This window comes from Myxococcales bacterium (assembly GCA_022563535.1).
Taxonomy (GTDB): Bacteria; Myxococcota_A; UBA9160; order UBA9160; family UBA4427; genus DUBZ01.
The window spans coordinates 1-57,671 of record JADFNE010000017.1; the positions used below are offsets into that span (position 1 = coordinate 1).

The following is a 57,671-nucleotide window of genomic DNA, read 5'->3' on the forward strand; positions in this document are numbered from 1 at the left end:
GCAACTGCTACGTCTGTAAACGGGACTTCTTCGAACTCCACAGCTTCTACGATTCCATGTGCGCGCCGTGTGCCGACTTCAATTGGCTGAAGCGCATCCAGACTGCGGATCTCTCGGGTCGCACTGCGCTCGTCACGGGCGGGCGCATCAAAATCGGCTACCAGACCGTAATCAAGCTGCTACGCGCCGGCGCTCATGTGATTGTGACCACTCGCTTTCCCCGGGACGCCGCCTCGCGCTTTGTCGGGGAAGAAGACTTTTCGTGCTGGCACGATCACCTGGAGATCCATGGACTCGATCTGCGCCACACCCCCAGCGTCGAGACATTTGCGCAACAACTTCAGACAGAGCATGGTCGTCTCGACTTCATTCTCAACAACGCCTGCCAGACCGTGCGGCGTCCGCCCAATTTCTACGCCCACATGATCGACAAGGAAGGGGCGAGCCTGTCGTCGTTGCCCGGAGAGGAGCGGACCCTGCTGCGCGGTGCGGCCGGGGCCAATGAATCGACCTCCCCCCTGACTGAGCTGCTCCCCAGCCAGACCCGCTGGCGCGAAGGGCTCGACCGGGCCGCGGCCCTTTCGCAGATCCCCCTGACCGATGACGACTGCGACACTGATCCCACGCTGTTTCCAGTCGGTGACCTGGATGCCGATCTACAACAGGTGGATCTGCGGACGAAAAACAGCTGGCGCCTCGCCCTCGACGAAGTGCCCTCGGTCGAATTGCTCGAAGTCCATCTGGTCAACGCCGTGGCGCCGTTCATCCTGAATGCGCGGCTCAAAGCGTTGATGCTGCGCAAACCCGGAGGCGACAAACACATCGTCAACGTCTCCGCGATGGAAGGCCAGTTCTATCGCAGCTTCAAAACCGACAAGCATCCGCACACCAACATGGCCAAGGCGAGCCTCAACATGTTGACCCGCACATCGGCACCCGATTATGTGCGCGATGGAATCCACATGAACAGCGTCGATACCGGCTGGATCACCGATGAAGACCCGATCGAGATCACCCTGCGCAAAGAACGTGAGCACGGTTTCCATCCACCCCTGGACATCGTGGATGCCGCGGCGCGAATCTGCGATCCGATTTTTTCGGGTTTTAATACTGGAACCCACATCTGGGGCCAGTTTCTCAAAGACTATTCCCCGACCGACTGGTAGCGCGCCAAAGAGGGCCGGGAAAAAGAAAAACCCGGCAGGCTAAACGCCTACCGGGTTCCTCTGGGATTGGGATCTATGATGTTGTTAGGGAGGTGGACGCGAAGGGCGGTCAGGTGTCAAATATTCTTGTCGAATTCGCGATTTATTTGAATTTCCGCTCTAAGCGCTCTCAGGCTCGCTTCAGCTTGAAAATTTGCCTCCAGAGAAGCGATTTTTTGTATCAGGTCCCCCCCCAGAACCAAATGACCCGAAGCTGCACTGAGCAGCCTCGGGTCTCCCTGGGAAGGGGATATGGTGATGTACATAGGAAGTGTCCAATTCGCGGCACAGGTGTCAGATTATTCGGACATTATTTGACGTGGCTGGCAATTGCGCATCGCTGAGGCACCGCACGAGCTTCGTAGCCCCCGAAAATTGGAAGCACTCACCTCTCTCAGCCCCGCCCCGGGCGCTACGTGTCCGCCAGTTCCATGTGGTAGCCGCCGTACTTGCGGATGTTTACGACCGCGGTGTCCAGGATCAGATACTGCCCCTTGATCCCGAGCAGGGTCCCTTCGAGGACTGCGTTCTTGTCGAAGTTGTGAGAAACAATCTTCTTCGGATAGACCCGAACCGGATAGTCGATCTCGACCGGCTTCGCTCCTTCGACCTCCTCTCCGGGCAGCGGATTGTCGGGGTCTTTCTCCAGCTGAAGGCGCAGGATCGATTCGCGTTCTGCGGGCAGATCGACGGCATCTGCCGTGCCCTGCAGCATCTTTCGCCAGTTGGTCCGGTCCGCGACGAAGTGCTTCAAGGCAACTTCGACCCGCCCGGATTCCAGCCGAGTCGCCACCCGGCGGATCGCCAACCCCTGGCTGGCCCCCTGATCAATCCAGCGAGACACGGGTTCAACGCCCCGGGTAATCCCCACCTTCAGCCCCGATGAATTTGCGAGATAAACCGTATGGGGAATCATGCAATGGGATTCTCCCCAATCGGGCTCTCGGCAGGTCCCCTGGGCAAAATGGCAGAGTTCAGGTTTGACGATGCAGCTGTCACAACTCGCAAGCCCGATAAAACACGGATAGCAGTGCCCCTGCGAGAAGGTCTTCTTGATTTTTCGGTCACAGCTGATGCAGCTGATGGCCTGTTTGAACTCGAGCCTGAAGGTCTTTTCGAGTCGCGAGTTGAGGGGCACGTCTTCACTTCCCAATGGCAGCGCATAGCGAACCGGCTCCCCGGCTCGAAATTCAGTTTTCATCTTTCGCACTTGACCCTGCATGTCGCCCCTTTTCTCGAGCTTGCGTTCTGGCCGATGATAGAGGCGATTCAGGTGGGTCGGCACACGAAAGAACACTGCGCTCGCAGACGCGGGGCTTTTGGCAGAGGAGCCATTGAGAAGAGAAACTATTGGAAGGAGAGTTGCTGGTACTCGAAGATCCAGTGGCTTCCCCAAAACACGCAAAAGGAGACAACCAGGCTGTAGATGCCCCAGCAGACGATTGTCTCGACGGTTTGGGAGAAGCGTGGAACCCGGGAGCGACCGGTCACGGCCCAGCGTCGAAAGCGGAAACCGCCCAACGTGCAGATCAACACGATCACGACTTGAAGCAGAAACCCCTGCGGATCCTCACTCATGTCTTTCCCCAATTCTCGCGTATGAGCTTTCTTCGGCTACCGGTCCCCTGGGCAAAAGTGCGATGGAACGCAGCACGGACCTCGCTTTGAACCGTGCGGGAAAGGAGTTGCCCCGCAAGCTTGGGGACGTCGATGAAAACGACGAGAGCTGCATGGGGTTTACTCGTAGAGGCTCTTGGCGTTAGTACCGAGTTGCGGGGAACTAGCTGTGATTGAGGTGGATTTTCTCGCAATGATTGGATGGTGTCCGGGACAAACTGGCTGTCGTCGTGTACGTTTCACCCGCCAGAACGACATTGTATTTGCTGACTCGACCCCCCATGAGGCGGTCAGCTGTGATTCGCGACTCTTCTCAGGGCACATCTGAGGGACCGACACCCGGTCAGGTACACGAGTCTGCCAATGACCCGCGGCCGAGCGCCGAACCCGACTCCAGACCATGGCGCGTTCAAAGAAAACCCGGCAACGGCGCGCCCCGGCCGGGCGAACACGACCATTCCCGTGTTGACGACTCGGCCGACTGCGAACGCTGCGGCAAGCCGCTTCTGCCGCCCCACTCAGCCTCAATTCCCCGCCTCCCCCGGGACTACACGCCGCGCCATCTGGCAGAACGAATCCTCTCCTCGCGCTCCGCACTCGAGGGACAACGCAAGCATGTGACGGTCCTCTTCGTGGACGTCAAGGGGTCGATGCAACTCGCGGGGGAGATCGATGCCGAACTTCTCCACGACATCATGGATCGCTTCTTCGCGGTGCTCAGCGAGGGCATTCACCGCTTTCAGGGAACCATCAATCAGTTTACCGGCGACGGGATCATGGCCCTGTTCGGCGCGCCCATCGCCCACGAAGACCACGCCCAACGCGCGTGCTACGCGGCTCTCTACCTCAATGACGAACTGCGACGCTACTCGGCGGAACTGAAGCGCAGTCTGGGGATCACCTTTTCCGTGCGCATGGGGATCAACTCCGGGGAAGTCGTGGTGGGCAGTATCGGTGACGATCTTCGCATGGACTACACCGCGCAGGGACACACGGTCGGGCTCGCGGCGCGCATGGAGCAATTGGCAGATCCGGGGACGATTTACTTGAGCGAAGACACCCAGAGCCTGGTCGCGGGCTACTTTCATCTGCAAAGCCTCGGCGAATTCGAGATCAAGGGCTTGCGACAGCCCGTCGAGGTCTACGACCTGCAGGGTATCGGCCCGCTACGTTCCCGATTCGACCGCTCCCACGCCCGCGGGCTCACCGAATTCGTCGGCCGGGACGAAGAAATGCATGTGCTCGAAACCGCACTCGAGCGTGCGATGAAGGGCAACGCCCAGGTCGTGGGTGTGATCGCCGAGGCGGGCATCGGCAAGAGCAGGCTGTGTCTCGAATTTGCCAAGCGCTGTCGAGATCGAGGGATCAAGGTAAGGGAGGCGCACGCCCAGGCCCACGGACAACTGACTCCCTTCCTGCCCGTGCTCGAAATGATGCGCGGTCTGTTTGGCATCGATCCAAAGGAGGATCCCGCGGACGCGCGCGAGAAGATCGCGGGGGCAACACTGCTGCTCGAACCCGCCCTGGTCGAAGGCCTGCCGCTGCTGTTCGAATTTCTCGGTGTCCCGGATCCCGACAAAGACCCGCTTCCCCTCGACCCCGACGCCCGCCAGCGACGCCTGCTCGGCATCATCACCCGACTGCTTCACGCGAAGAATCGCCAGGAGAGCAGCGTGTTCCTGCTCGAAGATCTTCACTGGCTCGATTCGAGCAGCGAGTTGTTCCTCGAAAAGCTCGTCGAATCGATCGCCGGCACCCAGACGATGCTCTTGATCAACTTCCGTCCGGACTATCACGCACCGTGGATGAATCGATCCTACTACCAACAGCTTCCCCTCATGCCCCTGGATGAGGACTCTGTTTCAAAATTCTTGACTCACCTGCTCGGCACCGACCCCAGCCTGCAGGATCTCCCCCAGGCCATCCACGCGCGTTGCGATGGCAACCCCTTCTTCATCGAAGAAGTCGTTCAATCCCTGGTCGATTCGGGCAACCTCACCGGGAGCCGGAAAACCTATCGACTGGTCACGCCCGTCGAACACATCTCGGTACCGCAGACCGTGCATTCGGTTCTGGACGCGCGCATTGACCAACTTCCAGAAACCGAAAAGCAAGTCCTTCAGGCTGCCGCAATTGTCGGGAACCGGTTCACCGAGGCATTGCTCCATCGAATTCTCACATTGAGTGAGGTGGAACTCACCTCCGCACTCCAAACCCTGACGCGTCTCGAGTTCATTAATGAATGCGCACTCTATCCCTCGGCCGAATACGCCTTCAGCCATCCGCTGACCCAGGAAGTCGCCTACCGCTGCCAACTGAAGGAGGGTCGAACCCGCGTCCACGGCCAGGTCGCCTGTGCCCTCGAAGAGATGTACCCCAAGAAACTCGACGAACTTGCGTCGCTGCTCGCACACCACTTCGAAGAAGCGGGACAAAGCATGCGGGCCGCGCACTGGCACCAGCGGGCGGCCGAATGGATCGGGCTACGAGACATTTCTGAGGCCTACTGTCACTGGCGCATCGTGCTGGCCTTGATTGGTGACGAAGCGGACACCCCCGAGCGGGTCCGCCTTGGCTTGACGGCGCGCATCTGGCTGCTCCAACTCGCCTGGCGCCTCGGATTGTCTCAGGGCGAGGCCACGAGAATCTACAACCGCGGGATGGAACTCGCGCAAATGGCCGAGGATGATTCCGCGCGGGTTGTGCTCAACCTGATGTATGCCGTTTTCCGGGGAGTCGCCGGCGATCACGACGGACACCACCGATACGCGTTGCAGGCGGCGAACCTCGCGGACGAACTCGGGTTCGCCAGTCTGTCCCGCGCTTCGCGACTCTCCATGTTGACGCCGTTGATCTATCACGGACGTCTGTCCGAAGCCATCGACGTCCTGAACTCGACCGCGGATATACCCGAGGACAAGACACCCGGTTTCTATCTCAACGACGCCGTGACTCATCGCGCATACGCGGTGGGCATGCGCGGCATCCTGCTTGCTCTCACCGGTCAGATGGAGGAGGCTGCGGTGCAGATCCGTCGCTCCGGTGAACTGGCAGCGCAGACCGACGAACCAGAAACCCAAGGCTACGTTCACGCGTTTGGAGTGCAGCAGGCGGTATTGTCCGGCGACGTCGAGAGGGCGATCGAACACGGAACGCAAGCTGCGCGACTCGCGGACGAAACTGGAATTCCGCTTCAGATCGCCGACGGATATCTGGCCAAAGCAGACGCTCAGATCCTGGCTGAGCGCTGGCAGGATGCGATCGATTCTCTCGGGAAGACGATGGAGATCACCGATACGCGCAAGAACCTGCTGTCGATTCAGCCGCGTCTATACAATTCCCTGGCGCTGGCGTATCTCGGCAAGGGAGACGAAACCCGAGCGCTCTATTACGCCGAAGAAACCCTCGCCCTTGCGGAAGCCCGAGACGCCCACATCATCGAGTTGATCGCGCGCATCACCCTGGTGCGCGCGATGCTCGTTTCCCACGACCGCGACGACCCCGACGCAATTCAAGCTGGCATCGGCACCATCCTGAATCTGGTGGATTCGACGGGTGCAATCGCATACCGACCCATGGTCCATCTGGTCCTCGCTGAGCTCGCCCGCCTGGCGGCGGACCCGGAACGCCGCGCCGCCCAGCTCGGACGCGCCCACCAGTTCTATACCGAGATGGGGGCCCGAGGACACGCGAGGTCGGTCGCAGTACTGTTGGCTGAACACCTGCAAAAAGAACGCAGCGCGTCCGGCTGAATCCGCGCGCCGTTACTCTATTCCCAGCTCGAGCCGGTAACCCTTGGTCGCGATGCGGAATTCTGATCCCTGATGGAGCACCGTCGCGCCCGACACCTTTACGAAGGTCCCGTTGCTGGCGCCTCGATCGAAGACGTGGAGTACTCCATCCAGGACGCGAAACTCAGCATGTCGGCGCGACAACAAGCCGTCGTCGGGATCGAGTTCGTGATCGGAGCCCCGCCCGACGATCATTCCGCCCTCGACGACTGCATGCGTTTCTCGCATCTCTCCGCTCGGTCCGTAGTGGACCAGGTACCAGCGATCGTCTTCCACGACGGCTACGAGGATCTGCGCGCCCAGCCAGATCTGATCGTCGCTCTCGAGGGGTCGACCCTCCTGGGCATCGAGGCGCAGCCAAACTCCCGTCCCCGTTCCCGAATCGGCAATGAACCACTCGCCCGACTCATATACCAGGCTCGCGTGATGGTCCGCCATCTGCTCGTCGTCGGGTTCGGCAATATCGCGACCCCGTCGTCCGATCTCGGTGACATCGCTCGTAATCAAATGAATTGACCCTTCGGACCCATCCGCATTGAGTTCCACGAGGCGCCAGCGCGCTTCTTCGGGTGCGACCGCTCGCGTCGGATCTCGGGGGGCGTTGCGGCCGTGCGCGACGCCCTGAACATCCCGCGAGTGCCGCGACGACTCGTCCACTCAGAACTTCCCCTTTGGCTGCTGAGCGGTAATGATGCTGAAACTCACCGCCTCGATGGCCAGCAGAAGATACCCGTGCCCGTAGCGGCTTTCACCCTCGAAAGGGTCGGCCGCGTTCTGCGCTGCAAAGTTCGCTGTTCGGTTTAGAAGGTCGATTGCGGGGATTGGTTCGCGATACCGATTCGCGCGGTCGCAAACTCGAATTGCATGGCGCGGCTCAACAGCACGCTGCTATCGCATCCGTTGTCTGGATGGATCGACACGCCGACGCTGGTGCTCATGTCCCGGGAGGGGAGATCTGAATTCTCTGGCAGCGAAACACTCGAAAGCGACATGACCAATGACCCGACCGTACTGTTGACGGCGGCGACGTCCGAAAGGCCGCTGATCACCACGCCAAACGAGTCCCGCGAGATGCGCGCGAGGCTGTCGCTCTTCCGCACCCTGCGCGAAAGACAGTCGGCCGCAGAACACATCAGGGTCGCTACGGCATATTCGCTCTGCATCTCCGAAAGTTCGTTCAGGCGCAGGGCCACGACGGTAAATGGTTCCTGCTTGCGCTCAGCACATGCAAGCACGTGCTCGAGTCGATCCTTGAACAGGGCTTCGCTCATCAATCCGGTGATCGGGTCATGCAAAGAATCACGCATCTCCGGGGCGATCTGATCCGACACCGAACCTACGAGTAAGTTCAGGCGTCGCTGACGTTCGACAGCGCATTCGATCGTCTTGGCGAGGTGGACTTCTCTAAGTGCCGATTTGCAGATGTAGTCCGCAGCTCCGGCATGAATCGCCTTCATCGCCAACGACTCGTCTTCAATGCCAGTCAAAATGATGACGGGAATTCTCTGTGCGAATTGCGCCGCAAAGTCGATGGTAAAGGAGCCGTAGCCGTCGGGAAGCGACAAGTCGAGGAGCACCAGATCGAACTCTTCCTTGCTGACGAGCGCCACCGCCAATTCGAGATGAGTTACATGGGTGACTTCGAACAGCACGTCTTCGCTTGCATCGAGCAGGTGTTGCACCAGGTGGGCGTCGGCCGCGTGATCTTCTACGAGCAGGACACGCAGGGGCTGCGGGGCCGTGGCGCTGGATGCTGCGATGTAGGGCTTTGCAGTACTGGACATAGTCAAATGCTCGCTATCGCTTTGCGGCCTTCTCATGGCATGAACGTACGCTCATCAATTTCATGATTCGGATCGACGCATGACTCCCTTTAAGGCAAATTATTCCTCGGGGTCGGGTCCGACGGTCGACACTGAGAACCATCGCTGCTCTGCCATGCAGTACAAATCAACGGGGCGGGTGGCGTGATTGAGAAGCAGTCCCATGAAGCAGTTCTACTTTGCATACGGTTCGAATATGAGTACCGATCGTCTTCGAGCGCGCATCCCCGATGCGGCTCCGATTGGCCGAGCGAGTTGGCCCGGGATGAGGCTGGTGTTCAACAAGGTTGCGGCCGACGGTTCCGGAAAGGCCAACCTGATTGAAGACCCCGAATCTTTGGCCTGGGGCGTGGTGTTTCAGATCTCGTCATCGGATTGGTCGAGTCTCGACGAATTTGAACCGGGCTATGCCCGCGTCCCGTGCAACGTCACCGTGGATTCCGGAGAAGCCCTCGGCACCCAGGTCTATTTGGGTACTGGGTCAATGCGCGAAACACCTCCCCACGACTGGTATCGGGACCATCTGGTCCGGGGTGCGGTCGAACACGGACTTCCGGCAGACATCGTTCAGATGATCAAGACATTGCAGCGCGAGTAGAGGTTCCAACCGCAACACTGCGATCTCGATCAGGGAAGCACCCGTGCCAGGCTCGAAGAACGCACCCACGCTTCTCGCCCGTTGGCCAGAGCAATTCTCAACCAGGTGTCGCGGGACTCGAGAATTTCGACCTCAGTGCCTGTCGGCAGCGGGCGCGCGAACCGCGCAGGAGAGTGAATTGAATCTGCGGAACGGGCGACGACCTCGCGAGCTACGACCACAGCATCGTTCTTGGCGGCGGATGCCGGATCTAGAGCCATCGATGCCAGCAACGCGCACCAGACCAAACCCGGCAGCAGGGAAGCGTTGCGGGCGGCGACGCTGCGAATCGCGATCCCGAGCGCAAACAGCAGCGATGCCGCCGCAAAGGCGAGCGCTGCAGCCAACGCCCTTTCGCCATCCGAGATCGTCTGGTGCCAAAGGAAAAAATTGTCGAACATTGCCGAAGACTCGGGTCGCGGCACCCAGTCTGGCGCGAGACCTCGCACGTGTTCGAGGTTCTGACTCGCGCGCGAGTGATCCGGGTCAATCAGCAGGGCTCGCCGGTACGCGAGCACCGCTGCGCCAAGGTGCTCTGCTTGCAGTGCGGCGTTGCCCAGGTTGGCATACAGGTCAGCGCTGGGGTGACCGTGGTCGACGCCTGCGGCAAACAGTCGCTCGGCCCGGCGAAACGCTTCGAGCCTTTGGTCCCGGTCCACCGTGTCGAGGGCCGCGGCGTAACCAGCAACCGCCTCGCCGAGGGTGGACGCTGGATCCAAATCCGTTGCCCCAGACGACACCGAACCGATGGCGACCATGATGGCAAAGGTCATGGCGATGGCGGCAAGCATGCGGGCCGAGATTGAGTGCATCATGCCCCGTTCTCCTCGATCAAATCAGCGAGGGCCTGGGCGCGCTCGATGATTTCGGGTGCGATCCCTTCCCGGTCTCCTTTCGTGCGCGCATACGTCACGGCATCGCACTCGGAGAGGAAAGCGTCGAGTTCGGCAGTGCGCGCCCCCGGCGCGGCGCGCAGCATGGCCCGGAGGGAACCCGACAGGATCGACATCGCCTCTGCCCGAGAAGAACCACGCGCTCGCTCGATCTTCTTCCGCTCTTCGGCGAAGAGTTTGCGGCGCTCCACAACAGCCGGATCCAGGTCGCTGCGCCGACGATAGGTAAGCGCACTGGCGATCATCGCCAGTGACAGCGAATAGAGCAAAACGACGGCCAGCGTGTTGAAGCTACCCGCCCCCGCGCTCGCGAGTAACAAGCCGGGCTCTCGAACGATCGAAAGGTTGGCTCCGCTCAGCACCAGTTCCCCGGTCGCCGAACGCGTATCTCCCGCGCGAATCCCATCGCCCTGCTCCTCCCCCGGCGACAGCCCCTGTTTTGTCAATGGGTCGTTGGGTGTTGCTGCTCCACTCACGACATCTGCTGCGGTAATGACCTGGCCCCGGCGCACCGACAGCGCGATTGGACGCGACTCGACAGTGACGAACTGCTTCTTGTCCGTATCGAAATAGCTGTACGGAATTGGCGGGATCTCACGTACCGAGGCATCGAGTACCCGAAGCTGAACCCGAAACGTCTTGGCCGCGTCTTTGACGATCCCACCCGGAGAGCCTATCGGGGTGCGAAACAGTTCGGCCGAGAGCCCACCGGGGGCGCCCAGATCCGGCAGACCTGCCCCTTCGAGGTTGCCGTCGCCGCGCAACACCAAGGTCAACTCAATCGGATCTCCCACCTGCAAGACCGAGCGATCGGCACTGACTTCCAGACTGAACCCGCGACCAATCGCCCCGGCATAACTCTCGGGACGACCACGCCTTGGAACATCGCGCACCACCAGGGTGCGGGCATCGTCGCTCGATGCGACTTTGCGCGTCCCTTGCGGCGTGCGCTGGCCAAACAAGTCTCGCCGCCAGCGCACGACTTCGTCGACCACGATCGTGGCGCCCGGAAACTCGAACGTCCCCGAACGCAGGGGCACCAAAATGCGTTCGGCGGTCACGACCTTGAAACTGCGCCCGCCCTCTTCGCGCTCGGTTACCGTCGCCTGGAGCGAAACCGGTCCCCCAGCGGTTCGTATGACCAGTTCGGTTTCTCCACGCTGGGGTGGCGAATCGATGAAGCGAAACAGATCGCTGCGGTTGAAGATCGGCAACTCGATCCGATAGTCCTGCATCCGATCACTGAGGTCGGTCTCAAACCACCACTCGATCCTGACTGCGAAACGCTGACCAGGATACAGCTCACCCCGGGGCCAACTCGCCTTGATGCGCACGCGATCGCTCTTGCCGAGGGCAGTGACATCGACCCGAACCGGCCCCGTCGTCCGCTCGACACTCCCCTGCTTCACCCGAAAGGGTCCAATCTCATAGGTTCCGGCTGCGTTTGCGACGAAGCGATACTGGTATACGAAGCGCACAGTCCTGGTCTGGGTCATGCGTCCGTTGACGATCGAAATACTGCTGCGCGTCGATGGATTCACGCCCACGAAGTCGATGCGCCCCTTCGCGAGGGGAGCGACATCGACCTCCGGTGTTGGATGCTCTTCGAAGTCCTCGACGACCAGGTGGACCTCGACCGCCTCACCCGGATAGTACGGACCGGATGAAATCTGGATATGAATCTTTTGCGCGGCGGCGCTGCCGGCAAGCAGCAAGCTGAATACGAAGAGAGCCATTGGGATCGGCCATTTGACCCTTGCGCCCCTCACCAGTCCCGCTCCACAGTGTCGAAGCCACGCTGATTGCGTTTGGCCTTTTCGCGCCAACGCTCCGTTTCCCGATCCCGCACCTCCTGCAGCATCTGCGAGGGATCGGCCTCTTGCTCTTCTGGCTTTGGCTCCGCAGCTTGTTGTTGTTCTTGTTGCTGTTGTTGCTCTTGCTGTTGTTGCTCTTGCTGCTGTTGATCCTGGTCCTGTTTTTCCCGAGGAGGTGTCAACAGCTCAATTGCTTCGAGCAGAAGAGTGAACGCCAAATCCTGGTGTTCCCGGGCGGATGCAAAATCGACAGGCTCGGCTTCGAGCACGACGCCCGTCCCTTCCATCTCGATCTGTCCCTCGAGTACGAGCTCCGCCGCGCGCCGCAACTTGGCGGCTTCGTCCGCCTGCGCTTGTTCATCCGCGTTGGGATTGGGATTGCCACCGATCAAATCCCCGGGTTGCTGTCGCGACTGTTCTTCGAGGGTATTGGCAATCACACCCGCGAGTTGGGCCAGTTCGGCCTGGCGCGGGATCAAGGGTCCCAAACCCCGCGCAAGGTCGTCCTCAGGTAGAGCCGCGACTTCTTCGGTCGCGTCTCCCAGCTCCTGTTGGCGCTCCGCGGTCTCGCGCAGGAACTCAATGATCGAGAAAAATAACCGGCGCAGATTTTCGAGACCTTTGACCGCTTCCCGCCCGGGAACGATGGCAGTCCGCCAGCCCGCCGCGACGGGGTCAACTGCGCTCGGTTCGGCGAGCCCCGCGACAACACCCCGCATACTCGTTTCGGTGGCGGCCAATATTCGTTCGGCCAGTTCGAACTGCTGCTTTGCCTGTTCGGCTTCTTCTGCCGACGACGAATCCGCGCCTTCAAGGTCGAGAAGCGACGCCTGTTCGTCGTCGATCAATTCTTGCAGGCGAGCTGTGCGCGCAAGATTGCGCTGCTGGACTTCGCGCAGTGCCGGCAACAACTCCGATATTTCTTCCTTCGACCTGTCGGCCTGGCCCGGCGTCTCGGGGTCGATGACCCCCTGCAGCCTGCCTTGATCCGCGTAGGCTAGTTCAATCAGGCGCCGCAGGTCGAGAAAGCGCTCGCGCGCCTCCGCCAATGCTTTGAGACCCCGATCCTGACTGCGCGCAGCTGCTGCCAGGTCTTCGATTTCAAGGGCGATCAAGGCTTCCCCTAATGCCGTACTGGCCTCGCTTACCAAAGGCGAGGCATCGATCACCTGCTCCAGGAACCGCTGCTGCTGGGCAAACGCTGCCGCTTCCTCCTGGCTCGACGGCTCGTGAGGCGCCTGTTGTTGTTGATGACGTTTTGCGTAGGCTACCCCGGCAAGCAGGCGCTCATCCAATTCACTCGCGCGTTCGCCCAGGCTCTGTTGGCCTTCGCGCAGCAACGAGAGTGTCAACCAGGGTGGCGCCTTGGGTACTGCGGCGGCATCCGACGATAGGCCCGTCAAGTCGGATCCCAACCTGCCGACAACAGCCAAGCCCTGGGTGTAGCGAGCCAACTCCGAACCGTCGCGCAGCAACGCGTCCAGCACTTGCACAGGATCGCGCAATTGATCTCGCGCCCGCTTGAGCTCGGCAAGTGCCGCATTCGCCCGACGATAGGCCCTTTCCCCGCGACGCCCGCGCAATTCGCGGCGCGAGTGCCCCATGCGTTCCCGGGCGCGCTGCAAAAAGATCTCGAGCTGTTGCAGCTGCACGATGCGGGTCGAATCTTCGGGCGAGCGGTCTGCATCGGGTGTCGCTTCGAGATTGGCGCGCTCGCGGTCGACGCGTACGGCAAACCGATCGCTGTCCGAAAGCAACTGCCGCTGTTGTGTAGAAAGCGTGCGGAACTCACGCCTGAAGGAATCGGCGAGCTGCGTGCCCTGGTCCGCCAACTCGATTTGCTCGAGCAATCCTCGCGTATCTCGCCCCGCTGCGCGCTGGCGTTCGACCAATTCGTCCAACCGCGCCGCGAGATCGCGGTCGTCGGTTTTGGCCAGTGAATCGGCGAGTTCTCTGGCGCGACGCAGTACGATCTCGAGGTTGTGACGGGGATCGTCGTTCGCAGGTTGCAGGCGCACGGCCTCGCGAAAAAAGTCGCCCGCGCGGTAGAGCGAGGCAAGCGCTTCATGCGGGGCGCTCTCGAGCTTTCCATCGGCTTCGATCACCGAGACCCACCCCAGGCCGTAGGTGGCTCGGTAGCGGGCCTCGCCATCTGTTCCCGCGCCTGAGCGCGTGTTTTCAAAATGCTGCATGGCCGCTTCGATGCGTCCCACGGCGAGAGCTTCCAATGCGAGATTGTAATTTTCGCGCGGATCACCGAGCGCCTCTTTTACTACTTCTGCTACCGCGGGCCGGGGTTCGTCCTCGACGTTTTCGATGCTCGGCGGGATGGCTTCGCTTACCGGGGTTGCCTGGGCTCGGGCTGCCCCAGGTGCAAACTGCAACATCCCAAGCTGCATCAACACGCAGAACAAGCTCGTCTTGGCGAATGCTGATGCGGTCACGCGTCGCCGCTGACCGATCAAGACGCTGATCACGAGACAAATGATTGCCGCCAGCACGAACCATTGGAAACCTTCGCTGCGAATCACCCGCCCCTCGTCGTCTATTTCCGCCCGCATCAAACCCGCGATGTGCTGGTCGTAGATCGACTCGAGATCGAGGGACCGGAGCCCAGCGGGAACGTAGACGCCATCGGTAATCAGGGCCATCTCGCGCAGGGTGTCGCCGTCGAGTCGGGTGCGGACGACGTTACCGTCGCTATCTCGCAACAGGGTGCGGGCGCCCGTTTCTGGATCGGTGATCGGAATCTCGCTGCCGGATTCAGAGCCAAATCCGATCGCGATGATCCGGATTCCCCGCAGTGCGGCCTCTTTGGCGGCTTCGATGGGAAACGAGTCTTGATCCTCGCCATCGGTGATCAAGAGCAGAACTCGGGCCACGTCACCGGTCGCCTTGAAGCCGCCGATCGCCTTGCGGATCGGCTCTTCGAGGCGCGTTCCTCCAAGACCCACACTGTTCGGGCCTACGGAGTCGAGCACCAGTCTGAAAAAACCAAAGTCTGGGGTCATCGGAGCCAGCACACTGGCCCGGCCCGCAAAGGCGATGAGCCCCACCCGGTCGCCGACCAGGAACTCGAGCAAGTCTCGAACTTCCGACTTGGCTCGCTCGAGTCGATTGGGTGCGACATCTTCCGCCAGCATCGAACGCGATACGTCCAGCGCGATCATCAGTTCCGCGCTGGCGCGGGGCGACTTGACGAATTCGAAACCCCATTGGGGACGCATCAGCGCGAGCACGGCAAACGTACAGGCGAGGATCAAAAAACCGTGGCGCGTGTAGCGCTGGCCCGAACTCGGACCGACGACGAGCTGAGCCTGCAAGACATCCGACACCAGCGCCCGGAATTGATTCCCAGCGCGGCGCTCGAGGGCGATCAAGACAAGGGCCAAAACCGCCACCCCCCACAGCGCGTGAATGAACTGAGGCTCTGCGAAGCGGAAGTCGCTCACGGGAACCTCCGCAACACACTACTGCCGAGCAGTGCCGACAACCCGATGCAGAAAAGAGAACCCGCCACCCAGCCGTCGTAGTGCTCGCTGTACTGCAGGTAGCGGATCTCCGTGATCTCGGTCTGCTCGAGTTCGTCGATCTCGCGGTAGACCGCTGCCAATCCCTTCGAACTCGAGGCATGGAAGTACCGCCCTCCCGTTCGCGCGGCGATTTCCTGCAGGGTCTTTTCATCCAGTTCTACGCGTACGCGCCTCAGTACCGTCTGGCCACCGAGGGTCTGGACGGGGACCGGGGCGAGCCCCGTGCTCCCGGCACCGATCGCGTAGACGCGAATGTCGTGTTGGGCCGCGACCGTCGCCGCCTGGAGCGGGTCGATAGCTCCCTGATTGTTCACGCCATCGGTGAGAAGAATGATGACCTTCGACTTTGCGGGATGCCGATGCAGACGTTCGATCGCGAGCGCGAGCCCTTCCCCGACAGCAGTCCCCTGCTCGTCTGGATCCACGTTGATCTCGACTTGATCCAGGATGTGATCGAGATTGAGATGATCGAGGGTCAGCGGGCAGATCGCATCCGCATAGCGGGCAAAGACAACCAGGCCAATCAGATCGTCGGGTCGACCACTGAGTTCTCCATCGCCGATCACGAACCGGCTCACGATCTCTTTGACGGCGTCTAGACGACTGACACCCATGTTCCCGCGCACGAAGTCTCGGGCATCCATCGAACCCGAAACGTCGACTGCGATCAAAACCGCAATCCCTTCTCGGTGCACTTCAGTGGTCGCGTCGCCGACGCGAGGTCCGGCGAACGCCACCCCGAGCAGCAGACACGCGAGCCCCAACAACAGCGCGGGAAGCCACGACAGGCGATGCCGAAGCGATCGCTGGGTGTGGTCAAACAGGCGAACACTCGAATACGAGAGCCGACCGCCGCCGCGTATCGCCAGCCAGATCACCAGCGGTGCCAGCAGTCCGACGAACAAGAAGAAAGGATCGCGCAATTCCCACTGGTTCATGCGGCGCGCTCCTCGAAGCGAGGCGCGTTGGGCGATTCGTCCGGATTTCGGGTCTGTTCGAGAAATAGACGGGCCGCCCTGATCGATTCGTCGATCTCCTCTTGCGTCGGCATCAGTCCCGCAAACTTCACCAGATCGGCTCGCTTCAAGAAATCGCTGAGCAGGCTGCGCAAGGCGCTGCTCAGATCGGGCGAGCGACTCGCCAGCACGAGGAATTCTTCGGTGGTGAGTTCCGGGGAACGCAGGTTGAAGCGATTTTCCAGATAGCGACGAACGATCCCCGACAGCTTGATGTAGAACTCCTGGATCATGCTGCCACTGGGATGGCTCTCCCACTGCAACAATTCCTCGAGTTCAGCGCTGGCGATCTGATACGCACTGCGCCGACGTCGCTTGGCCCCACGCGCGAGAAAGGCCCGGAACGCCAACGGCAGCGCGATGATCAGCAACGCAACCACCAGGCTGATCACCAACCAGGTCGGAAGCCCGAAGATGCGAAATGACCTGAGCCGCCCGGGCATCGGCCGCAGATCGTTACCGGCATTCTGCGGCACCACGGACCGCACCGTGAAGTCGATCCGCTCGGTGAGAACTTCGTAAGCGTCGGCGCCCTCGGGAGCTGGCTTTGACCCGGGACGTCGATCGACAAACTCGATCAGCAAGGGCGGGATGCTGTGCTCCCCTGAACGCGGTGGCTCCAGGGTGTAGCGCTGAAGCGTGCGACTTCGACCATCGGCCGCGATACTCTCCTCTGGGGCAAAATCGAGGATCAAGAATCGATCGAGGGCCTCGCCGAACTCGGGCATCAACAACTCGACACCATCCGGAGCCAGGGCCTCAATCTCGAGATGAATTGGATCGCCGATCAATGGATCCTTTGGCTCGAGCCGCACGATCACATCGACCGGTCCGCGAGTCACCTGTCTCTCGAGGGACTCGGCCAGGGCCGGCGAGGGCCAGAAAATCGCGAGTAGTGCCGCAGTGAAAAAACCGACGGAGATAAACCGGTAGGCGATTGGATTCATCGCTTCTGCCTCCGCTCGCGCATGCGGAAGAACTGCACCAGGGGATCGACGATCGAGCCCGAAGCATCCACGTGAATGAAGTCGATGCCCCACTTGCGCAGCCTGCGTTCCAGAGATTCGACGCGCTCCAAAGACTGCCGCTCGAAATCTCTTCGAAAGCCCGCCGACGCCGTGTCGATTACTCGCACTTTTCCGGTCTCGGCGTCACGCAGCTCGACCAGACCGATGGACGGAAATTTGAACTCCCGGGGATCGGAAATCAGCACCGCGATGACGTCGTGCTTTCGATTGGCCGCCACCAACGCCTTTTCATAACCCTCGTCGAGAAAGTCGCTGATCAGAAAGCAAACCGACTTTCGCGAGCGAACCGACATCAAAAACTCGAGTGCGGTGGCAATTCGCGTGGACTCCCTCGCTGGACGCAACGGCCGCGAAAAGCGGAAGCCCAGCTCGCCCAGGAAGGGCAAGCCCCCGGCGGGTTTGTTCAAGAACCGCCGCCAGCGAGATAGCCTCGGCGTCGCTTCTTCCGAATCCGAGAGCCCGTGGGCGAGAACCTCGCGAATCACCCGGAGCGCGTGCTTTTGTCCCTTGCGCGGCGGGATGTACTGCTCGATTTCGCTGTGGAATAGCGTCAGGCCAACCTTGTCGTCGTTCTTGATCGCAGAGAACGCGAGCAGTGCACAGAGTTCGGCCGCGGCCTCGCGTTTCGATCTGCCGGCCGAACCGAAATCCTGGGAAGCGGAAACATCTGCCATGATCATGATCGTGAGTTGTCGTTCTTCGACGTAGCGCTTGATGAACGGCTCGCCCATGCGGGCCGTCACGTTCCAGTCGATTGAACGAACGTCATCCCCGGGCACATAGGGCCGCACCTCGTCGAACTCGACGCCGGTGCCTTTGAACACGGAGACGTATTCGCCGGCGAGTACGTCGGCGACCTGGCGTCCGGTCCGCAATTGAATCTCGCGGACGCGCCGTATGATTTCCCGGGTCAGCATCGGACCGTGTGCGCTTTCAGGGAACCAGGACGCTGTCGAGGATCATCTCGATGATGTCGTCGGCGTCCTGCCCCTCGGCTTCCGCTTCGTAGCTCAACGAAATTCGGTGCCGCAGTACATCCGGCGCCAAGGACTTGACGTCGTGGGGCGTCGCATAACTGCGGCCCTCCATGAACGCCTGGGCCTTGGCCGCCCTCATCAACCAAATTGAGGCCCGAGGGCTCGCGCCCAGCTCGATCAGGCCGTCTAATTTTGCAATGCCCGCGTCGACAGGGTCTCGGGTGGCGCGGACGAGTTCGACGATGTACGCGCGTACTTTCTCATCCACGAAGATCTGCTCGACTACGCCTCGCGCTGCAAGGATCTGTTCGACGCTCGCCACCTTGCTGATCTCGGGAGTGGGCACACCTCCCGCCATGCGATCAATGATCTTGCGCTCTTCGTCCGCAGTCGGATAGCTCACCACGACCTTCAGCATGAAGCGATCGATCTGGGCTTCGGGCAGGGGATAGGTCCCCTCGTGTTCGATCGGGTTCTGGGTCGCCAACACCAGGAACGGATCCGACAACTTGAAAGTCTCTTTTCCGATCGTCGTCTGCTGCTCCTGCATGCATTCGAGCAATGCAGCCTGCACCTTGGCGGGGGCGCGGTTGATTTCGTCCGCGAGCACAACGTTGGCGAAGATCGGCCCCTTCTTGACGCTGTAGGTTCCCTCTCTAGGATTGAAGACTTCGGTCCCGACGACATCGGCCGGCAGCATGTCCGGAGTGAATTGGATGCGCGAAAACTCGGTGTCGAGCGCTTCGGCCAGGCTTCGCACCATCAGCGTCTTCGCCAATCCGGGCACACCCTCGAGCAACACATGCCCGCCCGAAAGCAAGCCCATCAACAGTCGTGAGACCATGGCCTCCTGGCCGACCAGTACCTTGCCTACTTCGCTAACCAGGTCCCGCACAACTTTGGATTGCGTCTGAACTTGTTCGCCGAGATCACCGCCATTCATGGTGCTTTCCTTCTCCCTTGCAATTTCATGCCCGGCTGAACCGGAGATTGCCCTGGCCCGCTGTCCTTCGAACACGAGGCCGCTGCTGTGGTTTCTATGGTTTTCTATGGTTTTCTATGGTTTTCTATGGACGGGGTTGGATGGTTTCTTTCGCCCTTACCCCGCGTAACGCGGGCGCAGTCTAGCAACCCGGAGCCGATGTCACGCGTTTGCGCCCGGCCATTTCCCAGTGAGAAGAGTCCCTGCTAGACCCCGGAATCAGCACGTGGGTTCGGTTCGTGCGAAATCTGCCGGTTCGATCGCCTGTGCGTACGCCCCCAAGGCTGCTGGACGATTCCCTACCTCGCCCGGCCCGGCCGGTCCCGCGCACCGGCGCTCACAAATTCGATATCCCCGTACCATGCCCGGACGCGTTCTTTTGTGTCGTCGGTGTCGGTCATGATCGCCACGCCCACGACCTTCGGCGGATCTGCTCCGTAGAGTCGTAGGTAGTCCTCGAAGACGTCCCGCTCTTCGAACCGCCACTGGCCGGCGAACTCCGCTCCGCTCTCCACAGCAATCAGCTTCACGAACTTGCCTACATACGCACTGTCGACCGTCGCTCCCTTTTCGAGCCGACTGGCCCAGACATAGTTGATCGCGCGGCTCGGGAAGTCGCCATAGATCTTGCGGGCGATCGTGAGCGATGTTCTCTCCCAGAACGTAAAGTCCTTCGTCCCGGGTTCAAAGGTGAGGTAGATGCGGGCAGCATAGTCATCACCGTCCTTGCGCCGGGCATCCCCCTTCTCGAGCACGCCATCGACCTTCCAGCGCCAGCGCAGAATTGGATGTTCGCGCAGGTCGACAGCGGTGGCGTGCGTCAAGCCCGAGGCACTCGCGTCACTCGTCGCCGCGATCACCCAGGAGCTGTCTTCCGGATCGCGAACCAGCGCATACTCCGTATGGCGAGAGATTTTTGGAAATACGAGCGGTTGCCAACTCGACGCGAGGGTGCCGTCCGAAGTCGAGAAGCGAGCCGGCTGTGTCGTGTGAGCCTCTGCTTCGCCTCGCGCGGGCGACGCAATGAATCCGGCCATGCCGGCTACGCAAAAGACGCCAAGGACCCCGAGAACGCCGAGCACGCCCATCGCCCCCGGGATGCGAGCGGCCCGAGGACGGAACCTCGAATTCACTCCTTCGTTCATTTGCTGATCCTCTCCATCGCGACTCGGACCCTCGGCACGTGTCATTCAAATTTACCTGCGCAAACTAACGTGCGTGATTCCTTGAGTCCAGGATACACTGGACACACCGATGCCGAGACTGCTCGTATTTCAGCACGTCGCCCACGAAATTCTGGGCACTCTCGATCCCCTGTTGCGAAGTCACGGGGTTCGTATTCGCTACGTCAACTTCGGTCGCAATCCAACGGCGGTGCCCAAGATCGATGGCTACAACGGGCTCGTCGTGCTCGGTGGCCCCATGAACGTAAACGAATTTGAGTCGCACCCGCACCTCGAGACTGAACTCCGACTCATCTCCGAAGCGATCGAATGCGGCATTCCCATTCTCGGAATCTGTCTTGGTGCGCAACTGCTCGCCAAAGCCCTGGGGGCGGAGGTGCGGGCCTACGAAGAAAAGGAGATCGGCTGGTACGAACTCGAGCCGACCCCCGACGGCTTGCAGGACCCGTTGTTCAGCCACTTTGCGGAACACGAAACCGTCTTCCAATGGCACGGAGACACCTTCGACATCCCCGAGGACGCGGTCCAACTGGCGCTGGGACGAGGCTGTGCGAATCAAGCGTTTCGCTACGGCGATAGCGCCTACGGGTTGCAGTTTCACCTGGAGGTCGATGCGGCCTTGATCGAGCGCTGGCTTGCGATCCCCGCCCACGTAGCCGAGATCGAAGCCTGCGACGGACGCATCTGTCCAGATGAGATTCGCCGCGGCACCGTTCTGCACGCCGCTCGTCTCGCCGAGATCAGCGACCAGACCTTCGCCAACTTCATCGCACTGATTGGCGATTTGCGTCGGCGCGGGCGTGGCCCTCATCACTGAGAGACTGCTGAGCGACTCGTAACTAGCTCTCGAGGCACCTGAATGTTTCAAGCAATCTCTCGCTCGTAGCGCGAAACCATTGATCTTGCGTCGCAATTTCAGGCCCAGGCCGTAGGAGATTGTCGGGTTTTGATCAGCCTCGAACCGATCTCGTCTACCAGGTGTCTGGGGTGTAGTGTTCATGAAATCGAAACGCGGGACGTGGCCGCCGGTAAAAGCGGGTCGCCAGGTCTCAAACAGGGGAGGAAAGACATTGAACCTTCGAGGAGCATTGATCGCGACGGCCGCATTGGGCTTGCTCGCCGCAGGCCCGTCGGTCGCGGTCGCAGGAGATAGCGAAGGCGGCTCGGTAAAATGCGGCGGCATCAATGGATGTGGCGGCAAGGGAGAATGCGCCGCGGCAGATGGAAGTCACGGCTGCGGTGGGAAGAACAGTTGCAAGGGCAAGGGTTGGGTCCACGAGAAATCGGCAGATGCGTGCACCGAAAAAGGTGGAACCGTCCTCAAGTAACCCGGCCCCGCGCACCGCATGATTCGGTCTGCGTAGGGCTGTGAGTCAAGTTGGCGAAGCGGCCCGCGGCAGATCCTGTCGCGGGCCGATCTGCAGCGGGGGCGCCCACCGCTTTGGCAATACAGTGAAATGATCGGAGAGGGACGGCGGTGAGGGTGCAGAATCTCGGACACGGCGTTGGCTTGCGATCCCAACACTACAATCGCGTACTCGAGGCCCCCACCTCGATCGACTGGTTCGAGGTGATCTCCGAGAACTTCATGATCAAGGGCGGTCGTCCGCTTCAGGTGCTCGACCAAGTTCGCCGGGACTACCCGGTGGTGCTCCATGGCGTGAGTCTTTCGATCGGCTCGTCCGATCCCCTGGACAAGCGCTACCTCGAGGCGCTTGCGAAGTTGATCCATCGCGTGGAACCCGCTTGGGTGTCAGACCATCTTTGCTGGACCGGCGTCGGCGGACACAACGCCCACGACTTGCTCCCGCTCCCCTATACCGAGGAAGCGTTGCTCCACACGGTGCAGAGAGTGATCGCCGTGCAGGATTTTCTGGGTCGGCAGATCGCCCTGGAAAACGTTTCGACGTATCTCTCCTTTGCGGGGTCGACACTCAGCGAATGGGAATTTCTCGCCGAGCTCGCAGAGCGGGCCGACTGCGGCATCTTGCTCGACGTCAACAACATCTACGTGAGCGCCGCCAACCACGGATTTGACGCCGCAACTTATCTCGCAGGCATTCCGCGAGACCGGGTCTGGCAGATTCATCTCGCCGGCCACACCGACCACGGCAGCCACTTGCTCGACACCCACAGCCGCCCGGTCTGCGACCCCGTCTGGTCCCTCTACCGTCGAGCACTGCAGCGTTTTGGAAGCGTCGCGAGCCTGGTCGAATGGGACGAAGACATTCCAGCATGGGAAGTCCTCGAAGCCGAATGCGAACGCGCGAAGCGGGAGTGTCGGGACGTGTTTGGCAATTCGGGCCAGGTCGCTTGAGCGTGCAGCCCTTTCCCGCCCTCGAAGAGCTGCAACAACTGTTCCATCGCTTGATCCGCGCGCCCGAAGGCGTGGCCTCCGGTGTCGCCGACCTCGTCGGTCGCGGCGAACTCGAGAGCACCGACCTCTCCTTTGCCATCGCAGAAAGCGACCGATTGACGCCCAGTGAGCGACTCGACATCTACGCGAACATGTACTTCTACCGGCTCCACGACTGCATCGCCGAGGACTACCCCAGAACCAGGGCGCGAATTGGGGATGCAAAGTTTCACAACTTGATCACCGACTATCTGCTCGCCCACCCCCCCACCCACTACTCGCTGCGAGAAGCTGGCGGTGCGCTGCCCGATTTTCTCTCGCGTCACCCACTGGCTACTGAGTTTCCGGCCCTCGCCGACCTGGCGCAGCTCGAATGGGCGCGGGTCGAGGTGTTCGACGACGAAGACGCTCGACCGCTGGACCGGGAAACATTTCTCGCGGCAAGTGCGCGGAGCACAGACGAGTTCGCGCTTCGGTTGATTCCGGCCGCCCGGGTGCTCAGCCTCGACGAACGCGCACTCGCACTCTGGAAGGAAACACCCGAGGGCGAGGAACTCGAGCTCCCCGACACCGGCCGGCCGCGCTGTGTCGTAGTGTGGCGCAAAGGATTTGCAGTCTTTCATCGTTCCGGAGAGGAAGACGAAGAGGCGTGCCTCGCGGAACTTGCCACCAGCGGCATCACACTCTCCGAGCTGGCGGAGTGTCTGCTGAAGCCCGATGCCAGCGCCGAACGAACCAGCGAACGCTTTGCCGCGCTGCTCGAACTCTGGCTGAACGATGAACTCGTCACCGGCGCTCCCCTCACCCCTTCCAACCGCGAGTAGCAATAGCGTCCACCCCGATCACCGAAGAATCTTCTGGAACAACTGCAGCGGCGCCCCAATCGGGAATCGTACGCGCCAGTTTTGCCGGGCAACTCGCGCTATCGCCGGGCGAGAGTGCGGCGACCGATCTCGGCCATGGCGCACGTCGCCAGCGCCAGTCCGGTGGGACCGAGTGCGGGTAGGACAGCCGAAGGCCCGGTGAGGTACGCGAAGATGTTGTCGAACAGGCGGTCGTAGCCGGGCAGGAAGAACGAATGTTGGAGCACCTGATGGCCCGCCATCCCGATCACCCGAGCGTCGTTGCCAGGCTCGCGCAGGGTGCACAGCGCGTAGCCGTCTGGATCGACCGGCCAATTCCAGTCTGTCTCGCCGGGCTCAGCTTCATCCCACTTGCGACCGTTTATCGACGGGACCGCGCCCCAGACCAACGTGTCGGAGGGTGTCCGAGACAGCCCCGCGTCGATCATGTTGAACTGGTTCCCCGAGAGCACGCCGCGGTTGCCCGCGCTCCAGTCCCAGAAGTAGCTCGGGACGAAGTCACTGAACCCGGTGCCCTCGAACAGCCATCCCGTATCACTCGGGTGGCAAATCTTCATGTCCTGCTTCGGAAAGCCGCCGAGATTCCGAACGGGCCAAGTCGTCAGCCCGGCGAGTTCGGTCTCCCAGATCGTATCCGGGTTGTGCATTCCTACGCCAGCTCGTTCCACCCCCGTGACCGGGTCATCTTCCTCCGCGTCAAACCTGTAGGTGGTCATTGTCCCGGCAGTCACGTCGAGACGGACGCGGAAGATCGCGAACTCGTTCGACGCCAGCAGCAGCCGACCGCCATTCGCGACGTGCTGCTTCAGATGGCTCAGAAACGCGTGCGGCAGGTACTCGAACTGCCCCTGCACGACGATCAGGCTGTAAGGGTCCACGATGGAGGACTCGGGGGCCTCGGAGAAAGCGATCGCATCCATGTACTCGAAGCGGTAGCCGTTCGACTTGAGCCGACGCAGCGGACTAGGGTTGGGGTCGTGGGGATGGTCGAGACCCGGCCTGCGCCACGAGATCGTATTAACCCCCTCGCTTCCCGAACCGGCGTAGATCGACTCGCCTCCGAATCCCCCGTAGGCGGTCGGCGTGAGTGAGTCGTAGAGCCAGAGCAGGTTCGAGTAGCTCCCGGGCACGGCTGCCGTCACCACGAATCGGAATAGGTGATTGTGGGACGTGAACGAAGAACCGCTGTCACCGCTCTGGTTCTCGCGATTCTCCAACCGCATGGCGAGCGGGTCGATCGAAGCCTCGTAGATCCCTGGCTCCAAGCCCGTCGTATCCAGTGAGAGCCGGACGGGGAAAGGCATCGGCGCATCATCGACGGCAACGTTGTAGACCCCGAAGACGAACCCGCCGTTGATGTAATCCAGATGGTGAATCGTGATCTCAACCGTCGTCCAATCGAGCAGCGAGACGCGAAGATCGATAGAATCGACGCCGGCCCGGAAGGTGAACTGGTCCCCGTACAGGCCCTCACAGCACCCTGTGTCGGCGCGCGCGGGTCTCGGTCGAAATACAGATACTGCAATCCCGGCTGAGTAGAGGATGAAATTACGTCGGTTCACACGCGCAGAATATCACCCTTGCCTCGCTGAATTCAAGCGAAAAACGACCTGCCGTTTTGCGGGGCTCGACAAGAGAAATGTCAATTTTATCAAGCTGATGATGGAGGCGAGGTTGCCTAGGCCAGAATTGTATTTAGGGGGAAGAGTTGCCGCCTCCATCGCTGAAGCGTGATATCTTTCCGCTCTGATGAGCGAAGATTCTTCTGAGACGAAGGCGGGGGTCGCCCCGGCCAAGGACTATGTGCGGCAACTCGGCGTGGTGGAGAGCCTGGTTGCGATCACCAATGAATGCCAGAGCGCGCCGGTGCGCTCCGTCGCCAGTCGAGCGCTCGAAGCCATCAAGGACCGCAGCCCTGGCGTGATGCGCGAGCAGGTCTACTTCGTGCTGAGCGCAATGCAGGGCTGGCGTGGAGAACGCGCGACCCAGATCCACCGTTCGTTGTCTGCATACTACGAGAACTCCGAGCACGAGAGTTCGAATCCGCAGAGCACAGAAGCAGAAGGCGATCCCGATAAATAGAAGTAGACGTGGGAAACAACCCCAGGAGTCTGAGATGGAGAAAATCTGTTACCTCGTCTGGAAGCCGGAAGGCGTTTCGGACGCGGACTTTCGAGATCAATTGGTCGGGGAAACTGCGAAGCAGATTCTTTCGAGTGGAGTGCACAAACTCAGCATTCTTTGCGCCGACGAAACAACCGCCGCCCTCGAGAATGCGCGCATTACGCAAATGGATCGCCCGCTCTGCGGGATGATCTCGGCTTGGGTCGACCTGGCGGATGATCGGGCCCCAATCGAAGCGGCGATCGATCGCGTCACAGAGCGGAAAGCCGGCTACCTGGTGGTCGAGTCCGTACCCCTGCTGAACACGACCCATACCGCGCCCGAAGGCAAACGCACTCCGGGAACGACCCTGCTCACCTGCTTGATCCCGAAGGCCGGCATGGCCTACGAAGATTTCCTCGAACACTGGCAAGTGGTGCAACGTCAGGTCGCCCTCGAAACCCAGTGTACTTATCTCTACATCCGCAACGTCGTGGTACAAGCGCTGACCGAAGACGCACCACCCTGGGTCGGAATCGTCGAAGAAGGGTTCCCCACCGAAGCCGTGACCGATCCCATGCTCTGGTACAAGGCGGGCGACTCAAAAGAAAAGCTCGAGCAAAACCTCACGAAAATGTTGAACAGCGTGAACGCGTTCCTCGACCTCAGCCAGCTCGAGTCCCATCCCACCAGCGAATACATCATCAAGGCGTAAGTCGTCCGACACCTCATTGATTTCTCGACGGGCAAGTAGCTGTTCGCCTTCGACGATGATGGCGAGTCCGTGTTTCACCCTAGAAAGATCTCGATTGCACAAGTGACGCCGCAGGGGATATCCTATCGCTCACCAGGAGGCGAGATATATCCCGAATGGGGGGAGCAGCAACGTGACGCAACCTGCGACCATTCTTTTGGTCGAAGACGACATCATCGATCAAGCAGTCATTCGCAGAGCCGTCGAGAAAGAATTACCAGAATTCCAGTGGGCGACGGCCGATTCACTGCATTCGGCCCGTGCCTATCTAGCGAGTCATCCAGTCGACCTCGCGGTCGTGGACCTGTCCCTTGGCGATGGCTACGGCGGCGACCTCCTCAGCGACTCGTTTGATACGCCAATGATTATTCTGACCGGTACCGGGGATGAAGAACACGCAGTATCTGTTATGCGAGATGGCGCGTTCGACTATGTCGTCAAAGACATTTGTCTAGAGTACTTGAAGCGCCTACCAGGTACGATCACGGCAGCAATCGCATCCCATCAACGCAGAAAAGCAGAGATGGCCCAGCGCGAAGAGATGAGTCACTTTGTCTCAACAGCGGCACACGATCTACGATCCCCACTCGCGGCGGTACAGCTCTGCCTGGAAATAGCGGCTGAACAGCTTCGAGAAGATCCCGCTGAAGCAGAGCAGGTTTTGACTCGCGGACGAAAGACGGTCGGCAAGATGGCAGACTTCCTTTCACGGCTTCTGGCCTACTGCGGGCTGAGTGAAGGCGATCTTAGTCGCGAGCCAGTGGCCCTCAACGAGATTGTGGCTGAGGTCCTCGAAGAACTTGTTCCGTTTGAGGGCCGGCGCCTCTCGCTGGGAGTGGGACCACTTCCAACTGTTCAAGGCGACCCGATACGCCTGCGTGAGGTCTTCCAAAACCTGCTGGAAAATGCGCTGAAATTCACTCCCGAACGCGATGCCAACATCAGCGTCTATTCAGAGGATCTCGGGAACGAATGGGAAATCTCTGTAAAGGACAACGGTCCGGGTATTGACCCCGAGATTGTAAAAGATGTGTTTCGGCCCATGGTGCGACGCAATTCCGAACATGCACCTGCGGGCTACGGGCTAGGGCTGGCCGTGTGCAAGCGAGTCGTCGAACTGCACCATGGGACGATTGATCTGGAATCCATCCTCGGCGAGGGAACGACATTTCGCATTCGTCTTCCCAAGAACTCGTAGAGTCGTGTGGCCTTCATCGAAACTGAGAACGTGACTTATGCATAGAAACGCGACGCGTGTTGGCATTGTTGCTGTGCTTGTTTTTAGTGCCGCAACACTGCTGTGGCAGCTGACTCCGGGCAGACCGGATTCAGATCCGATAAGGATCACAATGCACCTGTGGCCCGGATATGCCCATGCCTACATCGCCCAGGAGAAGGGCTTCTTCAAGGAAGAAGGAGTCGAAGTCGAACTCAATTTGATCGAGGGAGTCGAAGACAACCTGGAACACTTTCGAGAAGGCAATGCGGACGCGGCCTTTGGCTTGCAATCCGACGCAATGCTCCTTTCCGCACAGGGAATCCCGCTGCACATCATGTATGTCGCCGATTTCTCAAACGGCGGAGATGTGATCATCAGCAAGTTGGAAATCACGACAATTCGCGGACTCAAAGGCAGGAGAGTCAGTGTCGACAAACTAAACGGCTTCAACCACATCTTCCTCGTCGAACTCCTGCGGTTGAACGGACTGACGGAGGACGATGTAACCGTTGTCCCTGTGCCCGCCAGTAAAGTACTGGCGGCACTGGATACGGGCAAGATCGATGCTGGGCAAACTTGGGAACCCTATCAATCTCAGGCGCTGGCAAAGGGTTACAGGCTCTTGGCAAGCACAAGAGACGCTCCGGGAATCGTCACTGACGTCTTGATGTCCGATTCGGACCTTTTCGCGAGACGACCCGAGGATGTACGCAAGATCGTGAAATGTCTGTTTCGTGCGCTCAGGTTTCGCACCACAAACGAGAATGAAGCCTACGCGATCATGTCCAAGGCCTTCAAGATGTCACCAGGAAGTCTGAAGAAAACGATTCAGGGCAATATCTTCCCTGGTCTTGCCGAGAACAACAGGGCATTTGAGAAAACTGAAGACTCGACCTCGTTGTTTCGCACCGGCAGGATCATCTCCGACTTTTTTCTCGTGAAGGGAGTCATCCAGCACCCTGTCGATCTCAACAAGCTGCACAGCCGAGAGGCTCTCCTATGAAGATTCAGACCAGGATCTTCATTGGTTACTTCGCATCAGCCCTCCTCGTTCTGGGGCTGGGACTTTCCATTCTCTTCGCGATCCAAACAGTGGGCCCAGTCGTGGATGATTTGGAACGAGGAGTAGATTCCCTTGGCCGAGCCGTATCTTTGTCGAGGCTTTCTGCAAGAATCGTTTCGCTGAGAACTGAACTGGCACGCTCGGCGTACAACGTCGCTCTTACCCGCGATCGCGGCTATGCGTTGCGATACGAACGCGACTCCCTGGAACTATCAGAGACATTCGAACACGCTATCCGTGAGTCAGACGATGAGGATGATCGGACCGTCTTTCGCAATCTCGAGGAAACTAGCCAAAGGCTAGAAACCTGGGAGAGGGAAATGATGAGTCTGGCAGACAACAACATGACTGAAGAGGCCAGGAAGTTGGCTCAGTCTCCAGATTACGTTCAGTTGAGCGAGGCAATCTCAGACTTCACGACAACACTTGCCAACACGGCGCGTTCCCATTCAAGAGACGAATTCAGCAGATTGATCGACGTATCAGTTGCGGCTCAGGAAACCCGCCAGAATCTCGAAACCGTCTTAGTGGTGACTTCAGTATCCGTGGGCGTGATCCTCTGCACGAGCATCATTATCGGAGCCCTCGTCGCCCGTTCGATCGCTCGGCCGCTCGCAGTCCTGAGGGAGGGTGCAGTGGCCATTGGCAAGGGAAACCTCGAATACAGAATCGGGTTGCACCGAAGAGATGAAATCGGCGTACTTTCGGACGCCTTCGACGGTATGGCCGCGAAGCTCTGCGCGTCGCGGGAAGAGCTGGCCTCCGGCCAACGGAGGCTGGAGACTCACGTACACGAGTTGGCCCGGTCCAACCAGGAACTCGAAGAGTTTGCCTATGTTGCTTCGCACGATCTGAAGGCCCCCTTGCGCGCGATCAACAGCCTGTCCCAGTGGATTGAAGAAGACCTGGGTGAATTGCTTGAAGGGCAGCCCCGCGAGAACATGCAGCTGCTTCGAGCAAGGGTGTCCCGACTGGGGCGACTCCTGGACGATCTTTTGACCTATTCGCGTATGGGACGGTCGAACCGAGACCGAGACCGTAGATACAGGCACCTTGGTCAGAAGCATTATCGATATGGTTGAAGCACCGCCCGGGATGGTGATTGACATCTCAGACGAGATGACCGGGCTCGAAACGAACCGCGGGCCGCTGGAACACGTATTTGGAAATCTGATCACGAACGCGATTGTGCATCACGATCGGGACACGGGGCGAATGAAGATCTCCGCGCAAAATCGGGGAGCCTTCTACGAATTCTCAGTGAAGGACGACGGGCCGGGAATTCCACCCGAACTGCACGACAAGGCCTTTCGGATGTTCCAGACCCTCCGCCCACGCGACGAACAAGAAGGCAGCGGCATTGGCCTGGCAATCGTCAAGCGGTTGGTCGAACAAAACGGAGGTAAGGTCCGGATCGACTCGCGGTCCGGTTCACGGGGGACCGCAGTACTGTTCGAATGGCCAACCCCCCCCCCGCGGATTGTCGAATTTGACCGCACCAGTCATATAACGCCTGACATCCCTCAGGCCAGATACGAAGGGAGCCGCCATGAATGGAACTGAAGCCACGATCTTGTTGGTCGAGGACGACGAGGTCGATCTGCAGGGCATGAGACGGGCTTTTGTTAGAGCCAATATCACCAATCCAATCGAGGTGGCCAAGGACGGCATCGATGCACTGGCGAAACTTCGCGGCGAAGGAGGACACAAGCCAGTCGCTCGGCCGTACATCACTGTGTTGGATCTGAATCTACCGCGAATGAACGGGATCGAATTTCTCGAAGAGCTTCGCCGGGACGAAAAACTCAAGTCGTCTATCGTCTTTTTCTTTACGACTTCTTCCAGCGATGAGGATCGCACAAAGGCCTACGAAAAGAAATTCGCCGGCTATATGGTCAAATCAAATAGCGGCAACGGTTACGCCAGGGCTGCGACCTTGTTTGAGCACTACTTGCGAGCGGTGGAGTTGCCGTAGACGAAAAGGCCCCCGCTAATGGACGGCCATTGAAACAATCCCAGGCGACCCGGCGACGAGCCATCACGCTCACTGCAAATTGCGTTGCGGCGCTGGAAGGCGGAGTGATCCAAGTAAAAAGGGCCACCGCATTGCTGCGGTGGCCCTTTTGGTACGCCAATGAACTCAGTAAGACTGAGCGGCGATTCTCAGCGCAGTGGGATGCGATCGTCGAAGTTGCCGATCACGTAGCTCGGATCGATTCGACACGGGCCCAAGAAGGCGGGAAGGGACTGGCAGACGCCCTGGATAAACGCGGCGCTCGGCTGTACGTCCGTTGCAACCCAGCCGCGCAATGACTCCCAGCCCGCGATCACCTCGGCGTCTGTAAAACCGCAGTGGGTGTTGCCAGCTTCGTCCACCACCGCGACCGTCAGATTGCTGGGATCCACGACCTTCTGGTATTCACTCTCGTTTTCGATGATCACCAGGCCATCGCCGTCGGTGTGAATCGAAACGATCTTGACATCGCCAACGTTGCCCGTGGGTTGGTAGTTCTTGTTGAGCCGGTTCGCTCCGCCCGGATGCGCCGTAACGCGTTCGATGCTCGCGTCGAGGGCCGCGTCGCTATAAGTCACCCCGGCATTGCCGATCCCTCGCTGGCCGGCGAGCTTCGATTTATTGAAGATGAGATCACTCATGCCGAAGAGTCCAAACCCGAGATCGGTAAGGACGAAGTTCTCGGGCAGGGTCGTGACCTCAAGATACTGAGCAAGGCGTGCCTGCTGACCGGGGGATCTGAAATTCGGTGGAAATAGGATGCCCATGCATTCATTGGCCGCGAGAGCCATGTCTGTGAAGGAGAACGGATAAAAGGGAAAGCCCGGGGCCGGCAGGCCAGTGGCTCCGCCGGGGATGGCGGCGCCGGGGACCCCGTCGCAAACCGCGTCGTAGAGCAAGCGAAGGTCGATAGCTCCGTCCCAGGTTCGGCTTCCGGCCACGGCGCCGCAAATCATATAAGCACCAACGACGTTCCCGAGCTGGGCCTTCTCGATCGCCTGTGCGGTCACAATGCCGCCGAGGGATCCGCCGGTCACGATCACGTCGCCCGGTTCTCCGAAGTTGGCCTTGAAGACATTGACCAGGTTCTGCAGGTCGTTCTTCGTCTTGAAGAGCGCCCAACCGAACTGTTGGTAACTCGATGCCGCCAACGCGTAGCCTTCGCCGAGCTGAAGTCCAGCGAGCGGTCCGAGATCGCTCACCGGGCCAACCGGGCTGAGGCTGAAGCCGTGGTTCCAGATGACGAGGTCACCGTTCCAGTTGTCGGGAACGACAATTCTGAAGAACGCACCGCCGTCCGTCGATCCGTCTAAAATGGTGTCGGCCTGGACGGTGGCGCTGAGGGGAAACACGAGAAGAGAGGCGACTAAAATCATACGCTTGAGCTGTTGCATTTGGATCTCCTTGGTCGATCAACAGTCTGGGGTAACGAGTCGGTGATCGAGAATCAATGAACAAGAATCAACGAACAAAGGCTGGGCACTAGCCGAAATAACTTTCACAACCAACAACGAGCAGGCGGCCGTGGGTCCTCGGGTACGCGGACGAACCCTACGTACAATTCTACTCGACAATACGCGAACTTGATCAAGGAAAGACAGAGTTTCCTTCAAGAACCCAGAGTCCGGTTTGGTCGCGAACGATCGCCCGTCCCCCCGCTAAATCTTCTGCCCGCTCTCGTGCATAGTTCAAGCGCTCAAAAAGTTGGCTTTGGTCGTATAGGGACATGAGGTCGACCCAGACCTGAGGATTCCCCGGGTCGAGTTGAGCTGCCTTTTCGAGATGAGGCCAGGCTTCATCGCGGGCCGTCATCAGCACAAGCAGCCTTCCGTAGTTCAAACGTGACTGTGGGTCATTGGGATCGGCCTTAATCGCAGCCTGAAAAAACTCCACCGCGCTTTCAATGTCGCCCGTCTTCCACGCCTCTAGTGCCCTTGCATCGAGGGCTCGGGCGGAATCGTTGAATTTGTCTTGGATATCCACTTCAGGGGTCGGCGCGGGCAGGGCTTCCGCTGCGAAATCCTCTCGATCGACTTTCCGCTTTGTCAGGGTCCATATTTCGGGTTCGCCGTCTGCCCCCGGCAGTACCTGCTGAACGGTTTCACCCAGGGGAACTGGGCCGGGACCGATTGCAGGTTCAGGAATACGTGTTCCCCACCAGGCTGCAGCGGCGATGGCGGCGCCAATGAAGGTGATGGCGGCGATCCGTTTCGAACTCAAAAAAGGCTCCTTCGTGTGGTGAAGTGTGGATCAAAAAAATGCTTGGCGGATCCGAGCAGAACAAAGACGAGCAGGACTTGGCCCATTGTACCAAGAGCAGGAACCATCGGGGGCGATGTCTCACCTGTGAAAACGAGATCGACGGGACCGTCGAGGCCACCGCTTCCCGGCGGGACAAAGTCAGACACGAACACTCCCGTCATTCCGTCATAGCGCTTGATCGAGTCGCTGTTGAAACTCGTCACGTAGAGATCGCCGCCCGCACCAAAAGCCAGCGCCGTCGGACCGGCAAGACCACCGGCCCCCGAAGTGATGAAGGTCTGGATAAAATCGCCTGTCGCTGCATCGAACTCCCTCACCTCACTCGGGAAGAACGATGCGATGTAGAGCCGACCATTCTGAACCGCCATGCCGTACGGATCGATCGGTCCACCGCCGTTGCCCCCGGTATCGATGAAGACCTCGAGGAACGCTCCCGTGGTGCCGTCGTAGCGAAGAACTTCACCGGTCGCGCTCGCCACCACGAGATCGCCGTTCGCCAGAAACACCAGACCGCGCGGAGAGACGAGCCCCCCGGAACCCTGAATGACGAAGAACCCGAGCGGAAAACCGCTGGCGTCGAAGCGATGAATGCCATTTGAATTCGGACAACTCACGTAGACCCTGCCAGAGGAATCCGTGAGCACATCGAAGGGAAACGAGAGCGAGGTCGGGCAGGCGTCAAAGAACTTTCGCACGACACTTCCCGAAGTGCCGTCGAACTCGACCAGGTCGTTGTCGTTTTGGCTCGATGCGATGACATTGCCCGCCGGTGATAAACCGAACCCCGCATCAACGGGTGCAGACAGACCGGCGGCCACACTGCCGGTCGGATTGCCGCTGGCGTCGTAGTAGATGATGGCATTGGTCGCGAGACTGCCAATCAACAAGGTCGAACCGCTCCAGGCCACTCCACTCGCGAGGCTGAGCCCACCCGCGCCCTGGGCGACAAGAGGAGACACCGCGAGGGTGCCGAGATCGACCGCGACCGCATTGTTGGAGAACTGGCCCACGACCGTGAGTCGACCATCCGGCGCCATGGCGAGCCCAGTCGGTCCATCGACGCCGGCGCTTGCCGTGAGAACCTCGCGTTCGAAGAGCCAGTTACCCATTTCGAGGCGGTACTCGACCACGCGATCGTTGCCGGTATCCGCGACGAACATCTGGCTCGAACTGGGGACCCGAATGCCAGCGGGGAGCAAGAGTCCGTTCACGACCTCGCTACCGGCGCCATCGGAGGTCGCGTAGCGCAAAACCCGGCCGCTGAGCGAATCGCTCACGAACAAGTTCGAACCCTGTACTGATATGCTCGAGAAGTTGGCAGTGCCGTCGACGGCTACGGTCGAGACGACTCCAGTGCCGACGTTCAATGCTTGAATTGAATCCGTACCGGTACTGAGCAGCGACTCCGCCGCGAGAAAGTAGAGCGTTGCGCCCGACGCATCAAAATCAGCACCTGCCGGGCTGATCACTCCTGTCGCGAGTGCGGGAGGGAGTGCCGTACCGCTCCCGGTATCGTATTGCCAGATCTCGTCAGTTCCCGTGCTCGAGATGTAAAGCTGGCCATCGCCGGGTCTCACGGAGAAGCCGCCTGGCGTAGTAAAGCCTTCGGTCACCGGACTCGTGAAGACGCGAACGAAGGACCCGTCGGCTGCATCGTATTCGAGGATCTCACTCGCGTTCTGACTCGCGACGAGCAGTCGGTCGCCCACGGCAGGACTCGCCAACGCGAGCGCGCATCCAAGGTTGAGCAGCAAAAACCATCGCAGCATGTGACGCGCTCCAGCCAGAATCTTCCAATACGAACAATGCCACTTCGGACAGGCAGTGTCGCGGAACAGATCTATTGAAAGAGTGACTCTGGGCCAGGAATTCAAAGAAGCTGCGTTTTGTTTTCGGCGATGTGCAACTAAGTGTCAAATCGCTCCAAAGTTCCTGCAAATTGCCCCGATCCGGGGTCAACTCGATTGGCCTGGGCTAGAACGTCCAAGCCAGTGAGAGTGTGTATTCGCGAGAAGGGCCGGGGAGAGGAGGACCATCGCCGCGGTAGGGTTGCACGAAGTCGGGTGCCTGATCGAAGAGATCGTGGACCGCGAAGCGTGCTTCCAAACCTTCGATCAGAACATTCTTGTATCGCAAATTGACATCGACCAGATAGAACCGGGGGCTCCCCGAGTGCTCGCGCGGGGTCCCGAACGGGAAAACTGGGGATCGGATTCTGTCGGCTAACCCTCTGCGACGCCGAAGGCACACCCGCCGCCGTAGACCGACCCAGAACGCTCTGGGAGGGACCAGCGGGCGACCGATCGTTTGCCGTGAGACCTTGGCGTTACCTACCGATCGAGGCATTCTCCCCGGTTCACTTCTACGGCTGTCCACAACGATTGGGGACGACCACCAAAGGGCGCACAATTCCATGAGTCAACGTCAGATCCTCGCCACCAGCGCCCTCCCCTACGTGAATGGGAACGTCCATCTGGGTCATCTCGTGGAGTACTTGTACTCCGACATCTGGGTGCAGTTCCAACGTCTCTGCGGTCACGACATCCGGTTCTTTTGCGCGGACGACACCCACGGCACTGCAACCATGATTCGCGCCCGGGAAGAAGGAATCGAACCCGAGGCCATCCTCGCCGACATGAGTGAGGCGCACCAGGCCGACCTGGCCGCGTTCGGCGTTCGCTTCGACCACTACGGCAGCACCCACGCTCCTTCGAATCAAGCTCTGGTCAACGAATTCTGGGCGGCGCTGCGTGCGGCCGGCCATGTTGTCGAGCGAGACGTCACTCAATTGTTCGACACCGAGGCCGGCGTGTTCCTGGCGGATCGCTTCGTCAAAGGCGACTGCCCGCGCTGCCAGGCCCCGGAACAGTACGGCGACAATTGCGACGCATGCGGTGCCGCCTACTCCCCCGAGGAACTCACGAACCCCGTCAGCACGCTGAGTGGAAGCGTGCCCGAAACCCGCACCGCCAAGCACCTGTTCATCGTGCTGAGCCGGCTGCAAGACTTCTTGACCGAGTGGACCCAGAACGGCAACCACGTACAACCCGAGATTGCCAACTGGCTCAAAGGCAGTTTCCTCACCGAGCCCCTGCGCGACTGGGACATCAGTCGACCCGCTCCCTACTTCGGTTTCGAAATCCCCGACGCTCCGGGCCACTACTTTTACGTCTGGGTCGACGCACCGATCGGGTACATCAGTGCCACCCAGGACTGGTGTGAAGCGAATGGACACGATCTCGATCATTGGTGGAAGAATGACGACTGCGAGATCCACCATTTCATCGGCAAGGACATCGCCTACTTCCACACCCTGTTCTGGCCGGCAATGCTTTCGACGGCCGGTTACAACCTGCCCGAGAAAGTCCACGTACACGGCTTTCTGACCGTGAACGGAGAAAAGATGAGCAAGAGCAAGGGCACCTTCATCCTTGCTCGCACTTATCTCGAGCACCTGTCTCCCGACTACCTGCGGTACTACTTCGCGAGCAAGCTCTCACGCACGGTGCAGGATATCGATCTCAACTTTGACGAGTTCAGCGCCAAAGTGAATTCCGATCTGGTGGGCAAGGTGGTGAACCTCGCCAGCCGCACCGCGCGCTTTGTCGAGGGCAAAACGCTCTGTCCCTATCCGGACGACGGCGGGTTGTTCGCCGACGCTGCAAAGCTCGGGGTCGAGATTGCCGAATGCTACGAAACCTGTGACTACGGCAAGGCACTGCGCAACATCATGGCGCTTGCCGATCGGGCCAACGAATACGTGGAGTCGAAGGCTCCGTGGGTTTTGCGCAAAGATCCGGAGAAGGCCGACGAGTTGCTCGAAGTCTGCACCGTGGCCCTGAACCTGTTTCGCCAGATCACGATCTACCTGTGCCCGGTGTTGCCGAATCTCGCCGAACGCGCGACTGCGTTGTTGGGGGCAAAACCGGCCCGCTGGCAAGACGCCAGCACTCCGGTCGCCGGGTCCGTGGTCGCTCCGTTCGAGCATCTGATGCGCAGGGTAGATCCCGAGCGCGTTGCGGCCATGATCGAAGCCAGCCGGGAAACGACGGACAGCTAATCGTCGAGCAACGATTGGCGGCCTGCACCGCCGAGATCCAGCCGCGATTCGATCCAATCGATCAGGGCGTCATCTTCTGCAACGGCAATTCGCACCGCGAGCACGCGAAGATCAACCCCCGCAGTCCAGCCGGGAAGCATCTTGACCGCATCCTTCTCCGTTGTAATCCACACCGACGCCTGCTCGGTCAAGCCGCGAAAATTCTGCTCGCGGTAACGGTGGTGATCGCGAAACATCCGCTCCGCGACGATCTCCGCACCCAGGGCGCAAAGCGTTTGACGCAGGGATTCGGGGCGGGCGATGCCCGCGATGATGCCCACCTTCATGCCCCGAAGGACGTCCGGCGACACAACGGCTGTCGCGTCTAGATTGCGCAGAGAAACCGGCCTTCGCTGGGCGCGAAAGCGAAATGCTTCGGGTGCATGGCGAGAGATTGCCCGGGTGATTGCCTCGGGCAGTGCACCGTCTACTTCACCGATCGCATCGGCGCGCTGCAAGCCGCGGAGCGACTCGCGAAGCGGCCCTCGCGGCAGCAAGTGACCATTGCCCGCCCCGAACTCTGCGTCGAAGATCACCAGGTCAAGATCCCGCTGCAGTCGGTAGTGCTGGAAACCATCGTCGAGGATCAGCACATCTGCGCCGTAGGCGCTGATCGCGCGCAGTGCGGCGACCCCCCGATCCTGCGACACGACCACGGGAACCCCCGCAGCCTGGCCTGCCAACATGAACGGTTCGTCGCCGGTACGCTCCGGTCCGGTGAGAACGTGTTGGCCGTCGGATACGACCGTGACCGACTGCTCGGCGTGCCCTCCCAAAGGTCTTCCGCCTGGTCTTCCGCCGTAGCCACGACTCAGCAACGCAACCTTATGACCCCGACGGTGGAGCCGTTCGGCAAGCCAGGACGCCATGGGCGTCTTACCGGAACCGCCGACCACCAGACTACCCACACTGATCACCCGGGCATCAACTCGGCGACGCTTCTTCCAGCCGCGCAAATAGCGAGTGCGATCTGCGAATGCCAGCAGACCGTAGCCCCAGGACAATATGGCGACGGGAAACAGCACCGCGCGCAATGGCACTCCCTCGGGCTCGGTTTCGCGCCACGGCCAATTCACGATGGCTTCCGCTCCTCTTCGCCAAGATCGCCAAGATCGCCGAGACCGCCGCCGAGCCCATCACTTATCCACGTCGCCACTCTGAGTGCACTGCCGCGATGGGATTCCAAGAATCGCTTCGCGGCAAAGCCCTTTTCTCGGCAGTCCTTCGGGTCGGCCATCAGCGCGACCACGACCTCGGCGAGCTTGGCGGCAGATTCAACGCAGATTCCCGCTCCGCTCTGCTCTGCGAGATTCGCACTTTCGCGCACGTTCTGAAAATGGGGCCCGAATACGACGGGACAACCCTCGAACAGCGGCTCGAGTAGATTATGTCCCCCGACTTCTGCCAGGGTCCCTCCTACAAAAGCGACCGACGCAGCTGCGTAGAGGGCGGCGAGTTCTCCGATCGAATCGAGCAGCAGCACGTCCCCATTGGCGAGCCGTTGGCCAGCCAATTCGCTGCGCAGGTGTAGTCGGCGGCCCGTTGCGCGGATCGTGCGCACGACGTCGTCCAATCGTTCCAGATGGCGCGGCGCGATCACGAGGGCGACTTCCTGGCCCGCGGCTTCGCACGCCGTGAGTGCATCGAGAGCGGCCCGCTCTTCGGAGGGATGCGTGCTCCCGGCGACGAGAATCGGCAGCGAAGATGTGGCCCGCACCAGATCCGTTGCGAGATGAGCGCGGACAACCGTGGGATCCAGTTTGAGATCGCCGAGTACGCAGATCCGATCTGCGGGAACGCCGAGAGCAGCGAAGCGATCGGCGTCGAGCTGGGAGCGCGCTGCAACACCGTCGAGACGTCGCATGATCGGCTGGACCCACCAGCGCATTCGTCGATAGCGGGAGAACGAGCGGTCAGAAAGTCGCCCCGAGGCGATCCGCACCGGAATGCTGCGACTGATCGCGACCAAAATGAGGCTCGGCCACAGCTCTGTTTCGATCAAAACCAACGCGCTCGGTCGTACGCGAGCGAGCGCGCGTGCAACGCAGACGGGATGATCCAGTGGTGCGAGCGACGAAGGGATCGCTGGAGCGATGCGCTTCAATACTTCGTATCCGGTTTTGGTGACGGCCGACCCAAAGCTCCGCAGGCCGAGACTCGAAAGCGCCAGGAGCAAGGACGCACCCGCTTGCGCCTCTCCCATGCTGGCCCCGTGCACCCAGACACAACCGGGCTGCTGCCGGGGCAATCCGCCCAATCGCTGCGAGAGACCCAAGCGAAGCGCGGGGCGTAGCAGCAGCAGCACCCCACCGACCAACAGACCGACCACGCCGAGAACCAGAGCGTATACCGAGCCCAGCAGGACGAGCGCGCTATGCCGCAGGTTCGGCAATCATCTCTCCAGCAATTTCACTTGCGCGTCGGGCGGCGCCCAATGAAGACAGCACGTCTCGAACCTTGGCCAGATGCTCGAGCTGACGCTCCCGGGAGGGACCGGCCATCAGTTCTGCCAGCGCCTTTGCAATCGCTTCAGGTCGTGCTTCTTCCTGGAGAAACTCAGGGACAATCTCGCGACCCGCAACCAAATTGGGCATTGCGTAAAAGGGAACCTGGACCGCGCGGCGCAGCACCAGCGCGGTCAAACGATCGACTCGGCCCACGACCACCATCGGTCGGGCGAGCAACGCCAGCTCGACGGTCACCGTGCCGGGTTTCGCCAGCGCCACGTCCGAAGCCAGCATCACTTCGTGAGATCGACCTTCGAAAATGTCCAACCGGAGACTTGGAGGCAGGTTCGCCGCCACCACCCAGCGACCGATCGCTTTGCGGGACACCGTCGGCGCGGCGGCGAGCAGAAACCGCACGTTGGGAAGACGGGCGTGGAGCAGAGCGCAGGCTGCGAGTTGCACGGGCAAGTGATTGCGAATTTCATTGCTGCGGCTGCCCGGATAGAGCGAGACGATGTGCTCGGTTCCGTCGCATCCCAGCTGCTTGCGAGCTGTGTTGCGATTCGACTCGACCGCGAGCTTTGCGAGCCTTTCACCCAGGGGATGCCCGACAAACTCCACCGGAAGACTCGAATCGGCATAGACCTTCGATTCGAAAGGAAAGATCACGGCCATCTGGTCTACACGTCGGGCCAGCTTCGCAATGCGACCTGGACGCCAGGCCCAGACTTGAGGCGCAACGAAGTAAAAGATTTTTGCGTCGCTGTGCCGCCGCACCCGCTTGGCAAAGGGAATATTGAAACCACCCGAATCGATCAACACCACCAGGTCGGGCTTGGCGCTCACGAGCGCTCGATTGAGTCTGCGCCAGGCGGAGATGATGCGCGGAAGACTCCGCGAGAGTTCGATCAGACCTCCAACCGCCAGGTCTCGTTGATGGACCACCAACTCGACTCCGGCTTTGCGCATCTCGTCGCCGCCGAGTCCGAGAATCCGGGCAGTTTTGTGTTTGGACAGAAAGGCGCGCACGAATTCGGCTGCGTGTAGATCACCGGAGGCGTCACCCGCGGAGATCAGCAGCGTCGTCATGCTTCGAATTCGCTCTCGAAGTCGGGCATCGCATCGTTGATGCGCACCGCCGTTCGCAGCGCCCCTAGACCGTCGGCGCCATCCACCGCGGGCTTGCTGCGGGTTCGCACGGCTTCGATGAAGTGCTGCAGTTGATCGAGCAGCGCATCGCCGAGATCCACCTCGAGCTTTTCGATCTTGAGCTGGGGCGGAGCATCGTCGTAGGGGACCTCTCGCCGAATCACGATGGTGCTCTGTTCGAGGAAGTCGATCGAAAAATAACCGTCGCTCTGAAAGAAGCGCAGACGGCGCATCGGCGTGTGCGAGACCCGGCTCGCGGTAAGGTTCGCCACGCAGCCGCCTGGAAACGTGAGTCGGGCATTGGCAATATCAATTCCTTTCGACAACACCGGAATTCCGATCGATTCGATGCGTTCGGGTTCTTCCCCGACGAGACGATGCAATATTTCGAGATCGTGAATCATCAGGTCACGCACGACATCGATATCGGCAGCGCGCGGAGAATACGGTCCCAGGCGATGGACTTCGATGAAACGCGGCCGGTGGATGCGATCGCGAACCACCCGCATGGCGTTGTTGAACCATTCGAGGTGACCCACCTGCATCACACGTCCTCGCTGTTCAGCGAGTTCGATCAGCCGCTCCCCTTCATCGAGGGTGGCTGCGATGGGTTTCTCGACCAGCACATCGCAGTCGGCGAGCAGTGCCTGGTTTACAATTTTGTAGTGTTCGAGTGTCGAGACCGCGACGATCGCAGCGTCTGCATGCGAGAGAAACGCGGTCGCATCGACTGCATAGGGCACACCTAGCTTTCTACCGAGATCCTCGGCTCTGTGTTCGACGATGTCGACGACCCCCACGAGGCGGACCGGTTCACCGACGTCTTTCAGGGCCACGACTTTTTGCGCGTGTCGCCGGCCCATATGGCCCGCACCCACCACGACGATCTGTAGTTCGTTCACTGGGGCTCTCTTTCAGCTGTCAATCAGGTTGGAGTTCGCGATGTCTGTCGGTCCTTCGGGACCGATCGCGACGACGGGGACTCCATTTGCATCGGCATTCCTCAGCAACTCTTCACGATCGAGAATAATCGTGCAGTGAGCCTCAAAGGCCAAGGCCGTCACCCTGGCTTCGAGCATGACTCGCAATGTTTCGGGCCCGATGGTGGGCAGATCGAAGCGCAGGTCCTGTGCGGGCTTTGCGACCTTGACCAGGCTGGCCCCTCCACTGCCCAGAGCACCTCCCCGCCGCACCGCCGCGTCAGTTCCCTCGATCGCCTCGACGGCCAGCACGGCACGAGACTCGACCACCACAGACTGACCGACGTCGAACTCGCCCAACGCCTTCGCAATCGGCCAGGCGAATGCGATGTCATCGAACTGGGCGCGACTGGGTGCGATTCGACCCAATATGCCTGGTTGGGCAACCAGATTCGGGCAGAATTGAAGTTGGGGAAGCAGCTCTACACCCTCTTCGCCCAGCGCGCGCGCAATGGCTGCGAGAATCGAGTCGTCTCGCAAGTCGTCGATTCCGTCGAACAAATCGAGGGCACGTCGATCCGGCTGCAGGGTCTTGCTCCCGCGATAGAGGTGCAGCTTCGACACCTTTCCAGCCATCACGGCTTCGCGCACCCGCTGCCGAGAGAATTCGTCCAACAACTTTGTGAACTGTCCGAGGCTCAGCCAGGTAAACGAATCTACCTCCTTCTCGAGGCCGGGGTCGGTGATTCCCGGATAGCCGACGACACAAACACGGCGACCCTCCGCGCGCGCCGAGCGGGCCACCTCAAATGGAAGTCTGCCGTCTCCGGCGATCAATCCGAGGCATGACTGACTCCCATCGGACACTCCCTTGCCCCTCCAAGCTGCAGAGAATCCCCGCGCGCGATCTGCGCTAGCGACAAAATCCGCGACCACTGGTTTCAAGAAAACTCACCAGGCGTTCTACGTCCGGTACTTCCTTGAGTTCCTCGCGCACGCTCTTGAGAGCCTGAGTGAGACTCAACTGCGATTGAAAAAGAATGGTATAGGCACGCTTGATCTGCTGCTGTCTTTCACGCGAGACGCCGCGTCGCTTGAGCCCGACATAGTTGACGCCGATCCAATGAGCCCGATCCCCAGCCACGATCGAAAACGGCGATGCATCGAGTGAGAGCTTCGTGTTGGAGGCGGTCATCACCGATTCGCCCACGCGCGAGTACTGGTGCACCCCGGTATAGGCTCCGAGCACCGCGTAGTCGTCGACACTGACATGACCCGCGAGCCCGGAAAAACTCGCCACGACGCAATGGGATCCCACGCGACAGTCGTGCGCAATGTGCGCGGAGTTCATGATCAGGTTGTCATCGCCAATGCGCGTACAACCTCCCCCGGCCTCTGTGCCTACGTGAATGGTCACGTGTTCACGGATGACATTGTCTTCGCCGATCTCGAGACTCGTCGTCTCGCCGGCGAAGTCATGGTCCTGGGGCGGCCCGCCGAGACAGGCGAATGGATGCACCTCGCTGCGCGCTCCAATGCGGGTACGTCCCAGAATCGCGACGTGCGGGCCGATCCTGACGCCTTCAGCCAATTCGACCTCGGGACCGATCGTCGCCAGCGGACCGACCTCGACGCCGTCGGCGAGGTTTGCACCCGGCTCCACGACTGCGCTGGGATGAATTCGAGCCCCGGAACCGATACGAGACATAACGGGCTCAGCCCTGTTCGTTGAACTTCTCGATCACCTGGTCCGTAATATCGAGTGCCTCTCGGGTGTACACGAGGCCAGGCGTGTTGCGCATCATGATGAAAGAAAAACCATCTTCGCGGCCCATAGTCTCGACGATCCCGACCAGCTTCGTGCGCAGCGGGCCGACCAGGCGCTCACGTGCGACTTCGAGCTTTCCCTGTAGCTGCTGCTGCTTGTGTTCGATTTCCTGGCGCAACTCCTGAAGGTCGAGCTGCTTTTGAAAGCGTGCATCGTCGGAGAGCACAAACTGCTTTGCATCGAAATCCTTGGCCATCGTCTGGTAGCGCTCGATGAGAGGCTGGAGGGATTGCTCCGCTTCGCGCTTCTTGCGTTCGAGTTCGTCGCGAGCGGCCTTGCCTTCGGTTGTAGATGACACAGCCTGGTCGAGGTCGACGATGCCGATCTTGGTCGTTTGTGTTGAAGCACCCAGGCCCCAGCCGAGCAACAGCACGGCGGTGACAACAACTGTCAACTTCCTCGAGGTCAAATCGCGCATTTTACGTTTCTCCAATTTCCCACCTCGACGCGCATCAGCTCACTGACCAGGAGCTGTTGGGACGGGTGATGTTCGATGGGTGGTCTATCCGGTGTTCTCGATGTGCTGGTTGTCCTTCAACTCATTGCACGAACCCGCCAATGGAAAACTCGAACACTGGGCTCTTCTCGAAGGAAAGCGGGTTGATGGGAAATCCCAAGACGATTTGCAGCGGTCCGAAGGGAGAGAACCATAACAGTCCACCACCGTAAGCGTAGCGCCACTCCGTGACATCGAACAGGCTTTCGCCTTCTCCGAAGGCATTCCCGCCGTCTACGAACAGAACGGCCTGCAATCCGACTTCTTCCGAGATCGGGAGGCGATATTCCAGGTTCACCAGCGCAAACTTGTTGCCGCCAATCACGTCGGTCTCGTCGAGGTCCTCGAAGTCTTTGATTTTCTTGTCATCGATATCGTTGCACTTTCCATCTTTGTCGCCCTGCGTATTGATCGGAGACAACAGGTCATCCCGGCAAATTGCAACCCCATTCTCGAGTAACCTTCCGACCGGGACAAAGATCTGACCATCTCCGGGGGCTGCGAAGGGATCAAAATGGCGATAGAGGACCGCTCGGCGGGGCCCGAGCGACCGCGCCTTGTAGCCGCGCAGCTGATATGCGCCGATCCCGCCGAGGAAGTAGCGCTCGGTGAGTGGCAGGGTGATGTTCGTGTCGATCTCGTCGAGCGGAGCCGCATTGTCGCATGCGCCATCGTCACAGATCGTCGGACCGTCGATGCCCTGAAAACTGTAATCGCTCAACGTGTTGAAGCTGTAGGCATATCCAATTCGCCCGCTGAAAACGAAGGAAGAGCGATCGAACAACCAGCCGGGGGCACCGAAATACCGACTGTAGTTCCCTTCGACCCGTACGAATCGGGCGAAACCGCCGAGCCCCGATACGTCCACGCTCGCGCCGTAGGTCGTGCCAGCCGTCGGAGAGAATCGATCGTTGCGAGTGTCACTGCGGGCCGAGAGCCCAAGCGTGCTGTTGCTCTCGTTGCCCTGCAGGATCTGCCTGAACACCGGAGCGGAAGCGTTGATTCCTCCGTCGTTTCGTTCAACCTTGCGCTGGGAATAGCTGTAGCGGATAAGTCCGCTCGCCGTGTTGTCTTCGCGTAGGGCGTGCCCCAGGCTCAAACTGAAACCGCGTTGTCGCTGCTTGAAGTTGTCGAAGTTGATCCGGCTCAAAAACAGAGAGCCACCGGCACTGAAATCACTTCCCAGGAAGTGAGGGTCGCGCAGCGAGATGTTGTAGCGACTGGTTCGCCCACCGAGATCGATCTGGAAATTCACCCCGTAGCCGCGCCCAAAGAGATTGGCCTGACTGAGCGATGCCGTAAAAACCAAGTTGTCTTGAGAAGAGTAGCCGGCACCAAAGCTGAAAGAACCCGTCGGACGCTCGGCGACAGTGATATCCAAGTCGAGTTTCGCAGGATCATCTGTGGGTTTGGGTTCAAAACTGACATCTTCGAAGAAATTCAGGCGTTTGACCTTCAAATTGCTGATCTGCAGGTCGCGAGCCGAGTAAAGCTGCCCCTCGACCAGCTTCAGTTCTCGCCGGATGACGGGATCGACCGTGATCGTGTTGCCGAATAGATTGATGTGCCGGATGAAGTACAGGGGGCCTTTCTTTACCTGGAACTCGACGTGGATCTTCCGCGTTTCTGTGTCGAGCCGAGTCCCAGGTCTCACACTCGCGAAATAAAAACCCCGGTCGGTGTAGTGTCGCTCCAGAATCTCGACGTCTTCGGTCAGGTGCGATCGGTTGAAGATCTCCCCAGTCTCGAGCTTCAGCTTATCCAGCAGCGCTTCAAAATCCATCGATTCGTCGCCGGTGATATTGATCTCACCGACGCTGAACTGCGGTCCCTCGCGGATCGCCACGCGAATCGCCAGCCCATCTTCGGAGACGTCGATCTCGGGTTCAGCGAGTTCCACCTGGAGGTAACCGATATCGCTGTACTTCTTTTCGATGGCGCGCAGATCGCGCATGAACACCTGTTCCGCGTAGGTTCCCGACTTATCGAACCAACTCGTCAGAAGTGACCACGGCCGCCACAACTTGGTGACGAAGTCCCCGCGAAGTTCACGATCGCTAAAGGCATGATTGCCCTCGAACTCCACCTTCTTGAGCCGCTGTTTTTCGTTTTCCTCGACCTCGAAGTGCACGGTGACCGAGCCCTCGGTGATATTTTCGATCTCGAAACCCGCTTGGGCCAGGTAGTAACCTTGGGCGCGATAGAGCGCTTTGATCCGCTCGGTATTCGCCTTGAGCAGAGAGCGATCGAGAGTGGACCCCGTGGTGAGGGTGAGAATCTCCTTGATGTCGTCGCCGTCGATCTTGTCATTGCCCGAAATCGAAATCTGACGCACGACGGGGTTCTCGACAACCTCGAAGATCAAGACCTTGCCCCGCTCGCCGTCGTCTACGAACGCCTTCACGTCACCAAAGAAGCCCAGCTCGAATACGGAGCGGATATCTCGGGCGACATCGTCCTCGTTCAGCGGCGCATCGACTTGCGAAGTGATGCGACTCAAGATCGTGTCGGCTTCAATGCGACGATGGCCACGAATCACGATCGCCCCAATATTTGCTCCCTCTCGTTCTCTCGCCGCCGAACCGAAGAGGCGCTCGCTGCGGATGACCCGGTAGACCAGCTCGATCCCTTCGGGGCCGCGCTCGACATCGAGCTTGACCCGCGCCACACCAGGATGTGCCTCGATTTTGGCGCGATCCTGGCGCACTTCCGCGGGTTCGTAGATTGTGCCCGCGGTGTATTCGAGCGTCGCGCGAAGCTCGCCCTCGATTTCACCCGCGGCCTCGAAGGTCACGGCGGTGATCATGTCGGGGTCGGTCCCCGAAAGTGAAGCGACGCAGCGGTCCGCCAACTCGCTGAGTCGACCGATCAGGTCTTCTTCGCTGGGTGCGATGATCGCGATCGATTGACTGCGACCGGTCCCGACCGGTGTCAAGCGGATGTCGAGGCTAAAACGTCCTGCGAGTTCGGTGATGCTGCCCGAGATGACAACCCGCACCCCCAGGCGCTCCGCCAGCTTTCGCAGCTCTTCCTCGGAGAACTCCGCCCGGGTCGATCCCCCCAGAGCCTCACTTACGACGTGGCTTTCCAATACGTCGACCTTGCCGGTCGACTCGAGTCGGGTGGCGAGCAGATCCGAGAGCGATTCAGTCAGATAGCCGAGCGGCCGCGCGCTGTGAATACGAAAGGGAAGTACCGCGATCGGGATCCTGGCGGCTTCGCCTTCCTGTGAGCCGGTGGCTGGCGCGGGATTGTCCGACGCCCCATGCTCAGCCGCAGAAGGCGGCACGAACGCGAGCGCGATCCAAACCGAAAGCAAGAGGACACTCGCCGCAAAGCGACCGGGGACGTGCAACTGTTTTCTCCAAAATGATGGGCGTGGAACCCCGAGGTGTCCGACTCGTTTTTCGAAGGAGCCGGAGTCTAGCCTGCAGAACGCTCTTGTCTTTGGTTTTGCCTTTGGCTTCGTCTTTGGCCCCATCGCCTTCGCACAAGACAGACTGGTGGTCCGAAGGGTCCGGATCCCGGAGTTCATGCGCGTAGAGCCCAGCCACCGGTGCCATCGACGAATCGACCATTCTCCAGTACCAGGATTTTCCCGAGTTTCTCCGCCAACCGTTCGTTGTGAGTCACGACGACCAGGGTCGTCCCCCGGGTCCGGTTGATTTCGAAAAGAAGATCGGAGATCTGTTCGCCAATGGCTGGATCGAGATTGCCGGTGGGTTCGTCGGCGAGGATCAGCGGCGGATCCAGAACCAGTGCCCTCGCCACCGCGACCCGTTGGCGCTCGCCGCCGGAGAGTTTTCCAACCCGATAATCGAGCCGGTGGCTGAGACCAACCTCAGAGAGAATCCGATCCGCGCGTTCGCGCATCTCGTCGCGCTCGAGGCGTCGGATCAAGCCCGGGATCATGACGTTCTCGATGGCGCTGAACTCGGGCAATAGATGATGAAATTGAAAAACGAAACCGAGAAACTCGTTGCGCACCTGGGCCAGGCCCGAATTGTCTTTGGCGAACACGTCCTCGCCGCGAAAGTAGACGTTGCCCCTCGTGGGGTGGTCGAGGGTGCCGAGAATGTGAAGAAAGGTCGACTTGCCGACGCCCGACTGCCCCACCACGGCAATTCGTTCGCCGGCTTCGATTTCGAAGTCCAGATCGTCCAGCACCGTGAGCGTGCCGTCGCCGGTCTGGAAGGTCTTCGTCAGCCCTTCGATCCGCACCAGCGGCTCGCTGGCCGGGGCGACCTCTGGTTTCTCATTCATAACGCAGGGCCTCGGCGGGATCGAGTCGCGCGCCCTGACGACTCGGCAACAGCGTGGCCCCAAGCGAAAGCACCATGGCGATTGTCGCCATCAGCCCCACCTGCATGGGGTCGACGCTCGAAGGCAGACTTGAAAACTGGTAAATGCTCGCCGGCAGCGTGTCGATCCCAGTGAGATTCTCGATCGTTTGCTGGAACCACTGCAACTGCTGGGTTACTGCGACACCACCGATCACTCCAATGCTTGTCCCCATCAATCCGATCAATGTTCCTTCGATCGCAAAGATGCGCTCGATCGCTGCATCCTCTGCACCCATGGCCTTGAGGATCGCGATGTCGCTCGACTTCTCCATGATCATCATGATCAGGGTGGCGACAATCAAGAATGCGGCGACGACCAGAATCATCGAGAGCAACAAGAACATCATCACCCGTTCGCTCTTGAGCGCCTGAAAGAAAGCGGGAAAGAACTCCTTCCAGTCCCGGGTGAAGTAGGGGTACCCCAGGGTCTGGCGCACCAGAGCTCCCACCCGACGAGAGCGGTAGAAGTCCGTGGTCCGCGCCTCGATGCCGTCGATCACGTCACCCTCCCGACGAAAATCCTGAGCGGCCGGAAGGGTTGTATACGTGAAAACCTCGTCGTACTGAAAGAAGCTCGATTGAAAGATCCCCGCCACGCGAAACCGCTTGAGCCGCGGCGCGGGACCCAGTGGAGTCTGGGGTCCTCCGACCGGGGAGATCAGAATCAAATCGTCTCCGATCTGACTTCCGGAGGCGATGGCCAACTGATTACCGATGATGATCCCGGGATCGCCACGGCCGACGTCCTTTCCCTCGCTGGACGGCGACAAATCGTCGAGCGAGCCAGCGATGATGTCCTGCCGAAGATCAGTCACGTCGGCGACAGTGTCCGGGTCGATGCCCCGCAACCGCACGCTGAAGATGCCGCCGTCCTCCCCTCGCACCATCCCATGGGCATCGAGGTAGGGAGAGGCACCGGTGACACCGGGAACACCGCGCACGACCTCGAGAACATCAGCGTAGTTGCCAAACGATCCAGTGCCGCTGTGCACGGTAAAGTGGGCGCGATTGCCGAGTATCTCGTCCCGCCAGGTCGCTTCGAATCCATTCATCACCGAGAGCACGACAATGATGAGGCAGACGCCGGCGGCGATTCCTCCCACGCAAATTCCGCTGATTGCCGAGATGAACACCTGTCGTCGCTTCGCGACCAGATAGCGCAGCGCGATGAACCACTCGACCGAACGCCGCATCTCGACCAATCCCGCGGCCGCCAGGGGCAGGAGCCCGAGCAACACGACCCCTGCAAAAAAGGCCACCAGCACGGTTCCACCCGCGGCAAAGTTTTGCTGGATCTCGAGAGGCATGAAGCTATTGGCGAAGCCGATGGCCCAGGCTGCGGCGAACCAACGCAATACGTCTTCAAATTCGCCGCGACTCGACTGTCCCCGGGCGCGTCGCCGGCGGGCCAACCACAGTGTGCCGACAAACGATACAATCACCGGTGCCACCAGCCAGGCGATGGGAACCGCGATCGAGAGCCAGGTGGAGAGGCCAAAGCTCGCGAGCGCGAGCACCCAGAGTCCGAGACTACGGCCTTCGACCCGGCCCAAAACAAAACGGGTGGCGAGCACCGCCACCAGGCTCAGGCCCACCATCCGGACAGACGAATTCGCATAGGCCGGCCACCACTCCGCCCATGGACGAGCACTTATTTCCGGCTGGGTGAGTTGGAGCACGAACAGACCCAAGACCCCACTCACGACCAGACAAGAGAACAGCATCAAGCCGGTTCGGGACGACACCCGGGCAAACCGTTCCAGGACCACGATGGCCGAGCCGACGTACAGCAAGGACAACAGGATGATCCCGAGGATGAGCGCCACGATGAACGCCAGCGTGGCCGCTGCGCCAGCCGCCAGCACGGACGCAGCGATCCCAGAAGTGAATTCCATGCTGTTCAGGCTTCCGAGTTAGGCCGTGGGGGAATGGCATCAGTGGTGGCTTTCGTCACGCCCCGCTTCCCAATCATAGATCGTCGGGAAGAATGAACCCTGGAGACTCGACGATCAAGGTCTACAACGTTCCCGTGGAGGTTCCCAGTGTAATGAGATCTTCTGCGCATTTTCTAGGACCCGCCGGCGGCGATGCAAGGTTAGAGTGCGGCAGCGGACATCTGGTTCCAGCCCTTAGTCGCTTCCCTGCGAACCCGACTGATGCAACAGCGTGGCGTGGATCAGCCGGTCCAGATCCCCGTCTAGAACCGCACTGACGTTGCCAACTTCGCAGTTGCTGCGGTGATCCTTCACCCGTTGTTGGGGATGGAGCGTATAGGAGCGGATCTGGCTGCCGAAGCCGATCTCGCGTTTCTCTCCCGTCAATTCCGCAAGCTTCTCGGCCTGCTCCTGCCGCTCGCGTTCGAATAGATGAGAGCGCAACACCTTCATCGCGGTGGCGCGATTTTTGTGCTGGGAGCGCTCGTTCTGGCACTGCACGACGATTCCGGACGGCAGGTGAGTGATGCGAATCGCCGAATCGGTCTTGTTGACGTGCTGCCCCCCAGCGCCGCTCGATCGATAGGTATCGATCCGGAGATCCTTTTCGTCGATCTCGACCTCGATTTCGTCGTCGATTTCGGGAACGGCCGTCACGCTGGCAAAAGCCGTGTGGCGCCGGGCCTGAGAATCGAAGGGCGAGATGCGGACCAGACGATGAACGCCCTGCTCTGAATTGAGGTAGCCGTAGGCGTAGTCCCCGGCGATCTCGAGGGTCACGCTGCGAATGCCCGCTTCGTCTGCGTACTGAACGTCGATAATGCTGACCTTGTAGCCCTTGCGATCGGCCCAGCGCAGGTACATCCGCATCAACATCTCGGCCCAGTCGCAGGCGTCTGTTCCGCCGGCACCGGAGTTGACCGAGAGGATCACGTCGTTGCGGTCGTATTCTCCACCGAGCAGTTGGCGAAGCTCGGCTTCTTCGAGGACCGCCTCCACATCGTCGAACTTGGCGACGACCTCGCGCAGCACGTCTTCGTCGTCGGCTTCGTTCGCCAACTCGAGTAACACCTCTGCATCTTCGAGAGAGCCGCTCAAATCGTCGTAGAATTGGATCTCTCGCTCGAGTCGGTTCTTCTCGCGGTTGACCTTCTCGGCATTCTCACGGTTTTCCCACAGATCGGGTCGCGCAGATTCGGCTTCGACTTCTTCGAAGCGCGCGCGCAAGCCATCTACGTCAAAGCCGCCCCCGAAACTCACCAAAGCGGTTGCGCAACCGGCGCAGACGTTCGGCCAATTCACCGGGATCGGGAATTTGTGTATCTCCACTCATTGCTGCGATTCCACTCCGACGTGCGCTTTGGGAAAGAGCAGTTGATAGCAGATCGAGACGCAGCTACGCGCGCAGCACCGCGGAAAGCCTTCGTTCCTCCGCGCGCATCCACCGATATTCCTCGGGCACCTCGTGATCGTGCCCCACCAGGTGAAGCACGCCGTGGATCAGCAGACGTGCGGTTTCTTCATCCAGGCTGCGGTGCCGCTTTCGGGCCTGGCGCACTGCGGTATCGACTGAGATCACGACGTCGCCAAGCAACTCGCCTCGAAATCCAGCCCAGTCCCCGTCTACCAGCGAAAAGGACAGCACGTCGGTCGACTGATCTCGCTCGCGGTAATGTCGGTTGAGTTCGCGGATCTCGCCATCACCGACCAGCGCGATCGAGAGTTCCGACTTCGTGTGTTCGAGCATTCGCAGGATGGCTTTGGCTCGCCGCTTTAGCAATGGGATGTTCAGGCGAGAGACCGCGACCGAATTGTGGGGGACCACCAGCTGAACGCCCATTACTCGACTTTGTCAACTTCGCCAGCTGGGCCAGCTTCGTCAACTTCATCGACTTCATCGGCTTCGCCAGGGTCGGCAGGGCCTGCCCGGCCGCGAGGCCGTCGTCGCTGCCCCCGGGTGCTCTGCTTTCGCGCATGTTCGGCGCGTTCATAGGCGCGGACGATCGACTGCACCAGCGGATGGCGCACGACGTCCTTCTCGGTAAAGGTGGTGAAGCCGATTCCTTCGACGCCGTGCAAAATCGCGAGTGCCTCGCTGAGTCCGCTGCGGATATCCGCGCCCAGATCCGATTGCGTGATATCCCCGGTCACGACGGCCACCGAATTGAAGCCCAGGCGGGTCAAAAACATTTTCATCTGCTCGGGGGTGGTGTTCTGCGCTTCGTCCAGAATGACGAACGCATCGTTCAGGGTTCGTCCGCGCATGAACGCCAGGGGAGCAACCTCGATCACGCCCCGCTCCATCAACCTTCCGACCTTTTCAAAATTCATCATGTCGTGCAGGGCGTCGTAGAGCGGGCGCAGGTACGGATTCACCTTCTCTGCGAGGTCGCCGGGGAGAAAACCCAGTTTTTCACCGGCTTCGACGGCGGGACGCGTCAGCACCACTCTGCTCACGTCCTGACGGTTCAGCGCTGCAATGGCCATCGCCATGGCGAGATAGGTCTTTCCCGTGCCCGCGGGCCCCGTGGCGAACACGATGTCGTTGCCGCGGATCATCTCGACGTAATTTCGCTGGGACAGATTCTTTGCGCGAATGCGATGCCGCGATCCGACCGAGTCGAGGATGTCCCGGGTCACCTCGTGCAGATTCGTCCGCGGATCCTGTTCGAGCATGCGAATGGCTTCGCGCACATCGACCGGGCGCAGACCCTGGCCCCGCCGCACCAGCGAATAGAGTTCTTCCAGCACCAGCTGTGCCTGGCCCACGTCTTCAGCGGTGCCCTCGATGCGGACAGTATTGCCCCGGGCGTGAATCTTGATACCGAGTTGTGACGAGATGAGGCGCAGATGACGTTCGCGATCGCCGTAGAGAATTACGGCCGCGTGATTGTCGTCGAAGGTAACGCTCTGCTCTATATGTTCCGGCTGGTTGGCCAGTCGAGGCTCCCGTGCACAGGCCTCCCGGCTAACCAGTCTTCAATCCGTTCAATCGAACAGATCTCTACGCGTTAGCGCTCGGGGGCGAGAAGTACGATCCCACTCTCACTTCGCGTGTAATAGTACGCAGCGACCGAGTCAGCCGCCATCGCTGGCGATCCCAACAGCCCCGATTCGTCGAGACCTGCGAGAACCTCGGGCCAGTTGCCTTTGAGATAGCGATGGGCTTCGAGGGCGTGGCGGATTTTACGCTTCTCGAACAGGGTATTGGCCTGAGAAAATACCTCGCGCACGATGGGAAAGGCTTCGATTCGCTCCTGCTTCGCGGCCCCCTGAAGGTAGATCCAGCCCACCATGCAGACCAGCAAGAGCAACGGGAAGCAGGTGACCAGCACCCCCCGCAGCCACTGTCCCGCGCTGCGGCGATCCGAGGGTTCCCCCGTGGCGACCTTGGCGAGTCTTGCCTCGACGGGAATCACGAGACCAGCCGAGACCATCTCGGCGACAATCCGAGATGCGTCGAACAAACCGATCCGAGACAGATCGATCACCCTTTGCAAAGTCAAGCGACCGTCGAACAGTTGGTAGATTCTCTCAAAATGTTCGATCTGCTGTTCGCGATCGTGCCGATGTTGCTGCCGATATTCGTCGAGGTTGCCACCCCGGGCGAGAATGGTGTCGAGGGGCGGAATCGATTCGCGGAACGTCTGCCATTCGTCGACCATGCGCAGACCGTCCATCAGAATCTGTTCAGCACCGAGCAACTTCTCCTGGGGTCGGTCGTGTTCCACCGTTTGAGAGAGGAAGTCGAAGGACCCGGCCGTCCAGCTCAGCACATCGAAGATCGTGTCGTTTCTCATCAGGCTTTCGACGGCTTCGAGATCTCGCTCCGAGACGATTCCCTCCGAAACCAACAACCTGCGAAACGAGCGTCCTGAAGACCTCGCTTCGGCGTCGAGCTGCGAGACCGCCTGGGAGGTCAGATAGCCGCAGCGAATCAGCCGCTGTGCCACCGCCTCGTGTTCGTGTTTGGCCGCTGGCGCAGCCCAGACGACCGACCCGGCGTCGAACGCCATGCAAATCCCACGGCCACCGTTCGAGACCTTCAGCAGCCCGGTCTTACGCTGCTGACCGATCAACTGGAAAACCTCGGCGATGCCGAAGTCCTGCAAATTTCCCCGCAGCGCGATCCCCACGATTAGAGGTTCCTCCTGATCATCAAACCCGCGCTCACGATCGCCAGATAGACGAGCACTGCCCCACACCCGACGACGATGAAGGCAATGGAGCCGGCCGCGCCCACGGACAACGGGTCGGGCACGACGCCGTCGTGCCAGGCGAAAAATACGACTGCGAAGCCAAAGGCAAGAACGCCGAGGAAGCCCAGATCCGGTCTTCGCGCCAACAGCCCCCCAGCACCGGGGACCAGCAACGACACGGCCATCGCGACGCGTGCGAGTCGTGTATCCCGTACTTGCAGTTCGGTGAGCCGCTTCATTCGCATCACTGGATCGGTGGTCTCGGGTCGATGGAAAAGGTGATGGCAACTGTCGCAAGTTTCGCTGTTCCACACCGAGCCATCGCAACGGGAACAAATGCGGCGACCGCATCGGGTGCACGAGCTCGCCTGTTCGAAGCGAGTCGACAACCCGGCCGACAAGGCCGCCAGCAGGGCAAAGGCCAAGGCCGGGTGGATCCAGTTTTGGCCCAACCAACCTGGCATCAGAAAATCAATCGCCACACGGGGGGTACCCCGCTCCTGAGACGCGGTCAGCAGCCGCGAGCGAAGCGCGGTCAACGGGAACTCGAGATCGGCTACGAAGTTGGCGTCGCCAATCTTGGAGAGATCCGCCACCTCCTCTGCGTCGATACGCTGCGCCATGCGCAAGGCGGCCTCGAACTCATCAATGTGAAACATTCTCGCGTTGGCCTGGGAAAGATTGAACATGAGCCGGGCCGAGTCGACCAGCGCGGCCGAGCGCTCATAGAGTTCCACCGCGCCCTCGCCGTCCCCGGTCAAGAAGCGAAGATTCGCGAGATTGGTCAACACTTCGGCGTTTCGCGGGTGCGACTCGAGCAGCGCCGAATAGCGATCGAGCGCTTCCTGGGTGCGTCCGAGACGTCGAGAGCGAACGGCCAGGGCGTGTGCTGCAAGAAACTCGGATTCGCTCGCCCGTTCGAGCAGATCGATATCGGCTTCGGACTCGACCCCCTGCACCACGGCCAGGGTGGCGGACGCGACCGGGTCCGAATCCAGCACCATTAGCGCCGTGCTCGCCGTGTGCGCGACTGGATACGATCCCATCAAGAAGAACGCGATCGCCAGCCCCAGGGCAACTCGGTGCCCATGACTTCCGTAGGCAAATCCGAGCGCGAAGAGCGCCAACATGATTCCGACAATTCCCTCACCCAGCGCCAAAGGCAACAGCAACAGCGTTCCCAGCAGCGCCGCCCGGGCAAAGCTCGGCATTCTCCGGTCGAACAGATCTCCCAGGTCGTGAGAGGCTCGGCCAAACACGCTGATCCCGACGTTCGCCACGAACAGCAGCGGAGCCACAATCAGGACGACAGCGACCATCACCAGCAGCGATCCGACGAGCCAGGCAGTGGCTTCGAAGTTTCGGAAGATCGCCATCACTCCGGTGGCCGTTTGATTCATGGCTCCGGAATACTCTCCATCGCTCCACATCGCCCGAGCCAGGGCCATGTGGGCGATTGGTAGATCGGGTGCGAGACGCACCGCAAGCATCGCGTTGCTCAGGGCGTCGACCGGGTCGCCGGGGGCGATCAGGGCGCGTGCCGCCGCATCCAGGTTTCCGATTCCGAGGGCCAGAGCCACAACCCGCGCCCGCGCGGCGCGCTTCGCCAAGCCCCCCTCCGCCTCGAACCAGGCCCGTTCGACTTCGGACCGGTAACCTTCTTCCTCGGGCGTAAGAGGTTCGGAGGGCTCGAGGTCGATCGTCTCATTGCCCCCCGAGGGGGTCCGGGCCTCAATCTGCGAGCCCGCGACGGATACAGAACTCGCGTCAGGGGCCGAAATTTGGGCAACTGGGGCCGTGGTCCCGAAAGCTTCTGGCGCACCACCAGGGGTGTCCGCCGAGGCAGCAAGACTCAGCACACTGGTCAGAGCCCAGCTCAGCACGATCCCCGCGCGATTCAATCTCACAACAATCCCCCGAGCCGGCGATGCGGCACTCCCTGCACATCGGCGGATCGGGGATTCGGCTGAACAGCCGACATCAATCTCGGGTCCCTCCCGGGCGCAAAATCACGCATTTCGGCATCGACACGGCCACGCCCTCAGTCTATGCTGCGCCTCCGCAAGACAACGGGAGACGGGCTTGGCCACGCACAAATCTGCAATCAAGCGGCACCGGCAATCACTTCGCCGCCGGAGTCGCAATCGTCACATCAAAGTAGGGGTGGGAACGCTGATCAAGCGTTTTCGATCCGCAGTCCAGGAGCAGGATGCGACTGGAGCCGCAGAGAAGTTTGCTGCGGCTGCACGCGCGATCCGCAAGGCCACGACCAAGGGCGTGGTCCCGAAGAAGCGCGCCGATCGGCACATTAGCCGTCTGGCCAAGTCGCTGAACACACTGGCTTCGAGCTAGCACTTTTTCGCCGGTAGGCGCCGCGGGCGCTCTCCTACGCCGGTAGGCCGCAGGCGCTCTCCCACGCCGGTAGGCCGCGGGCGATACGATCCGCTGGCGCTTCAAGTCTCTACTTCCAGGGTATGACTTCCGAGCTGCGGCCCGCATCCGCCGTGGATGATTCCGACGGCCTTGTAATGGGCGGGCGATCAGCCCGACAGCCCGACGACCAGGCGCTCGAGTGCCATGTTCGGCGGCAATGCCCCCGCTCCCTTGAGAGCGGTGTCGGTGTCGTGGATGGCTTCCAGACAGCGGAGCAAGCGGTTGGCCGTGAAGCGTCTGGCCTGGTGCTGAAGTTTTTTGACGACGAACGGCGGTCCGGGAACCACCCCACCCGTGCGCAGTCGCGAGAGCTTGCGAAAATGGGACGCCAACGAAGCGAGCACGACCGGTGCAGGAGCGCCCATTCCCACCATGCGCGAGAGCAGCATCAATGCGAGCGCGCCCCGGCCATCTCCGATCGCATCCATCAAATCCCAGATCGATTCCTCGGCGATATGACTGGTCGATTGTGCGACATGGTCTCGGCTCACCCGCTCACCGGCCCCGGCAAACAGGGCTATTTTGCTGAGTTCCTGGCGCAGCATCAGCAGCCGCGGGCCGATACGATCGGCGAGCATCTCGGGCACCCCTGACTCGTAGGCAATTCCCTGGGCCGAAGCCTCCTCCGCGATGAACGATGCCAGGGCCTTTGCCCCCTTCGGCGGAGCACAATCGACCACCACCGCCGG

The 57,671-nt window shown here is 60.4% G+C and carries 48 protein-coding genes (1 of these 48 running past the window's edge); 16 read left to right on the forward strand and 32 right to left on the reverse strand.

The window, feature by feature from the left end; genetic code table 11:
* A partial coding sequence (locus tag IH881_07450; GenBank protein ID MCH7867519.1) for an SDR family oxidoreductase occupies positions 1-1,166 on the forward strand: 1,166 nt, incomplete at its 5' end.
* A gap of 451 nt (positions 1,167-1,617) precedes the next feature.
* On the opposite strand, the gene IH881_07455 is transcribed toward IH881_07450, so the two are convergent.
* A complete protein-coding gene (locus IH881_07455) occupies positions 1,618-2,427 on the reverse strand; it encodes a DUF2797 domain-containing protein (GenBank protein MCH7867520.1) in 810 nt (269 codons plus the stop codon).
* 125 nt (positions 2,428-2,552) lie between these two features.
* A complete protein-coding gene (locus IH881_07460; GenBank protein ID MCH7867521.1) occupies positions 2,553-2,783 on the reverse strand; it encodes a hypothetical protein in 231 nt (76 codons plus the stop codon).
* 656 nt (positions 2,784-3,439) lie between these two features.
* On the opposite strand from IH881_07460, the gene IH881_07465 reads away from it, so the two are divergent.
* A complete protein-coding gene (locus IH881_07465; protein ID MCH7867522.1) occupies positions 3,440-6,574 on the forward strand; it encodes an AAA family ATPase in 3,135 nt (1,044 codons plus the stop codon).
* A gap of 12 nt (positions 6,575-6,586) precedes the next feature.
* Here the strand turns inward: IH881_07465 and IH881_07470 are convergent, their stop codons facing one another.
* Positions 6,587-7,270, reverse strand: a complete 684-nt coding sequence (locus tag IH881_07470; protein MCH7867523.1) for an FHA domain-containing protein — start codon at positions 7,268-7,270, stop codon at positions 6,587-6,589.
* Positions 7,271-7,413: 143 nt separating this feature from the next.
* On the reverse strand, positions 7,414-8,397 hold the full coding sequence (locus tag IH881_07475; GenBank protein MCH7867524.1) for a response regulator: 984 nt from the start codon (positions 8,395-8,397) through the stop codon (positions 7,414-7,416).
* A gap of 202 nt (positions 8,398-8,599) precedes the next feature.
* Here IH881_07475 and IH881_07480 point away from each other — a divergent pair, with 202 nt between their 5' ends.
* On the forward strand, positions 8,600-9,034 hold the full coding sequence (locus IH881_07480; GenBank protein ID MCH7867525.1) for a gamma-glutamylcyclotransferase: 435 nt from the start codon (positions 8,600-8,602) through the stop codon (positions 9,032-9,034).
* Between the two features lie 29 nt (positions 9,035-9,063).
* Here IH881_07480 and IH881_07485 read toward each other — a convergent pair whose 3' ends face one another.
* The 8 genes from IH881_07485 to IH881_07520 all read right to left on the reverse strand — a co-directional run bounded on the left by IH881_07485 (position 9,064) and on the right by IH881_07520 (position 20,461).
* On the reverse strand, positions 9,064-9,888 hold the full coding sequence (locus IH881_07485) for a hypothetical protein (protein ID MCH7867526.1): 825 nt from the start codon (positions 9,886-9,888) through the stop codon (positions 9,064-9,066).
* On the reverse strand, positions 9,885-11,735 hold the full coding sequence (locus IH881_07490; protein ID MCH7867527.1) for a BatD family protein: 1,851 nt from the start codon (positions 11,733-11,735) through the stop codon (positions 9,885-9,887). Before IH881_07490 ends, IH881_07485 begins: the two co-directional genes overlap by 4 nt.
* Positions 11,732-15,232: a VWA domain-containing protein gene (locus tag IH881_07495; GenBank protein ID MCH7867528.1), complete on the reverse strand. Its 3,501-nt coding sequence runs from the start codon at positions 15,230-15,232 to the stop codon at positions 11,732-11,734. The genes IH881_07490 and IH881_07495 overlap by 4 nt, the downstream gene beginning before the upstream one ends.
* Entirely contained in the window at positions 15,229-16,251 is a 1,023-nt protein-coding gene (locus IH881_07500; protein MCH7867529.1) for a VWA domain-containing protein, read from the reverse strand. Before IH881_07500 ends, IH881_07495 begins: the two co-directional genes overlap by 4 nt.
* Positions 16,248-17,276 (reverse strand): hypothetical protein, encoded by a 1,029-nt coding sequence (locus IH881_07505; protein ID MCH7867530.1) that lies wholly within the window; start codon positions 17,274-17,276, stop codon positions 16,248-16,250. Before IH881_07505 ends, IH881_07500 begins: the two co-directional genes overlap by 4 nt.
* Entirely contained in the window at positions 17,273-18,274 is a 1,002-nt protein-coding gene (locus IH881_07510) for a DUF58 domain-containing protein (GenBank protein ID MCH7867531.1), read from the reverse strand. The genes IH881_07505 and IH881_07510 overlap by 4 nt, the downstream gene beginning before the upstream one ends.
* Positions 18,275-18,290: 16 nt before the next feature.
* Positions 18,291-19,277: a MoxR family ATPase gene (locus IH881_07515; protein ID MCH7867532.1), complete on the reverse strand. Its 987-nt coding sequence runs from the start codon at positions 19,275-19,277 to the stop codon at positions 18,291-18,293.
* A gap of 338 nt (positions 19,278-19,615) precedes the next feature.
* Entirely contained in the window at positions 19,616-20,461 is an 846-nt protein-coding gene (locus tag IH881_07520; GenBank protein ID MCH7867533.1) for a DUF3047 domain-containing protein, read from the reverse strand.
* Positions 20,462-20,570: 109 nt separating this feature from the next.
* Here IH881_07520 and IH881_07525 point away from each other — a divergent pair, with 109 nt between their 5' ends.
* The 4 genes from IH881_07525 (at position 20,571) to IH881_07540 (ending at position 23,680) form a co-directional block, all read left to right on the forward strand.
* Positions 20,571-21,317 (forward strand): gamma-glutamyl-gamma-aminobutyrate hydrolase family protein, encoded by a 747-nt coding sequence (locus IH881_07525; GenBank protein MCH7867534.1) that lies wholly within the window; start codon positions 20,571-20,573, stop codon positions 21,315-21,317.
* 253 nt (positions 21,318-21,570) lie between these two features.
* Positions 21,571-21,828, forward strand: coding sequence for a hypothetical protein (locus IH881_07530; protein MCH7867535.1), 258 nt, complete (start codon positions 21,571-21,573; stop codon positions 21,826-21,828).
* A 149-nt stretch (positions 21,829-21,977) separates the two neighbouring features.
* A complete protein-coding gene (locus IH881_07535; GenBank protein ID MCH7867536.1) occupies positions 21,978-22,817 on the forward strand; it encodes a DUF692 domain-containing protein in 840 nt (279 codons plus the stop codon).
* Positions 22,778-23,680 (forward strand): putative DNA-binding domain-containing protein, encoded by a 903-nt coding sequence (locus IH881_07540; GenBank protein ID MCH7867537.1) that lies wholly within the window; start codon positions 22,778-22,780, stop codon positions 23,678-23,680. Before IH881_07535 ends, IH881_07540 begins: the two co-directional genes overlap by 40 nt.
* Before the next feature lie 98 nt (positions 23,681-23,778).
* Here IH881_07540 and IH881_07545 read toward each other — a convergent pair whose 3' ends face one another.
* A complete protein-coding gene (locus tag IH881_07545) occupies positions 23,779-25,281 on the reverse strand; it encodes a hypothetical protein (GenBank protein MCH7867538.1) in 1,503 nt (500 codons plus the stop codon).
* 187 nt (positions 25,282-25,468) lie between these two features.
* Here IH881_07545 and IH881_07550 point away from each other — a divergent pair, with 187 nt between their 5' ends.
* The 7 genes from IH881_07550 (at position 25,469) to IH881_07580 (ending at position 30,833) form a co-directional block, all read left to right on the forward strand.
* Complete coding sequence (locus tag IH881_07550) at positions 25,469-25,801, forward strand: hypothetical protein (GenBank protein ID MCH7867539.1); 333 nt, start codon at positions 25,469-25,471, stop codon at positions 25,799-25,801.
* A gap of 34 nt (positions 25,802-25,835) precedes the next feature.
* The gene (locus IH881_07555; protein ID MCH7867540.1) at positions 25,836-26,537 is read left to right on the forward strand and encodes a hypothetical protein; all 702 of its coding nucleotides are present in this window, start codon (positions 25,836-25,838) and stop codon (positions 26,535-26,537) included.
* 172 nt (positions 26,538-26,709) lie between these two features.
* Positions 26,710-27,774, forward strand: coding sequence for a response regulator (locus IH881_07560; protein ID MCH7867541.1), 1,065 nt, complete (start codon positions 26,710-26,712; stop codon positions 27,772-27,774).
* A gap of 151 nt (positions 27,775-27,925) precedes the next feature.
* Positions 27,926-28,798, forward strand: coding sequence for an ABC transporter substrate-binding protein (locus tag IH881_07565; GenBank protein ID MCH7867542.1), 873 nt, complete (start codon positions 27,926-27,928; stop codon positions 28,796-28,798).
* Between the two features lie 380 nt (positions 28,799-29,178).
* Positions 29,179-29,940 (forward strand): HAMP domain-containing protein, encoded by a 762-nt coding sequence (locus IH881_07570; GenBank protein ID MCH7867543.1) that lies wholly within the window; start codon positions 29,179-29,181, stop codon positions 29,938-29,940.
* Positions 29,941-29,953: 13 nt separating this feature from the next.
* Complete coding sequence (locus tag IH881_07575; GenBank protein MCH7867544.1) at positions 29,954-30,421, forward strand: sensor histidine kinase; 468 nt, start codon at positions 29,954-29,956, stop codon at positions 30,419-30,421.
* Positions 30,408-30,833 (forward strand): response regulator, encoded by a 426-nt coding sequence (locus IH881_07580; GenBank protein ID MCH7867545.1) that lies wholly within the window; start codon positions 30,408-30,410, stop codon positions 30,831-30,833. The genes IH881_07575 and IH881_07580 overlap by 14 nt, the downstream gene beginning before the upstream one ends.
* A gap of 188 nt (positions 30,834-31,021) precedes the next feature.
* Here the strand turns inward: IH881_07580 and IH881_07585 are convergent, their stop codons facing one another.
* The 3 genes from IH881_07585 to IH881_07595 form a co-directional block, all read right to left on the reverse strand.
* Entirely contained in the window at positions 31,022-32,266 is a 1,245-nt protein-coding gene (locus IH881_07585) for a hypothetical protein (GenBank protein ID MCH7867546.1), read from the reverse strand.
* Positions 32,267-32,459: 193 nt separating this feature from the next.
* The gene (locus tag IH881_07590; GenBank protein MCH7867547.1) at positions 32,460-33,092 is read right to left on the reverse strand and encodes a hypothetical protein; all 633 of its coding nucleotides are present in this window, start codon (positions 33,090-33,092) and stop codon (positions 32,460-32,462) included.
* The gene (locus tag IH881_07595; protein MCH7867548.1) at positions 33,089-34,903 is read right to left on the reverse strand and encodes a hypothetical protein; all 1,815 of its coding nucleotides are present in this window, start codon (positions 34,901-34,903) and stop codon (positions 33,089-33,091) included. Before IH881_07595 ends, IH881_07590 begins: the two co-directional genes overlap by 4 nt.
* Before the next feature lie 644 nt (positions 34,904-35,547).
* Between IH881_07595 and metG the strand changes: the two genes are divergently transcribed.
* Entirely contained in the window at positions 35,548-37,194 is a 1,647-nt protein-coding gene (gene metG / locus IH881_07600) for a methionine--tRNA ligase (GenBank protein ID MCH7867549.1), read from the forward strand.
* On the opposite strand, the gene lpxK is transcribed toward metG, so the two are convergent.
* From lpxK to IH881_07675, 15 genes are all read right to left on the reverse strand, one after another.
* A complete protein-coding gene (gene lpxK, locus IH881_07605) occupies positions 37,191-38,309 on the reverse strand; it encodes a tetraacyldisaccharide 4'-kinase (GenBank protein ID MCH7867550.1) in 1,119 nt (372 codons plus the stop codon). The genes metG and lpxK overlap by 4 nt on opposite strands.
* Positions 38,306-39,625 (reverse strand): hypothetical protein, encoded by a 1,320-nt coding sequence (locus IH881_07610; GenBank protein ID MCH7867551.1) that lies wholly within the window; start codon positions 39,623-39,625, stop codon positions 38,306-38,308. Before IH881_07610 ends, lpxK begins: the two co-directional genes overlap by 4 nt.
* Positions 39,606-40,769 carry a lipid-A-disaccharide synthase gene (lpxB, locus tag IH881_07615; protein ID MCH7867552.1) on the reverse strand — a complete coding sequence of 388 codons (1,164 nt, stop codon included), beginning with the start codon at positions 40,767-40,769 and terminating at the stop codon, positions 39,606-39,608. Before lpxB ends, IH881_07610 begins: the two co-directional genes overlap by 20 nt.
* Positions 40,766-41,731: a Gfo/Idh/MocA family oxidoreductase gene (locus IH881_07620; GenBank protein ID MCH7867553.1), complete on the reverse strand. Its 966-nt coding sequence runs from the start codon at positions 41,729-41,731 to the stop codon at positions 40,766-40,768. The genes lpxB and IH881_07620 overlap by 4 nt, the downstream gene beginning before the upstream one ends.
* A 12-nt stretch (positions 41,732-41,743) precedes the next feature.
* Complete coding sequence (gene lpxI, locus IH881_07625) at positions 41,744-42,616, reverse strand: UDP-2,3-diacylglucosamine diphosphatase LpxI (GenBank protein ID MCH7867554.1); 873 nt, start codon at positions 42,614-42,616, stop codon at positions 41,744-41,746.
* Between the two features lie 46 nt (positions 42,617-42,662).
* The gene (gene lpxA, locus IH881_07630) at positions 42,663-43,457 is read right to left on the reverse strand and encodes an acyl-ACP--UDP-N-acetylglucosamine O-acyltransferase (GenBank protein ID MCH7867555.1); all 795 of its coding nucleotides are present in this window, start codon (positions 43,455-43,457) and stop codon (positions 42,663-42,665) included.
* A 7-nt stretch (positions 43,458-43,464) separates the two neighbouring features.
* On the reverse strand, positions 43,465-43,995 hold the full coding sequence (locus IH881_07635; GenBank protein ID MCH7867556.1) for an OmpH family outer membrane protein: 531 nt from the start codon (positions 43,993-43,995) through the stop codon (positions 43,465-43,467).
* 121 nt (positions 43,996-44,116) lie between these two features.
* Positions 44,117-47,428, reverse strand: coding sequence for an outer membrane protein assembly factor BamA (gene bamA, locus IH881_07640; GenBank protein ID MCH7867557.1), 3,312 nt, complete (start codon positions 47,426-47,428; stop codon positions 44,117-44,119).
* A 176-nt stretch (positions 47,429-47,604) separates the two neighbouring features.
* Positions 47,605-48,336: an ABC transporter ATP-binding protein gene (locus IH881_07645; GenBank protein MCH7867558.1), complete on the reverse strand. Its 732-nt coding sequence runs from the start codon at positions 48,334-48,336 to the stop codon at positions 47,605-47,607.
* A complete protein-coding gene (locus IH881_07650; GenBank protein MCH7867559.1) occupies positions 48,329-50,311 on the reverse strand; it encodes an ABC transporter permease in 1,983 nt (660 codons plus the stop codon). Before IH881_07650 ends, IH881_07645 begins: the two co-directional genes overlap by 8 nt.
* 234 nt (positions 50,312-50,545) lie before the next feature.
* A protein-coding gene (gene prfB / locus IH881_07655; protein ID MCH7867560.1) for a peptide chain release factor 2 occupies positions 50,546-51,683 on the reverse strand; the annotation gives its coding sequence in 2 pieces (ribosomal slippage) (positions 50,546-51,592 and positions 51,594-51,683; 1,137 coding nt in all).
* A 63-nt stretch (positions 51,684-51,746) separates the two neighbouring features.
* Positions 51,747-52,190, reverse strand: a complete 444-nt coding sequence (gene ybeY, locus IH881_07660) for an rRNA maturation RNase YbeY (GenBank protein MCH7867561.1) — start codon at positions 52,188-52,190, stop codon at positions 51,747-51,749.
* The gene (locus tag IH881_07665; GenBank protein ID MCH7867562.1) at positions 52,190-53,269 is read right to left on the reverse strand and encodes a PhoH family protein; all 1,080 of its coding nucleotides are present in this window, start codon (positions 53,267-53,269) and stop codon (positions 52,190-52,192) included. The genes ybeY and IH881_07665 overlap by 1 nt, the downstream gene beginning before the upstream one ends.
* A gap of 92 nt (positions 53,270-53,361) precedes the next feature.
* On the reverse strand, positions 53,362-54,486 hold the full coding sequence (locus tag IH881_07670) for a DUF4388 domain-containing protein (GenBank protein MCH7867563.1): 1,125 nt from the start codon (positions 54,484-54,486) through the stop codon (positions 53,362-53,364).
* A 2-nt stretch (positions 54,487-54,488) separates the two neighbouring features.
* Complete coding sequence (locus IH881_07675) at positions 54,489-56,456, reverse strand: tetratricopeptide repeat protein (GenBank protein MCH7867564.1); 1,968 nt, start codon at positions 56,454-56,456, stop codon at positions 54,489-54,491.
* Positions 56,457-56,631: 175 nt separating this feature from the next.
* On the opposite strand from IH881_07675, the gene rpsT reads away from it, so the two are divergent.
* Positions 56,632-56,901, forward strand: coding sequence for a 30S ribosomal protein S20 (gene rpsT, locus IH881_07680; protein ID MCH7867565.1), 270 nt, complete (start codon positions 56,632-56,634; stop codon positions 56,899-56,901).
* Positions 56,902-57,089: 188 nt separating this feature from the next.
* Here rpsT and holA read toward each other — a convergent pair whose 3' ends face one another.
* A protein-coding gene (holA, locus tag IH881_07685) for a DNA polymerase III subunit delta (protein ID MCH7867566.1) crosses the window boundary here: on the reverse strand, positions 57,090-57,671 show its 3' portion. Its footprint extends 399 nt past the window's final position; 582 of the gene's 981 nt are visible here — the last part of the coding sequence; its start codon lies beyond the right edge, outside the window; its stop codon occupies positions 57,090-57,092.

Bases quoted from the DNA above. Each gene is read 5' to 3' on its own strand.
- IH881_07455 (MCH7867520.1), bottom strand. From the start codon at position 2,427: ATGCAGGGTCAAGTGCGAAAGATGAAAACTGAATTTCGAGCCGGGGAG.
- IH881_07460 (MCH7867521.1), bottom strand. From the start codon at position 2,783: ATGAGTGAGGATCCGCAGGGGTTTCTGCTTCAAGTCGTGATCGTGTTG.
- IH881_07475 (MCH7867524.1), bottom strand. From the start codon at position 8,397: ATGTCCAGTACTGCAAAGCCCTACATCGCAGCATCCAGCGCCACGGCC.
- IH881_07480 (MCH7867525.1), top strand. From the start codon at position 8,600: ATGAAGCAGTTCTACTTTGCATACGGTTCGAATATGAGTACCGATCGT.
- IH881_07485 (MCH7867526.1), bottom strand. From the start codon at position 9,888: ATGATGCACTCAATCTCGGCCCGCATGCTTGCCGCCATCGCCATGACC.
- IH881_07500 (MCH7867529.1), bottom strand. From the start codon at position 16,251: ATGAACCAGTGGGAATTGCGCGATCCTTTCTTCTTGTTCGTCGGACTG.
- IH881_07505 (MCH7867530.1), bottom strand. From the start codon at position 17,276: ATGAATCCAATCGCCTACCGGTTTATCTCCGTCGGTTTTTTCACTGCG.
- IH881_07510 (MCH7867531.1), bottom strand. From the start codon at position 18,274: ATGCTGACCCGGGAAATCATACGGCGCGTCCGCGAGATTCAATTGCGG.
- IH881_07515 (MCH7867532.1), bottom strand. From the start codon at position 19,277: ATGAATGGCGGTGATCTCGGCGAACAAGTTCAGACGCAATCCAAAGTT.
- IH881_07520 (MCH7867533.1), bottom strand. From the start codon at position 20,461: ATGAACGAAGGAGTGAATTCGAGGTTCCGTCCTCGGGCCGCTCGCATC.
- IH881_07525 (MCH7867534.1), top strand. From the start codon at position 20,571: ATGCCGAGACTGCTCGTATTTCAGCACGTCGCCCACGAAATTCTGGGC.
- IH881_07550 (MCH7867539.1), top strand. From the start codon at position 25,469: ATGAGCGAAGATTCTTCTGAGACGAAGGCGGGGGTCGCCCCGGCCAAG.
- IH881_07555 (MCH7867540.1), top strand. From the start codon at position 25,836: ATGGAGAAAATCTGTTACCTCGTCTGGAAGCCGGAAGGCGTTTCGGAC.
- IH881_07565 (MCH7867542.1), top strand. From the start codon at position 27,926: ATGCACCTGTGGCCCGGATATGCCCATGCCTACATCGCCCAGGAGAAG.
- IH881_07570 (MCH7867543.1), top strand. From the start codon at position 29,179: ATGATGAGTCTGGCAGACAACAACATGACTGAAGAGGCCAGGAAGTTG.
- IH881_07575 (MCH7867544.1), top strand. From the start codon at position 29,954: ATGGTGATTGACATCTCAGACGAGATGACCGGGCTCGAAACGAACCGC.
- IH881_07580 (MCH7867545.1), top strand. From the start codon at position 30,408: ATGAATGGAACTGAAGCCACGATCTTGTTGGTCGAGGACGACGAGGTC.
- IH881_07585 (MCH7867546.1), bottom strand. From the start codon at position 32,266: ATGCAACAGCTCAAGCGTATGATTTTAGTCGCCTCTCTTCTCGTGTTT.
- IH881_07595 (MCH7867548.1), bottom strand. From the start codon at position 34,903: ATGCTGCGATGGTTTTTGCTGCTCAACCTTGGATGCGCGCTCGCGTTG.
- metG (MCH7867549.1), top strand. From the start codon at position 35,548: ATGAGTCAACGTCAGATCCTCGCCACCAGCGCCCTCCCCTACGTGAAT.
- lpxB (MCH7867552.1), bottom strand. From the start codon at position 40,769: ATGACGACGCTGCTGATCTCCGCGGGTGACGCCTCCGGTGATCTACAC.
- lpxA (MCH7867555.1), bottom strand. From the start codon at position 43,457: ATGTCTCGTATCGGTTCCGGGGCTCGAATTCATCCCAGCGCAGTCGTG.
- IH881_07635 (MCH7867556.1), bottom strand. From the start codon at position 43,995: ATGCGCGATTTGACCTCGAGGAAGTTGACAGTTGTTGTCACCGCCGTG.
- IH881_07645 (MCH7867558.1), bottom strand. From the start codon at position 48,336: ATGAATGAGAAACCAGAGGTCGCCCCGGCCAGCGAGCCGCTGGTGCGG.
- IH881_07650 (MCH7867559.1), bottom strand. From the start codon at position 50,311: ATGGAATTCACTTCTGGGATCGCTGCGTCCGTGCTGGCGGCTGGCGCA.
- ybeY (MCH7867561.1), bottom strand. From the start codon at position 52,190: ATGGGCGTTCAGCTGGTGGTCCCCCACAATTCGGTCGCGGTCTCTCGC.